Genomic DNA, 56,482 nt, shown 5'->3' with positions numbered 1-56,482 from the left:
TCAACGGGCGTGCGGCGCGCTGGAGACGGTCGCTCGCGGCGGCCAGCGCGTCGGTGGCCGCCGCCACCTGCCGGGCCAGTTCCTGGACGGCGGCGAAGACCCGGACCGCCAGCACCCCGAGCACCAGGAGTCCCGCGGTCGCCAGGCCGACGCAGAGATAGAGCCACCACATGGGCCGCGAGCCTACCGGTTCCGTTTCCGCGTCGGCGCCACCCGTGGCAGCCGCGCTCGCGCCCGTGTCAGTGGACGTGGAGCCGCATCGTGCGGACCCCGCCGACCGTGAGCAGTTCGACGATCCGCTCCCCCGCCGGTTTGCGGACGGCGGTGTCGCACTCGGGGCAGGTGAAGGAGTAGAAGGTCGTACGCGCCGAGCCGCCGATCGCCAGCAGCAGCGCTCCCGCGGACAGTTCGAAGCTGGTGCGGCAGTGCGGGCAGCCCGCGCGGAAGAGCACGGGCATGGTCATGGGCGCGCAGCCGGACGCCGTGGCCGTCATCGTGATGTCCTCTCACTCCCCGTAGGCGGCGAGCGCCAGCACGGCGGCGTCGCGCGCGTCCCCCGCCAGTTCGGGGGGCGACACGATCCGGCCGTCCTTGCCGAGCCGCAGCGCGAGCCGCCGCAGCGACCCGGGGTCGGGGGTGCGCAGGGTGATGCGCAGGCCGCCGTCGGGCTGCTCCTCGGCACTGTCGTGCGGATAGTATTCCGCGACCCAGCGCCCGCCGGGGCCCACTTCGATCACTACCTCGGGGTCGTCGCCCGCGGGCTGGACCAGGCCCTGCGAGAGGTCGCGCGGCTGGAGCCGCGGCGGGTCGGACGGCTCGTCCAGCAGCCGGATCTCCTCGACCCGGTCCAGCCGGAAGGTGCGCCGGTCCTCCGAGAGGCGGCACCAGCCCTCGAAGTACGTGTGGCCGACGGCGAACAGCCGGATCGGGTCGACCTCGCGCTCGGTCAGCGCGTCCCTGGCGGGCGAGTAGTAGCGCATCCACAGCCGCCGCCGCTCGGTGATCGCCCGGTCCACGGTGGCGAACACGCTGCCCTCGGACTCGAAGGTCACCGAGAGCTGCGCGCTGGCCCCGGCCGCCTCGCCCGCGGCGGCCTCCAGCTTCGCCCCGGCGCGCAGCAGCGCCTGCCGGTCGCTGTCCCGCAGGCCCGGCAGATTGGCCACCGCGCGGGTGGCCACCAGCAGCGCGGTGGCCTCGTCGGCGGCCAGCCGCAGCGGCTGCGCCACGTCGTCCGCGGTGCCGGGGTTGTGCCACCAGATCCGTTCGCCGTCGGTGTCGATGTCCAGCAGGTCGCCGCCGCGGAAACTGGTGCCGCACAGCGGCAGCACATTGAGGTCGCCGATCAGCTCGGCCTCGGTCACCCCGAAGGCCCGTGCCACCTCGCTGACCCGCGCTCCGGGCCGCTCCCGCAGATACGTCACCAGGGACAGCATCCTGCGCGTCTGGTCGATCGCGTTGCTCACGCCGCCGTCCCCCGCCTGTTCTTCGCTTCCGTGCCCGCCCTGCGCGAGGCCGCGGCCGTCGTCCCGGTCCGCCGCCCGGCGGCCCCGCGTGCGTCGCTCTCGTCGGCCACGTCAGCCCTTCGCCACGGCGCGCAGCCGGTCCAGTACGTCCGTGCGCAGTTCCTCGGGCGCCAGGACGAGTACGTCGGGGCCGAACTCGGCCAGCCAGGCGTCGAGTCCGTGCCCGTACGGGACCTCCAGCTCGTCCCAGTCGGCGTCCACCGGGGTGGACGTCACGGCGCGGGAGCGCAGCGGGTAGCCGCTGTCGCGGCGCAGCCGGATCCGGGCGGTCGCGGTGGCGCCCTCGCCCGCCCAGCGGGCCACCGCCTCGCGCACGTCGACGTGCGCGGGCACCTCGGCGGTGAAGGCGCCGCGGGCGCGGACCTTGCCGCTGATCCGGGAGAGCCGGAAGACGCGGACGGCGCCGCGGTCGCGGTCCCAGCCCGCCACGTACCAGTGGCCGCGCCAGCACTCCAGTGCCCACGGCTCGATCTGCCGGGGCTCCGGCCGTGCGGCGTTGGCCTTGCGGTACTCGAAGGAGACGGCGCGCCGCTCGCGAGTGGCGAGCATCAGGGCCTCGAAGGCCGGTTCCGGCGTGGGGATGCGCGGTTCGAGGGCGCTGTGGGTGTCCTCGTACGGGACGCCCGCCGCGCGCAGCTTCTGGAGCGCGCCGCTGGCGGCCTCGGCGAATCTGGCCTGCTGCCAGACCTTCGCGGCCAGCGCGAGGGCCGCGGCCTCCTCGGGGTCGAGGGCGATGTCGGGCAGCCGGTTGCGGTCGCGCCGCGCCAGGTAGCCGAACTCGCCGTCGATGCTCTCCACCGTGTCGATGACCAGGCCCAGCTCGCGCAGGTCGTCCTTGTCCCGTTCGAACATCCGGTTGAAGGAGTCGTCGGAGGTGACCTCGTGGTACGCCTCGATGGAGCCGCGCAGCTCGCGTTTGCTGACCGGCCGCCGGGTGTTCATCAGGCACAGTGCGAGATTCATCAACCGCTCAGCCTTGGCAATCGCCATCCCGCACCCTTCGTTCGGCTCTCGTCGCCGACCGTACCGCTCCGAGGACCCGCGACAAAAGCCGAGGAGCCCCGGCCTGGCGGCCGGGGCTCCTGTGACGGCTGTGCGGGCGGACCCGATCAGACGGCGACGAGGTCGCAGACGAAGATCAGCGTCTCGCCGGGCTTGATCGCGGCACCTGCGCCGCGGTCGCCGTAGGCGAGGTGCGCGGGGATGATGAGCTGGCGGCGACCGCCGACCTTCATACCCTGCACGCCCTGGTCCCAGCCGGCGATGACCTGTCCGACGCCGAGCTTGAACTGGAGCGCGGAGCCGCGGTTCCAGCTCGCGTCGAACTCCTCGCCGGAGGAGAAGGCCACGCCGACGTAGTGGACGGAGACGGTGTCCCCGGCCTTGGCGACCGGACCGTCGCCTTCCCAGATGTCCTTGATCTCCAGGTCGGCCGGCGGCTCGCCGCCCGGGAAGTCGATCTCGGGCTTCTCGATGCTCACTTCAATGCTCCTTGTGCGTTGCGGGCAACCTGGACAGTCTTACAGAATCGCCAGGATGTCCAAGGAGAAGACCAGGGTGGCGTTGGCCGGGATGTTGCTGCCGCTGGGCGGCGTGGCGCCGTACGCCAGGTCTCCGGGGGTCACCAGCATGACGCGGCTGCCCGCCTTCTTGCCGACCAGGCCCTCCTGCCAGCCCTTGATGAGCTGGGCGAGCGGGAAGGCGGCGAGCTGACCCGCGGTGTAGCTGGCGTCGAATTCCTTGCCGCCGTCCCACAGCACGCCCTTGTACTGGAGCAGCAGCGTGTCGGTGGCCTTCACCGCGGCGCCGTCGCCCTCCAGGATGTACTCGGAGACCAGCTTGGTCGGCGCCTTGACCTTGGGCACCGTGATGCTGGGCGCCTTGCCGTCGGTGTTGGTGCCGATCTTCGGCAGATTCGCGTCGTTCTGCGGGACGGCCTTGCCCTTGGCCGAGCTCTTGGCGTTGTAGGTCGCCAGCACGTCGATCACGAAGACCAGCGTGTCGGTGCCCTTGATGCCCGCCTGGGAGTTGCCCGACGTGCCGTAGCCCAGGGCCGGCGGGATCGCCATCTCGACGCGGCTGTTGACCTTCTGGCCGACCAGGCCCTTGTCCCAGCCGGGGATGACCTTCCCCTGGCCGATGACGTTGGTGTACGGCGCGCGGCCGTAGGAGGTGTCGAAGACCTTGGCGGTGGCCCAGATCTGGCCGAGGTAGTTGGTCGTGACGTAGTCGCCCGCGACGATGGCGGCGCCGTCGCCCTGGATGACGGTCTTGACGGCCAGGTCGGTGGACGGGGTGCCGGTGCCCTTGGCGACGGTGGGCTTCTCGCCGAACTTGGCGCCGCCGGTGATGTCCGGTACGGGGCCCGCCACGATCTTCGTGCTGGGCGTGGCGGACGCGGACGGCGAGCCCGAGGTCGAGGGGGATTCGGATGCCGCCGGGTCGCTCTTGCTCTTGCTGTCGTCGCTGCCACAACCGGCGGCGGTGAGCATGAGCGCGGGCACGGCGAGCAGTACGGAGCGTCGGCGCACGGATGTCCTCGGTTCGGATCGGGTTCGGGAACGGCGGCTGGATGCCGTCCCACACCCTACGGCGTGCCACAGGCCCCGTACGAGTTTCGCACGGGGCCTGTGAGCCGTCTGTGACGCCGGGTCATGGCGCGTACCGGTACGACATTCCGGCGGTCCTACATACCGGCGATGAGCTTTTCCACCCGGTCGTCGACCGACCGGAAGGGGTCCTTGCACAGCACGGTGCGCTGCGCCTGGTCGTTGAGCTTCAGGTGCACCCAGTCGACGGTGAAGTCGCGGCGCTGTTCCTGCGCGCGGCGGATGAAGTCGCCGCGCAGCCGCGCCCTGGTGGTCTGCGGGGGCACCGACTTGGCCTCGAAGATCTTCAGGTCGTTGCAGATCCGCTTGGCCTGGCCCTTGCGTTCCAGCAGGTAGTACAGGCCGCGGCGGCGGTGGATGTCGTGGTAGGCGAGGTCGATCTGGGCGACCCGGGGGTGGGACATCGTGATGTTGTCCCGGTTCCGGTAGCGCTCGATGAGCTGGTACTTCATCACCCAGTCGATCTCGGTGCCGATCCGGGCGAGGTCGCCGCTGCCGATGGAGTCCAGGGTGCGGCCCCACAGCTCCAGGACCTGCTCGATGACACCGCTGCGGATGCCGCGGCGCTCGCAGAACTCGACGGCCTTGGAGTAGTACTCCTGCTGGATGTCCAGGGCGGACGCCTCGCGTCCCGAGGCGAGCCGGACCTTGCGGCGGCCGGTGATGTCGTGGCTGACCTCGCGGATGGCCCGGATCGGGTTCTCCAGGGTCAGGTCGCGCATCACGGTGCCCGCCTCGATCATCCGCAGGACGAGGTCGGTGGCGCCGACCTTGAGCAGCATCGTGGTCTCGGACATGTTGGAGTCGCCGACGATGACGTGCAGGCGCCGGTAGCGCTCGGCGTCGGCGTGCGGCTCGTCGCGGGTGTTGATGATCGGACGGGAGCGGGTGGTGGCGGAGCTGACACCCTCCCAGATGTGCTCGGCCCGCTGGCTCACGCAGAAAACGGCGCCGCGCGGGGTCTGGAGTACCTTCCCCGCGCCGCACAGAAGCTGCCGGGTGACGAGGAACGGAATGAGGATGTCGGCGAGCCGGGAGAATTCCCCGTGCCTGGCGACCAGGTAATTCTCGTGACATCCGTAGGAGTTGCCGGCCGAGTCGGTGTTGTTCTTGAAGAGGTACACATCGCCTGCGATGCCCTCTTCGTGAAGGCGCCGTTCGGCGTCCACGAGAAGGCCCTCAAGGATGCGTTCGCCGGCCTTGTCGTGCGTGACGAGTTCGGTGACGTTGTCGCACTCGGGAGTGGCGTACTCCGGGTGCGAACCGACGTCGAGATAGAGGCGGGCACCGTTGCGGAGGAAAACATTGCTGCTCCGGCCCCATGACACGACACGGCGGAAGAGGTACCGCGCCACCTCGTCAGGGGACAGACGCCGCTGTCCCCTGAACGTGCATGTGACGCCGTACTCGTTCTCCAGCCCGAAAATGCGGCGGTCCATGTCTGAACATTACGCCTGATGCGTGGTGCTGAAACGAGGTTCGACCGCTCCGTTTCGATCTTTTTCGGAGGGGCTCCGGAGGTTTGACGGCGTCAGGATTCGGCCGGTGCACAGCAGGACGAGCATCGCGACCGCGCCGCCCGCGCCCGCGACCGTGAATCCGGCGGCCGTGCCGCCGTGTTGGGCGGCGACTCCGGCGGCGGCCGTGCCGAGCGCCGCGCCGACGCCGATCGAGGTCACCACCCAGGAAAACGCCTCGGTGACGGTGCCGGCCGGGGCGTGTCGGTCGACCACGAGGAAACCGCAGGCCAGGGCGGGCGCGAGGAAGAGTCCGGCGAGCGCGGCCAGCGGCAGCATCCAGGGCAGGCCCGGCACCAGCGCCAGCGGCGGGAAGCAGAGGGCGAGGCCGACCGAGAGCAGCCGCAGGCGGCGCTCGGGCGCGCCGGACCAGACGCGGGCGCCGTAGGTGAGGCCGCCGACGAGGGCGCCCGCGCCGTTGGCGGCCAGGACGTACGCGGCGACCGGGCCGCCGCCGTGCGCGTCGCCGTAGGCCACGGCGGCCAGCGAGACGGCGCCCAGGGCGATGCCGACGAAGAAGAAGGCGCCGAGCAGGACGGCGAGGCCGGGTGAGCGCAGCGCGCCGAGCCAGTGGGCCTCGTGCGGGGCGGCCCGCCACTGCCGGGAGGGCCGGGAGGTCACCACGACGAGGGTTCCCGCGACGCCGAGCGCGCCGGTGACGATCAGGGCGAAGGACTGCGAGGCGGCCGAGACGATGACGGTCACCAGCAGCGGGCCCAGGGTGAACAGCACCTCCTGCGCGGCGGCGTCCAGCGCGTACGCCTTCTGCACCCGCTCCTCGTCGCCCAGCACGGAGGCCCACAGCGCCCGCAGGCCGCCCTCCAGCGGCGGTGTGGCGACTCCGGCCAGGACGACGGCCGCGAGCAGCGCGAAGCCCGCCGCGGCCAGCAGCGCGGCGGCGGTCATCACCCGCGGCTGACCGCGCCGGTCGACGGCCCGGCCGAGCAGCGGCTGCCCGATGGCGACGGCGGCGCCGTAGATCGCGGACAGGGCGCCCGCGAGGCCGTATCCGGCGCCCTCGGAGCGCGCGAAGAGCACGATGGCGAGCGCCGCCATGGCGTTGGGCAGCCGTCCGAGGAGGGTCCCGCCGAGCAGCCGTGCGGCGTGCCGTGTACGCAGCAGGTCCCCGTATCCCGCGGTCTGCCCAGCCATCCCGGCTCCTCTCCCCCGGCGGTCCCCGGTGCTTCGCCGCCGCGACCCGCAAGCTGCGACCCGCAACCGGCGACCCGCAAGCTGCGACCGCTCACGTGTTACGTATAACGTCTACGGTCATACGTACCATGTCGGCAGTCGGCGGGTCCACCCGCAGGAGCGAACGGAAAGGGTGCGGAAGGTTGACGGGGAGTACGCGGCCGACCTCTCGTGACGTCGCACGGGCGGCCGGAGTGTCGCAGGCGACGGTCTCGCTCGTGCTCGGCGGGAAGTGGCACGGCCGGGTGTCGGAGCGGACGGCGCACGCCGTACGGGACGCGGCGGGGCGGCTCGGCTACCGGCCGAATCTCGCCGCCCGCAATCTGCGGCTCGGCCGCACCCGGACGGCCCTGATGGTGGTGCCCGCGCTCACCAACGAGTATTTCGCGCGTGTCTACACGGGGGCGGCGTTGGTCGCCGCCGAGCACGGCTTCGGCGTGGTGCTCTACCCGTCACCCGACGGCGTCGGGCCGGCCCGCGACCCCTTCGGCTCCGCCCAGGCCGCCATCGACGGGGTCATCGCCTCCTCGATGGCCGCGGACGCCCTGGCCGGCATCGGCGGCGGCGAACTGCCGCTGGTGATGCTCGACAGCGGTCCGGCGGCGCCGGGCGGTCCCCCCACGGTCGACCTGGCGGTCGGCGACGGATTCCGGCAGGTGGTGCGCCATCTCGTCGCGCTCGGGCACCGGCGGATCGCCCATGTCGCGGCCGACATCGACAGCTGGACGTTCCACGAACGCACGCGGACGGTCGCGGCCGAGCTGGCCGCGGTTCCCGGAGTGGAAATCACCTCCGAGCGCTGCTCCCTGGACGTGGACGCCGGCCGGTCCGCCGCCCTGCGCGCTCTGCGCGGGCCGGGTCCTCGGCCCACCGCCCTGCTGTGCGACGACGACATCCTGGCCGCCGGGGCGTGCAAGGCCGCCAGGAGCCTCGGGCTCCGGGTGCCCACGGACCTGTCCGTCACCGGCTTCGACGATTTGGCGTTGGCCACTGCGCTCGACCCGGAACTGACCAGTGTTCGGCTGCCCGCCGAAGCGGTCGGGGACCGCGGGATGACCGCTCTGCTCACCCTTCTCGACGGGGGCTCCGTCGGGCCGGTGGAACTCCCCGTGGAGCTCGTCGTCCGCGGCTCCTCGGCCCCGCCGCCGCGCTGATCCCCCGACCGCGGCGCGGTAATGGCTGAGCGCGCGGTTCCCCGCGCGCTCAGCCCATCGCCCGGCGGCAGGTCTCGCGGCGGGCCGCACGTGGCCGGGCCGGGAGGTCCGCTGAACCGGGCCGGAGGCTACTCCTCCTCGTCGGAGGGGTCGTCGGTGGTGGCCGTCGAGGCGGACTCGGTCTCCAGCAGGCGGGAGAGCTGGCGGCCGAGGATGCGCTTGAACTTGCGCTGCTGGGGGCGGGTGCGGTCGAGGACGGCGACCTCCAACTGCTCGGCGGTGAGCTGGCGGTCGCTGCCGTTGTTGTCGCGGCCGAGGGATTCGACGGCCAGTGCCAGCGCCTCGGCGAGCGTCATGCCGTCGCGGTGCCGCTGGTCGAGGTAGCTGCCGATCTGGTCGGAGTTGCCGCCGACCGCGACCGCGCCGTGCTCGTCGACGATCGACCCGTCGTGCGGCAGCCGGTAGATCTGGTCGTCCTCGGGGGCCGAGCCGACCTCCGCGACGATCAGTTCGACCTCGTAGGGCTTCTCCCCCACGCTGGAGAAGATGGTGCCCAGGGTCTGCGCGTAGACGTTGGCCAGCCCACGGGCCGTCACGTCCTCGCGGTCGTAGGTGTATCCGCGCAGATCGGCGTAGCGCACGCCGCCGATCCGCAGATTCTCGAACTCGTTGTACTTGCCGACCGCCGCGAAGGCGATCCGGTCGTAGATCTCGCTGACCTTGTGGAGTGCCCGTGACGGGTTCTCGGCGACGAAGACGATGCCGTCGGTGTACTGGAGCACGACGACGCTGCGGCCACGCGCGATGCCCTTGCGGGCGTACTCGGCGCGGTCGGCCATGGCCTGCTGAGGTGAAACGTAAAAGGGCGTGGACACCGGCTAACCGTGCCTTTCTGCTGTCGGCTCTGAGGGATGCGTCGCTTGACCGGTTCTCAACTGACCGGCTCTCAGAGCACTTCGGCCTGCGGGCCGTCGGGGTGCTCCAGACGTCCGTCCAGTACGGCGCGGGCGATCTCGGAGACCTCGGCCTCGCTGAGCCTGCGGAAGCCCTCTTCGGTGATCACCGCGACGATCGGGAAGATCCGCCGGGTGATGTCGGGGCCGCCGGTGGCCGAGTCGTCGTCCGCGGCGTCGTAGAGCGCCTGGATGACGGCGGTGGCCAACTGACGCTCCGTGAGGTCGCCGCGGTAGAGCTTCTTCAGCGAGCTGCGGGCGTACACCGAGCCGGAGCCGGTCGCGGTGAAGCCCACGTCCTCGCTGCGACCGCCGGTCACGTCGTACGAGAAGATGCGGCCCTTCTCGCGCTCGGTGTCGTATCCGGCGAAGAGCGGGACGACGGCCAGCCCTTGGAGCGCCATGCCGAGGTTGCCGCGGATCATGGTGGACAGCCGGTTGGCCTTGCCCTCCAGGGACAGGGTCGCCCCTTCGATCTTCTCGTAGTGCTCCAGCTCCAGTTGGAAGAGCTTGACCATCTCCACCGCGAGACCCGCGGTGCCCGCGATGCCGACCGCCGAGAACTCGTCGGCGGGGAAGACCTTCTCGATGTCGCGCTGGGCGATGACATTGCCCATCGTGGCCCGCCGGTCACCGGCGAGGATGACCCCGCCGCCGAAGGTGGCGGCCACGATCGTGGTGCCGTGCGGGAGTTCGACGGCGCCCTTGACCGGCGGGAGCGACCGGTTGCCAGGCAGCAGCTCCGGCGAGTGGTCGCCCAGGAAGTCCAGGAAGGAGGAGGACCCCGGCGTCAGGAACGCCGCCGGGAGCCGTCCGGTGCCATACGTGCCGGCTGCCACCTACTCGCCGCCCTTCTGCACGAAGGAACGCACGAAGTCCTCGGCGTTCTCCTCGAGTACGTCGTCGATCTCATCCAGCACCGAGTCCACGTCGTCGGAGAGCTTCTCCTGGCGCTCCTTGAGGTCGTCGGCCGCCTGGGCGTCCTGCTGGACCTCCTCGACCTCCTCCGTGGAACGCGTCGCCTTCTGCTGTCCGCCGTCGGTGTCCTTGGTAGCCATGTCCCTCACCCCGCTATTCCGTGCGCTCGGTTGACTGCCTACAAGATCAGACCCTACAAGCAGGGCCCGACATCAGCGCTCGATTACGTCAACGTACGAGTGCCACTGGGTTGTTTCCCGGTTCTGGACCGTTTCAGCCCCGGATCGGGCCGCCGATCAGCCGCCCGAAAGGATCCGTACCAGGTCTTCCGCCGTACGACAGCGGTCCAGCAGCTCCTTCACGTGCTTGCGGGTGCCCCGCAGCGGCTCCAGCGTGGGAACCCGCTGGAGCGAGTCCCGGCCGGGCAGATCGAAGATCACCGAGTCCCAGGAGGCGGCGGCGACGTCGTCCGCGTACTGTTCGAGACAGCGCCCGCGGAAGTACGCCCTGGTGTCCTCGGGCGGCTTGGTGGCGGCCCTGACGACATCGGGCTCGTCCAGCAGCCGCCGCATGCGGCCACGCTCCACCAGCCGGTTGTAGAGGCCCTTGTCGGGGCGTACGTCGGCGTACTGGAGGTCGACCAGGTGCAGCCTGGCGGCGTCCCAGCCCAGGTCGTCGCGGCGCCGGTAGCCCTCCAGCAGCTCGCGCTTGGCGATCCAGTCCAGCTCGCCCGACAGGCTCATCGGGTCGTTCTCCAGCCGGTTGAGCACGTCTTCCCAGCGGGCCAGCACATCGCGGGTCTGCGGGTCCGCGTCGGCGCCGTAGCGCTCCTCGACGTATTTGCGGGCCAGCTCGAAATACTCCATCTGGAGCTGTACGGCGGTCAGCGTGCGACCGTTACGCAGCGTGACGAGCTGGCGCAGCGTGGGGTCGTGGGAGACCTCGTGCAGGGTGCGGACCGGCTGGTCGACGGCCAGATCGACCTTGATGAAGGAGTCCTCGATCATGGAGAGCACCAGCGCGGTGGTGCCCAGCTTGAGGTAGGTCGAGATCTCGGAGAGATTGGCGTCGCCGATGATCACATGGAGCCTGCGGTACTTCTCGGCGTCGGAGTGCGGTTCGTCGCGGGTGTTGATGATCGGGCGCTTGAGGGTGGTCTCCAGGCCCACCTCGACCTCGAAGTAGTCGGCGCGCTGACTGATCTGGAAGCCGTCCTCACGGCCGTCCTGGCCGATGCCGACCCGGCCCGCGCCGGTCACGACCTGGCGGGAGACGAAGAAGGGCGTCAGGTGCCGCACGATGTCCGAGAACGGGGTCTCCCGCTTCATCAGGTAGTTCTCGTGCGTGCCGTAGGAGGCGCCCTTGTTGTCGGTGTTGTTCTTGTAGAGGTGGATCGGCTGCGCGCCGGGGAGCTGCGCCGCCCGCAGCGCCGCCTCGGCCATGATGCGCTCGCCCGCCTTGTCCCACAGCACCGCGTCCCGCGGATTGGTGATCTCGGGCGAGGAGTACTCGGGGTGGGCGTGGTCGACGTACAACCGCGCGCCGTTGGTGAGGATCACATTGGCCAGGCCGATGTCCTCGTCGGTGAGCTGCGTGGAGTCGGCCGAGTCCCGGGCGAGGTCGAAGCCCCGGGCGTCCCGCAGCGGGTTCTCCTCCTCGAAATCCCAGCGGGCCCGCCTGGCCCGGTGCATCGCCGCCGCGTAGGCGTTGACGATCTGGGACGAGGTGAGCATGGCATTGGCGTTGGGGTGGCCGGGGACCGAGATGCCGTACTCCGTCTCGATGCCCATTACTCGCCGTACGGTCATGCGGCCCTCCTTGCCCGGCTCCGGCCCGTGCTGAGCCGGAAACACACCGGCTGCGGGTACCCGCTGTGGGGACCCGCAGCCGGAGGGTAGTGCTTACAGATACTGTCCCGTGTTCGCCACGGTGTCGATGGAGCGTCCGGTGTCCGCGCCCTGCTTTCCGGTCACCAGGGTGCGGATGAAGACGATCCGCTCGCCCTTCTTGCCGGAGATACGGGCCCAGTCGTCGGGGTTGGTGGTATTGGGCAGGTCCTCGTTCTCCTTGAACTCGTCCACACAGGCGGCGAGCAGGTGGGAGACGCGCAGGCCGCGCTGGTCGTGGTCGAGGAAGTCCTTGATCGCCATCTTCTTGGCCCGGTCGACGATGTTCTGGATCATCGCTCCGGAGTTGAAGTCCTTGAAGTAGAGGACTTCCTTGTCCCCGTTGGCGTAGGTGACCTCCAGGAAGCGGTTCTCCTCCGTCTCGGAGTACATCCGCTCGACCACCGACTGGATCATGGCGTCCACGGTGCCCGCCTTGGATCCGCCGTGCTCCGAGAGGTCCTCGGCGTGCAGCGGCAGGGTGTCGACCAGGTACTTCGAGAAGATGTCCTTGGCCGCTTCCGCGTCGGGACGCTCGATCTTGATCTTCACGTCCAGGCGGCCGGGCCGCAGGATCGCGGGGTCGATCATGTCCTCGCGGTTGGACGCGCCGATGACGATGACGTTCTCCAGGCCCTCCACACCGTCGATCTCGGCGAGGAGCTGCGGGACGATGGTGTTCTCCACGTCCGAGCTGACACCGGATCCGCGGGTGCGGAAGAGGGATTCCATCTCGTCGAAGAAGACGATGACGGGGGTGCCCTCGCTCGCCTTCTCCCGCGCACGCTGGAAGACCAGGCGGATCTGCCGCTCGGTCTCGCCGACGTACTTGTTCAGCAGCTCGGGACCCTTGATGTTGAGGAAGTAGCTCTTGCCCTGCGGCTGCCCGGTGACCTCGGCGACCTTCTTCGCCAGCGAGTTGGCGACCGCTTTCGCAATGAGGGTCTTTCCGCAGCCGGGAGGCCCGTAGAGCAGCACGCCCTTGGGCGGGCGCAGTTCGTACTCCTTGAAGAGTTCGGCGTGCAGGTAGGGCAGCTCCACCGCGTCGCGGATCTGCTCGATCTGGCCGCCGAGTCCGCCGATCTGGCGGTAGTCGATGTCGGGCACCTCTTCGAGGACGAGCTCTTCGACCTCGCTCTTGGGGACCCGTTCGTAGACATAGCCGGAGCGCGGTTCCAGCAGCAGGGCGTCGCCGGTCCGCAGGGCGCCGTCGAGGAGAGGTTCGGCGAGCCGTACCACCCGCTCCTCGTCGGTGTGTCCGATCACCAGGGCGCGCTCGCCGTCCTCCAGGACCTCCTTGAGGGTGACGATGTCGCCGACGCGCTCGAACTCCATCGCCTCGACGACGTTGAGCGCTTCGTTGAGCATCAGCTCCTGTCCGCGCCTGAGGTCTTCGAGGTCGACGGCCGGGCTGACGTTCACCCGGAGCTTGCGCCCGCCGGTGAAGATGTCGGCCGTGCCGTCGTCATTGGCCTGAAGGAATACGCCGAAGCCGGCAGGTGGCTGCGCGAGCCGGTCGACTTCCTCCTTGAGGGCCACGATCTGGTCGCGGGCCTCCCGGAGGGTGTTCGCCAGCCGTTCGTTCTGCGCGGACACACCTGCCAGGTTGGTCTGCAGCTCGACGATCCGCTCCTCGAGAATCCTCGTGTGCCGCGGAGAATCGGCGAGCTTGCGTCGCAGGACGGCGATCTCCTGCTCAAGAAAGGCGACCTGGCTCATGGGGTCTTCCGAACCACGAGCGGGTCGGCCGCCACGGTTGTAGTCGTCGTCGTGGGCCGCCACGGTCCTCACCTCCTCCAAGGGGAGCTGGACGTTTCCAGACCCTACCTGGGCCGGTAGGGGTGTAAACCCCTAGATCAAAAAGACGATCGCGGTGTGTCCGATCTTCACCCTTGCGTACGTCCCTCCGCCAGTGAGATACCCACCGGGACCCGCCGATCACCATCGGAAAGCCGCCGGTTGTATCGTCGATCCGGTCAACACCCTGCGAGGGCTGTTGCTTCCTGATGGTGTTGCTGATGAGTTTCTGATGCTTCCTGAACGACGAACGGCAGGCGAGGGTTTCCGTGGGCAACGAGACGGCCGAAGCACTCGAGGTCTGGATCGACCAGGACCTCTGCACCGGTGACGGGATCTGCGTGCAGTACGCGCCCGAGATTTTCGAGCTGGACATCGACGGGCTGGCCTATGTGAAGGGTCCGGCTCCGGAGGGTGAGGAAGCCGAGCTGCTCCAGGCACCTGGTGCCACCGTACCCGTACCGCTGCCGCTGCTGCGGGATGTGGTGGACTCGGCCAAGGAGTGTCCGGGCGACTGCATTCACGTGCGGCGCGCGGCGGACCGGGTCGAGGTGTACGGGCCGGACGCCGACTGAGCCCCCGGCCCGCGGTCAGATGCTGTTGTTCGCCGGGCCGGGCAGCGCCACGTAGCGGCCGTCGCGCCACTCCCAGGAGTAGTCGCGCTTCAGGTCGGGGCAGCAGCGCGGCGTGGTGTCGCTCGAATAGCCGAGCACGGTGGCCCGCACCATACGGCCCTGGAGCCGGAAGCCGGTGACCGACCGCTCGTCGGCGGGCCTGACCAGGGTCTCGACGATCGTCGCAGGCCCGCCCGCGGTGGCGGGCGCGGCGAGGACGAAGACGCCGCTGGGCGGGGTGCCGGTGTCGGCCCGGCAGCGCACCACGACGACCGTCTCGGGCCGCCCGTCGCCGTCCAGGTCGCCGGACACATGGTTCAGGACATCCACCGGGGCGCCCGCGCAGTCCAGCGGGTACGAGACCGCCCGGGGGTCCGGCGCGGCCACCGGGGCGGCGGGCGCCTTGGCGCCGCCTGAGGAGGCGTCCGCGGGCTGTACCAGGGCCCCCGCGGCCACGATGGCGCCGAGCGCGGCGGCCGTGGTGATCCAGTGCACCGAGCGGGTGCGGGTGTGCGGGAGGGCCGGGCCTGCGGACGGCTGCACTCGCCTGTCTCCTGGGGTCGAACGGCGGGGGTGGCCAGCATGGTGCCATACGTCACACCAGGGGGGAACGGCGGGGCGGCAGTTGCCCGTGGTACCGCGCGTGCGGCGCGCGGAAAGGCGCACGGCCCCGGAGAAACGGGCCACGGAAAAGCCGCCGCCGGTGCCCATCGGAGGGCAAACCGGCGGCGGCCGGGAGAAGTTGGCCGAAACGCCGCTGTTGACCGGGTGACGACACGCCCTAGGAGGCGGCGTCGGCCGTGGCGGAGCCGCCGCTCGCGCTGCCGGGTCCGGTGTAGTCCTCGCCGTAGGCGCCCTTGGCGGGCCTGCGGCGGCGCAGCGGGGGCTCGACGCCGTCCGCGAGGCGGCGGGCGGTGAGCAGGAAGCCGGTGTGCCCGATCATCCGGTGGTCGGGGCGGACGGCCAGTCCCTCGACGTGCCAGGTGCGGACCATGGTCTCCCAGGCCGCGGGCTCGTTGAAGGTGCCGTGCTCGCGGATGGCCTCCACGGTACGGGCGAGCTGCGTGGTGGTGGCCACGTACGCGCACAGGATGCCGCCGGGGACCAGGGCCTTGGCGACCGGCTCCAGGCACTCCCAGGGCGCCAGCATGTCCAGGATGACCCGGTCCACGTCGGTGTCCGAGAGGTGGTCCTGGAGGTCGCCGACGGTGAGCTGCCAGGCGGGGTGCGGGCCGCCGAAGTAGCGCTCCACGTTCTGGGTGGCGATCTCGGCGAAGTCGGCGCGGCGCTCGTAGCTGTGCAGCATGCCGTGGTCGCCGATCGCCCGCAGCAGGAAGCTGCTCAGCGAGCCGGAGCCCACGCCCGCCTCGACGACCCGGGCGCCGGCGAAGATGTCGGCCATCGCCAGGATCTGCCCCGCGTCCTTGGGGTAGACCACGGCGGCGCCGCGGGGCATGGACAGGACGTAGTCGGGGAGCAGGGGGCGCAGCGCGAGGTAGGCGACGTTTCCCGTGGTTCGGACAACACTGCCCTCGGGAGCACCGATCAGCTCGTCGTGCGGGAAAGCGCCCTTGTGGGTGTGGAACTGCTTTCCGGCTTCGAGCGTGAAGGTGTAGTGGCGTCCCTTGGGGTCGGTGAGCTGGACCTGGTCCCCGACTCTGAAGGGCCCGCGTCGGCGGGCGGCACCGGTCGGTTCGGACATAAGACCACCCTACCGGCTGTTTTACGGCCGCCTGTTCACGCGGCTTCCGACCGCCCGCCCACCGGGGCCATCAACGTGGCCCGTTCACGCGTCGGGCAGTTCACGCGTCGGGCCGGGACATCGCCGAGAGGAAGGCGCGTTCGACGTCCACGGTGGACAGGACGCCGTAGATCTCGCCGGTGGGCTCGACCACCAGGTACTCCGTGGAGGGGGCGGCCCGCAGGGCGTCGAGCAGCTCCTCGCCCGACAGGTCGGCCGAGACGCGCATGCCGGGGGTGAGGTCCTGGGCGAGGCCGCTGACGGCGACCCAGGGGCGGCGGTGCTCGGGGATGTTGACGATCGCGGACTCGCGGACCAGCGCGGTCGCGGCTCCCGCGCCGTCCACCACGACCAGGGCGCGCGCCCCCGCCTCGTTGGCCCGGCGCAGCGCCTCGGACAGCGGGGTGTCGGAGGCGACGGGCACGGCCCTGCGGGTGAGGGTGCGGGCGCGCAGTCCCGGCAGCCGCTCGCGCAGCCTGGCCATGCGCAGGCTGTTGCCCGCGCCGGTCCAGATGATGGCGGCCAGGATCGCGGCGAGCAGGGCGTCGGTGAGCGAGTCCGCGCCGCTGCCGTCGCCGTTGTCGCGCAGGCCGCCCGCGTACGACAGCAGCGGCAGGCCGATCAGTACGGCGATGGCCAGGCCCCGGCCGACCCAGGCGGCGGCGACGGTGCCGGTCATCGGCTTGCCGCTGATCTTCCAGACCACGGCGCGCAGCATCCGGCCGCCGTCCAGCGGCAGGCCGGGCAGGAAGTTGAAGATGGCCACGATCAGATTGCTGACCATGAGTCCGGCGAGCAGCACTCCGGGGACGGTGCCGGACTCCACGAGCTGCATGCCGCCGAAGAAGACCCCGGCCAGGACCAGCGAGAGCAGCGGGCCGACGAAGGCGAGCACGAATTCGCGGCCCGGTGTCTCCGACTCCTTCTCGATCTCGGAGACGCCGCCGAAGAACTGGAGCTGGATCCGCCGTACGGGGAGCCGGAAGCGGAGCGCGGCGACGGTGTGGGCCAGTTCGTGGATGAGCACGGAGGCGTAGAAGGCGACCGCGAAGAAGAGCGAGACCAGGTAGCGGATACGGCCCAGCTCGGGCAGCACGGTCTCCAGCTGACCGCCGAAGACCCAGGTGATCAGGGCGGCGACCAGGAACCAGCTCGGGGCGACATAGATCGGGACACCGTAGAAGCGGCCCATGAGGATGCCGCCTCCGGGCTCGCGCGGCGGCTTGTCGCTGCCGCCGTCCCGGCCCGGGATATCGGTGTTCTTGGACGGCGGCCGGCCGCTCTCGCTCACTGGTTCCCCTCGTTCAGATACGGACCCTGAGTCGATCATGCGGGACGACGGGCTCCGCAACCATGCTATTGCCCCGCTGTTCCGGGCGGGACACCCGCACTGTCGGTGGCAGGCCGTAGGGTCGTCTGCCATGGGCACCAGCACCGAGAGCATCCCGCCGCGACCGCCGTCGTCGCTGTCCCCGTCGCGCGCGGCGGACTTCATGCGCTGCCCGCTGCTGTACCGGCTGCGGGTGATCGACCGGCTGCCCGAGCAGCCGAGCGAGGCGGCCACCAGAGGCACGGTGGTGCACGCCGTGCTCGAACGGCTCTTCGACGCCCCTGCCGCCGAGCGTACGGCCGAGCGGGCCCGTGCGATGGTGCCGGGCGAGTGGCAGAAGCTGCTGGCGGCCCGCCCCGAGCTGGCGGCGCTGTTCCGGGCGGCGGACGACGCGGCGGACGCGGGGGCGCTGGCGCGGTGGCTGGAGAGCGCCGAGCGGCTGGTGGACCGCTGGTTCACCCTGGAGGACCCGACGCGTCTGGAGCCCGCCGAGCGCGAGCTGTACGTGGAGACGGTGCTGGAGTCCGGGCTGACGCTGCGCGGTTACGTGGACCGGCTTGACGTGGCACCGGCCAGCGGCGACCTGCGGGTGGTGGACTACAAGACCGGCAAGGCGCCGCGCCCGGAGTACGCGGACGAGCCGCTGTTCCAGATGAAGTTCTACGCGCTGGTGCTGTGGCGGCTGCGCGGTGTGGTGCCGCGCCGCCTCCAGCTCGTCTACCTGGGCAGCGGGGACGTGCTGACGTACGACCCGACCGAGGGCGATCTGCGGGCCACCGAGCGCAAGTTGCAGGCCCTGTGGGAGGCGATCAGGGAGGCGACGGCCAGCGGGGAATGGCGCCCGCGCCGTACGCCGCTGTGCGGCTGGTGCGACCACCAGGCGTTCTGTCCCGAGTTCGGGGGGACTCCCCCGCCCTATCCCCTGGCGGAAATAGCGGGTGCGCTGCCCCTCGTGGGCGAGAATGGTCCGACCTAGCGAAGGCGTCCGGTCTGGCGAAGGCGAAGGAGAACCCGTGGCTATTCGCGTCCTGCTGGTGGACGATCAGCCCCTGTTGCGTACCGGTTTCCGGATGATCCTGGAGGCCGAGGGCGATCTCGTCGTGGTCGGCGAGGCCGGGGACGGCCAGCAGGCCCTTGACCAGGTGCGGGCGTTGCAGCCCGATGTGGTCCTGATGGACATCCGGATGCCCCGGATGGACGGGGTGGAGGCGACCCGGCAGATCACCGGGCCCGACCGGTCGGGCCCGGCCAAGGTGCTGGTGCTGACCACCTTCGACCTCGACGAGTACGTGGTGGAGGCGCTGCGGGCGGGAGCCAGCGGCTTTCTGCTCAAGGACGCGCCCGCCGCCGAGCTGGTGCAGGCGATCCGGGTGGTCGCGGCCGGTGAGGCGATGCTCGCGCCGAGCATCACACGGCGGCTGCTGGACAAGTACGCGGGCCGGCTGCCGTCCGGTGAGGACGCGGTGCCGCAGCCGCTGCACTCGCTGACCGAGCGCGAGGTCGAGGTGCTGAAGCTGGTGGCCCGCGGTCTGTCGAACGCGGAGATCGCCGCCGAACTCTTCGTCAGCGAGACGACCGTCAAGACCCATGTCGGCCATGTGCTGACCAAGCTGGCGCTGCGCGACCGCGTCCAGGCGGCGGTCTACGCGTACGAGAGCGGGCTGGTGCGCCCCGGCGCGGGCTGACACCGTCCGCGGGCGCACGACACGCGCGAAGCGGCCGGCCGCGGTCCCAGAGGTTCGGGACCGCGGCCGGCCGCTTTCGTCGTCGCGCCGTCACCGGACGGCGGTCAGTCAGCGGTCAGCGGTCAGCCGGAGACGCCGCGGCCCAGCTCCCAGAACTGCGTGGTGGTCGAGGAGTTGAGCGCCCACTCGACACCGGTGATGTCGTTGCGCGACGCGATGTACTGCTTGCCCTGCCACAGCGGCAGCATCGGCACGTCCTGCGCGATGAGGTTCTGCGCGGTCGCGAAGTCGGCGCTGGCGGTGCTGCGTTCGGCCTGCTTGCGGGTGGCGGGCAGGATCTGGTCCTGGATCTGCTTGTTCTGGTACGGCAGGTTCAGGAAGTTGTCCCTGTCGAAGAACGGCGCGATGTAGTTGTCGGGGTCCGGGAAGTCCGGGAGCCAACTGATCGCGAAGATCTGGTAGGCGCGGGAGGACGCCTTGGACAGGAAGGCGTTCCACTGCTCGCTCTTGGCCGTCACGGTGAACAGGCCGCTGGCGTTGAGCTGGCGGGCGATCTCCTCGGCCTCGGGCTGGTTCATCGTGCCGCCGGTGTCACGGCGGTAGTTGATGGTCAGCTCGACCTTGTCCTCGATGCCCGCTTGGTGCAGCAGCGTCTTGGCCTTGCTGACGCTCGGCACCTGGTACTTGTTGAAGAACGAGTTGATGTGACCGGTGATGCCCTGCGGCACGACCGAGTACAGCGGCTCGGCGGTGCGCTTGTAGACGTCACGCGTGATCGCCTGGCGGTCCAGGACCCACGCCATGGCCTGCCGGACCGCGACGTCCTTGAGGTTCGGCGAGTCGGTGTTGAGGAACAGGTAGCGCGCCTCGCCGCCGGGGGCCTCGGTCAGCTTCACGTTCTGGTCGGTGCTCTGGAGCAGGTTGTTGATCTGGTCCGGATTCAGCGTGCGCGACATCACGTCGATGCTGCCGGACTTGAGCGCCGCCTCCATCTTCTTGGAGTCGGCGAACAGCTTCAGGTCGACCTTGCTGTTGTTGAGCTTGAGGATGCCGCCGTAGTGCGAGTTCTTGGAGAACACGCCCTGCTTGCCCTGGACGAAGGAGTCCAGCGTGTACGGTCCCGAGCCGACCAGCTTGAAGCCGTTGTACGGCTTGTCCATCTCGTAGACCCGGCTGTCGACGATCGCGGCGGCCGGGGTGGCGAGCTTGGCCGGGAAGGTGGCGTCGGCGGCCTTCAGGTGGAAGATCACGGTCTTGGAGTCGGGCGCCTCGACGGACTTCACGTCCGATATGAGGGACGCAGGACCGACCTTGTAGTTGATCTTCTGCATGCGCTCGACGGAGAACTTGACGTCCTCCGCCGTGAGGTCGTGGCCGTTGGAGAACTTCTGGCCGTCGCGCATCGTGCAGGTGTATGTCAGCCCGGACGTGTCGTTGTAGTGGCACTCCTTCGCCGCGTCCGGGGTCGGGGTGGTGCTGCCGCGCGGGTAGGTGAGCAGCATCTGGAACGTGTTGTAGAAGATGTTCCAGGTCGCGCTGTCGTAGGAGGTCGCCGGGTCGAGGGGGGCCGGGTTGTCCTCGGTCAGCTCGATACTGTCCGTGGTGCCGACGACGATGGCTTTGCCGCTGTCGCCGCTCCCCCCGCCGGTACCGCCGCACCCAGCGATCAGGGGTGTCATGACGCCCAGCAGGGCGGGCAGCACCAGAAGCTTGCGGTTCATCGTCGTCGTTCTCCTCTTGTTCCCGCTCATGTTCCCTGGGCGCTCGCGGCGTGCTGGCGCAGATGGCAGGCGACGTGCACGCCGGTCTTCGGAATCAGGTTGAGGCGCGGATCGCGTGGCGGGGCGAACTCCACCACGACCCGGCCGCTTTCGGCATGCATCGTGACCACTCCGCGCCAGAAGGGCTCACGCGGTTCGGCTGCCGATGCTTCCTCGCGCAGACGCCGGAGGTATTCCAGCACATCCTCGGCCGTGTGGCTTCTTCCGGGGGCGATCGATACGCGGCCGAGCCCTGGAGCGGACAGTGAATCGAGGTCCGCGAACAGCGCCTTCTCCGCGGCGCAGTCCTGCTGGGGCAGCTCCAGCCAGCGGCGTTCCAGCAGGGCGCGCAGGTCACGGGCCTCCCAGCCGCACTCGGCGACCGCGACCGGGCAGCGCGGATGAAAGGCGCAGCCCAGGGGCGGTGCGGCGGCGTCCGGGATCTCGCCGCGCGGCAGTTCGCGCTCCACGGCCAGCCGCGGGTCGGGCTCCGGGATGGCCGCGAGCAGCGCCTTGGTGTAGGGGTGCTGCGGGTCGGCGAAGACCTGTGCGGTCGGGCCGTACTCGACTATCCGGCCGAGATACATGATGGCGATGGTGTCACAGAAGAACTTCGCGCTCGCCAGGTCGTGGGTGACGTAGACGTACGTGAGGTCCAGATCACGCTTGAGGTCCAGCATGAGCTGGAGGATCTTGGCGCGGACGCTCATGTCGAGCATCGAGATGGGCTCGTCGGCGACCAGCAGTTCCGGCTCGGCGATGATCGCGCGGGCCAGTACGGCGCGCTGCTTCTGGCCGCCGGACAGGTCGGCGGGGAACTTGGAGAGGTAGCGCTCGGGCGGGGTGAGGCCGACGCGCTCCAGCGCGTCGGTGACCCTGGCGTCGTACTCCTGCTCGCTGTCGACGAGTCGGTGGATGCGCAGCGGGTGGCCGACGGCGGTGCGGATGTCCATCGCCGGGTTGAGGGAGGCGTGCGGGTCCTGGAAGACCATCTGGAGCTTGCGGCGCAGGGGGCGCAGCGCGCGTTCGCCGAGGCCGCCGATCTCCTGGCCGCGGTAGCGGACGGAGCCGCCGGTGGCCTTGTTCAGGCCGATCAGGGTGCGGCCCAGGGTGGTCTTGCCCGAGCCGGACTCGCCGACCAGGCCGAGCACCTCGCCCTTGCGCAGGGTGAGGCTCACGCCGTCCACGGCCTTGACCGCGCCGGCCGCCCGGCCGCCGAAGCGTCCCAGCAGGCTGCCGCGCAGGCCGAAGTGGACTTCGAGGTCGTCGACCTCGACGAGCGCCTCCGCGCCGTCCCCGGCGGCGCCGCCGGAGGGCATCACATCAGGCTTCGTCAGCAACGCTGATCTCCTTCACCGCGGCGAGCGGCTCGCGCCCGCCCGTTCCCAACTCGTCGGCCAGCGAGGGATCGGCCTCGATGGCCTGGTGCCAGCAGGCGCTGTGCACGCCGGAGGGCAGCGTCACCTCGGGCGGCTCCGCCGTCGCGCACCCCACCATCGCCACCGGGCAGCGCGGGTGGAACCGGCAGCCCTCCGGCGGTCGCACCAGATCCGGCGGACTGCCGGGGATGTAGTGCAGTCCCGTGGTGGACAGGGAGATGGTCGAGCGGAGCAGTTCCTTGGTGTACGGGTGCTGCGGGTCGGCGAACACCGCGCGGGCATCGCCCTGTTCGACGATGTGGCCGGCGTACATCACCGCGACCCGGTCGCACGCTTCGGCGACGATACCGAGATTGTGCGTGATCAGCACCAGTGCGGTGTCGAAGTTCTTCCTGAGGTCGGCGAGGATCTTGATGATCTGCGCCTCGACCAGGACGTCGAGGGCCGTGGTGGGCTCGTCGGCGACGATGAACGCGGGCCGCAGCACCAGCGCGAGCGCGATCATGATGCGCTGCCGCATGCCGCCGGAGAACTCGTGCGGGTAGCTCTCGTAGCGGCTCTCGGGAATGCCCATGCCGCGCAGCGCCTCCAGGGCGCGCGCCTTCACCTCGCGCTTGGCGAGGTCCTTGTGGTGGGTGCGCAGGGCCTCCTCGAAGTGCTGGGAGATCCGCATGAGGGGGTTGAGCCGGGTCATCGGCTCCTGGAAGATCAGGCCGAGTTCCGGGCCGCGCAGCTTCTGGATCTCGCGGTCGGAGAGTTCGGTGAGGTTGCGGCCCGCGCCGCCCTCGCTGTTCAGCACGACCTCGCCGTCGACCGCGGCGGCGGCCGGGGTGAGGCCGAGGACACCGCGGCCGAGGGTGGACTTGCCGCAGCCGGACTCGCCGACCAGGCCGAGGGTCTCGCCGGGGCGTACGTCGAAGCTGACGCCGTCCACGGCGCGGACCGGGCCGCGGTCGGTGCCGTACCAGACGCGCAGGTCGCGTACGGACAGGACGGGTCCCGCGGGTACGGGAGCGGCGGGGACGGGTTCGGTCACGGTGGTCACTTGGCGGCCGTCCCTTCGGGGGTGATGACGGTGCGGCGGCGGGTGTGCGGCGGGAGCAGCACCTTGGAGATCCGGCGGCGGCGCATGGTCGGGTTGAGGACGTCGTTGAGTCCTTCGCCGAGCAGGGTGAAGCCGAGAATCGCGATGACCATGGCCAGGCCCGGGTAGAGGCAGGTCCACCACATGCCCGCGTTGACGTCGTCGATGGCGCGGGAGAGGTCGTAGCCCCACTCGGCGGCGTCGGTGGGCTGGATGCCCAGGCCCAGGAAGCCGAGGCCGGCCAGGGTGGCGATGGCGTCGGCGGCGTTCATCGTGGTGATGACGGGCACCGACTGGATGACGTTGCCGAAGAGGTATTTGCGGATCACCACGGACGGTTTGGCGCCCATCGCGCGGGCGGCCTCGACGAAGGTCGCCTCGCGGGCGGAGAGCGCGGAGGCGCGGACCACCCGGAAGTACTGCGGGATGTAGACCACGGTGATCGACAGGGCGGCGGTGATGATGCTGCCGCCCGCGATCCCGGCGAAGACGAATCCGGCGACGATCGCCAGCAGCAGGTAGGGGAACGCGAAGAGCGCGTCCATCACGAGCACCAGGATGCGGTCGAGCCAGCCGCCGAAGTAGCCGGAGAGCAGGCCCAGCAGGACGCCGATGACCAGCGAGAACACCACGGCGAGCAGCATCACCTCCAGCGCGGTGCGGGCGCCGTAGATGGTGCGGGAGAGCACGTCGAGGCTCTGCACGGTGGTGCCGAACCAGTGGTCGCCGTCGGGCGCGCCCTGCTTGGGGAAGCGGGCGCCGCCGGACTGGTACGTGTCGAAGTCGTACGGCGCGATCAGCGGGCCGAAGACGGCCATGATCACGAAGAGCCCGGAGATCAGGGCGCCGGTCCAGAGCATGAACCGCGGTACGCCTCGGGCCTCGCGGATCGCCGCCCAGATCCGCCGCAGGCCGCCGAAGCGGGTCGACCCGGGGGCGGGCGGCTGTGCCTGCGGGGCATCGGCGGCCGGGCCGGGGGGTATGGGGGTTGTCTGGGCCATCAGTACCGCACCCTCGGGTCGATCAGCGCGTTCACGAAGTCGATCAGCATGCTGATCACGACGACGACCAGGGCGAAGACGGTGACGATGCCCTGGACGGCGACGTAGTCGCGTTGGTTGATGTAGTCGATCAGCTGGCGGCCGATGCCCGGCCAGTTGAAGATCTGTTCGGTGAGCACCGCGCCGCCGAGCAGCATGGCGACCTGGAGGCCGAGGACCGTGATCACCGGGACCAGGGCGTTGCGGAAGCCGTGCCGTGCCACGACGTGGCGCTCCTTGACGCCGCGGGCGCGGGCGGCCTCGATGTAGTCGCCCTGGAGCGACTGGATGAGGTTGATCCTGATCATCCGGATGAAGACGCCGACCACGAGCAGGCCGAGGCAGACCGACGGCAGGATCAGGTGCTGGGTGATGTCGCCGACCGCGTCCCAGTCGCCGGCCAGCACCGCGTCCACGATGAGGATGTGCGTCTGGGTGGGCACGTTGAGCTGCACCAGCGGGGAGGCCTGGCCGGAGGTGGAGCCGAAGGCGAGCATCAGCAGCGGCGCGGTGACGAAGACGGGCGCGGCGTAGCTGACGGTGCTGAAGAGCCGGCTGGTGACGTCGACGGCGCGGTCCCGGTAGCGGCCGGCGAGCAGGCCGACGGGGATGCCGATGACGGCGGCGAAGACCAGGGCGCCCGCGGTGAGGGTGAGGGTGGCGCCGCCGTTCTCGACGATGATGTCCCGCACGCTGCGGCGGTCGGAGAACGTGGTGCCGAAGTTCAGGGTGCCGACGGACTTCAGGTAGTCCCAGAACTGCTGGTAGACGGGGGCGTCGAAGCCCGCCGCGTGGCGTCTGGCGGCGAGTTCGGCCGCGCTCAGCTTGCCGCCCTGCGAGGCCGAGATGGGGTCGCCCGGCGCCACCCGCATCATGACGAAGACCAGGACCAGCAGGATGAGGACCATGGGCACGGCGAGCGCGATCCTGGTGAGGACGTAGCGGCGCAGCGACCCGGACTGCTTGCTCGTGTTGCTCAACTGAGTGTGTCTTTCTTCAGGAACAGAACAGGCGGCCGGTCCGCGGGGGCGTCACCCCCGCGGACCGGCCGTCCGTCACTTGGAGCCGAGCTCGTAGAACCGGAACATCGTCGGGTCGAGCGCCTTGTCGGCGCCGGTCACGCCGTCACGGATGACCACGGTCTGCTTGCCCTGCCAGAGCGGGATGATCGGGACGTCGTCGGCGACGATCTTCTGGATGTCGGCGAACGCCTGGTCGCGCACCTTCGGGTCGTCGGTGCCCTGCTCCTTGACCAGGAGCTGCTGGATCTCCGGGTTGTCGTAGCCGGTGCCGAGGAAGGGCTGCTTGCCGAGGAACGGCGAGACGTCGTTGTCGGCGTCCGGCAGGTCGGGGAACCAGCCGATCATGTACGAGGCGTACGCGTCGGACTTCTCGTCCTTCTGGTACTGCTGCCACTCGGTGGAGCTGAGCTTCACCTTGAACAGGCCGGTGGCCTCCAGTTGCCGCTTGATCGCGGTGGCCTCGTCGGCGGACGCGGCGCCGTAGTGGCTGGGGGTCCAGGCGTACGCGATGTCGACGGGGGCGGTGATGCCCGCGTCCTTGAGTATCGCGGCGGCCTTGGCCTTGTCCGGGGCGCCGTACTTGTCCTTGAAGGCTTCGGTGTGGCCCTGGATGCCGTTGCCGACCATGGAGTAGAGCGGGGCCACGGTGCCGTCGTAGGCGTCCTTGGCGATGCCCTCGCGGTCGATGACCTGGGCGACGGCCTGACGGACCGCCTTCTGGTCGGACGGCTTCACCTTGGCGTCGAAGACCAGGTAGCGCTTCTCGGTGCCGGTGCCGTCGAGCACCTGGATGCCGGAGGTCTTCTTCAGGTCCGCGGTGTCGGTGGGCGACAGGGTGCGGAAGGCCGCGTTGACCGTGCCGTCCTTGACCGCCTGCTTGAGCGCGGACGCCTCGGAGAAGTACTGGAGCACGAACTGGCCGTTGTTGAGCTTGGCAGGACCCTTGTAGGTCTTGCTGGCCAGGAACGACGCCTGCTGCTTGGGCGTGTACTTGTCCAGCGTGTACGGGCCCGAGCCGATGATCTTCGAGCCGTCGAGGAGCTTGTCCTTCGGGAAGGTCTTCTCGTCGACGATCGCGCCCGCGTCGGTGGCGAGCACCGAGGGGAAGGTCGAGTCGGCGTTCTTCAGGTGGAAGACCACCTGGTCGTCGCCCTTGGCCTCGGTGCTGTCCAGGCTGGCGAGCAGGCTGGACGGGCCGTTGGGCGCCGCGATGCCGACCATGCGGTCGAACGAGAACTTCACCGACGCGGCGGTGAGCTTGTCGCCGTTGGAGAACACCAGCCCCGGCTGGAGCGTGCAGGCGTACGTCTTCGGGTCGGTGAAGGCGCACGACGTGGCCGCGTCCGGTTCCGGCGTGGTGCCGCCGGTCGGGAAGTGCATGACCTTCTGGTAGACGCTGTCGATGACCTCCCAGGAGCCGTAGTCGTACGCTCCCGCGGGGTCGAGTGACGACACCGAGTCGATGGTTCCGACGATCACGGCGCCTTTTCCGCCACCGGCCGACGAGTTGTCCTTCTTGCCACCACACGCGGACGCACCGACGGCCAGGAAGGCCACGGCGGCTGCGGCGACGACACGCTTGTTACGTGACATCCAGTGAATCCCCTTGCTCAAATGCCGGTCGTTCGATTCGGCATTGACCAGCAGGGACACTAGCCGGAGGGACCTAGTCCGCTAGAGCACGGCGAAGTTGAGGCGGAATTACATACCGATAACGGGGCTCGGAACACCGATAAACGGACGGCGGTACGATCCCTCCCCGGTCGGAACATTACGGACATACGACCGCGCCGCACGTCCCGATCTGCGGATCTCATCCAGGCAGGACAGCGCGGTGTCGACCTCCCCGCGCGTGACATAGATCACCAGGGGCCGGATTCCGACCCGTGAGACACCTCTGGACGGTTCCTATTCAGCAAATACGCTCAGTGAACGCGCGCATTCAAAGCGCGCAGGAAAGGCACGCTCAGCTCTTCGAGCGAACCGACGACCGTACGTCCCGGAGCGGCCTCGACGGGCACCAGAGAGGGCACCGCGACCACCCGGCAGCCCGCCGCCTCGGCGGACACCACACCGGTCAGGGTGTCCTCGACGACCACACAGGCGGCCGGGTCCGCGCCGAGGCGGGCGGCGGCGGTCAGATACGGCTCGGGGTGCGGCTTGGTGCGGCTCACCTCGTCCCCCGCGACGGTGAAGGCGAAGTTCTCCGCGCCCAGCGTGCGCAGCATCACATCGATGGTCCGCCGGTGCGAGGCCGACACCAGCGCGGTCGGGACGCCGTACGCGGCCAGCTCGGTGAGCAGCCTGCGGGCGCCGGGCATCAGCGGCGCGCCCCGGGCGATCAGCTTCTCGAAGCGGATGTTGACGGCCAGCATCAGCTCGGCCAGCGTCGCGTCCGCGCCGGTGGCGGCGATCAGGTGCCCCACGCTGCGGGCCATCGGGCCGCCGATCACCACCTCGCGGTGCGCCTCGTCCAGCACGTGCCCGAGATCCGCGAAGACCTCACTCTCCGCCGCCCACCAGATGCCCTCGGTGTCCACCAAGGTGCCGTCCATGTCGAGGAGCACCGCCTGGAGGGCGGGGCCTTGCGCCATACGGGTGTCGGCGACGGTGATGCTGCTGGTCATACGCCCCACTCCTCGGCTCGTACGCGGTCCCGGTGCCGGTCGCGCCGACCCGTCCCGTTTCCGGGGGACACAAAGGCCGGTCGCCGCGTCCCGCGGACGGGAAGGCGACCGGCCTGCGCCGGACCGTCAAGTGTACGACTCGCTGGTGAGCCGCGCTCAACGCGCGTTGAAGTACTTGGCTTCCGGGTGGTGAATGATGATCGCGTCGGTGGACTGCTCGGGGTGCAGCTGGAACTCCTCCGACAGCTCCACGCCGATCCTGCCCGGCTCCAGCAGGTCCGCGATCTTCGCCCGGTCCTCCAGGTCGGGGCAGGCCCCGTAGCCCAGCGAGAAGCGCGCGCCGCGGTACTTCAGCGCGAACATGTCCTCGACCTCGTCCGGGTCCTCACCGGCGAAGCCCAGCTCCGAGCGGACCCGCGCGTGCCAGTACTCCGCGAGTGCCTCCGCGAGCTGCACGGACAGGCCGTGCAGCTCCAGGTAGTCCCGGTAGGAGTCGGCCGCGAACAGCTCGTTGGCCGCCTCGGAGACCCGGTTGCCGACGGTGACGACCTGGAAGCCCACCACGTCGGTCTCACCGGACTCCTCGGGCCGGAAGAAGTCCGCGAGGCAGAGCTGCCGTCCCCTGCGCTGGCGCGGGAAGGTGAAGCGGGTCCGCTCGGTGCCGTCCTCGCGCAGCACGATCAGGTCGTCGCCCTTGGACACGCACGGGAAGTAACCGTAGGTCACGGCGGCCTCCAGCAGGCCCTCGGACTGCATCCTGGTCAGCAGCCCGCGCAGCCGCGGCCGGCCCTCGGACTCCACCAGCTCCTCGTACGTCGGACCGGTCGAGCGGGCCTGCTTCAGGCCCCACTGGCCCTTGAACAGGGCGCCCTCGTCCAGCCAGGACGCGTAGTCGGCGAGCTGGATGCCCTTGACGACCCGGCTGCCCCAGAACGGCGGGGCGGGGACGGGGTTGTCGACCGCGACGTCGGAGCGGATCTGGCCGAGGTTGACCGCCTTGTCCGGTCCGTCCGGCTGCGGCTGCTCGCGCTTGGGCACCCGGCGCTGCTTCAGCTCCGGCAGCGCCGCGCCGGGCACGCCGCGTTTGACGCCGATCAGCGCGTCCATCAGCCGCAGGCCCTCGAACGCGTCGCGGGCGTAGCGGACCTCGCCCTCGTAGATCTCGTGCAGGTCCTGCTCCACATAGGCGCGGGTCAGGGCGGCGCCGCCGAGGATCACCGGGAAGTCGGCGGACAGGCCGCGCTGGTTCAGCTCCTCCAGGTTCTCCTTCATGATGACCGTGGACTTCACCAGCAGGCCCGACATGCCGATCACATCGGCGCGGTGCTCCTGCGCGGCGTCCAGGATCGCCGAGACCGGCTGCTTGATGCCCAGGTTGACGACGTTGTAGCCGTTGTTGGACAAGATGATGTCGACCAGGTTCTTGCCGATGTCGTGGACGTCGCCGCGCACGGTGGCCAGCACGATGGTGCCCTTGCCGTCGTCGTCGGACTTCTCCATGTGCGGCTCCAGATACGCCACCGCGGTCTTCATCACCTCGGCGGACTGGAGCACGAACGGAAGCTGCATCTGGCCTGAGCCGAACAGCTCGCCGACCACCTTCATGCCCGCGAGCAGCGTCTCGTTGACGATGTCCAGGGCGGGCCGCTCGGCCAGCGCCTCGTCCAGGTCGGCGGACAGGCCGTTCTTCTCGCCGTCGATGATCCGGCGCTGGAGCCGCTCGTCCAGCGGCAGCGCCAGCAGTTCCTCGGCGCGGCTGGCCTTCAGCGACTTGTTGTCGACGCCGTCGAACAGCTCCATCAGGCGTTGCAGCGGGTCGTAGCCCTCGCGGCGCCGGTCGTGGATCAGGTCGAGCGCGACCTCGCGCTGCTCCTCGGGGATGCGGGCGATCGGCAGGATCTTGGAGGCGTGCACGATCGCCGAGTCCAGGCCCGCCCTGACGCACTCGTCGAGGAAGACCGAGTTGAGCGCCACGCGCGCGGCCGGGTTGAGGCCGAAGGAGATGTTCGACAGGCCGAGGGTGGTCTGCACATCGGGGTGGCGGCGCTTCAGCTCGCGGATCGCCTCGATGGTGGCGACGCCGTCCTTGCGGGACTCCTCCTGGCCGGTGCAGATGGTGAAGGTCAGACAGTCGATCAGGATGTCCGACTCGTTGATGCCGTGGTTGCCGGTCAGGTCGTCGATCAGCCGCTCGGCGATCCCGACCTTCTTCTCGACGGTACGGGCCTGGCCCTCCTCGTCGATGGTGAGCGCGATCAGCGCGGCGCCGTGCTCCTGGGCGAGCGCGGTCACCTTGGCGAACCGGGACTCGGGGCCGTCGCCGTCCTCGTAGTTGACGGAGTTGAGCACCGCACGGCCGCCCAGCTTCTCCAGGCCCGCCCGCAGGACGTCCACCTCGGTGGAGTCCAGCACGATCGGCAGGGTGGAGGCGGTGGCGAAGCGCCCGGCGACCTCGGCCATGTCGGCGACGCCGTCCCGGCCCACGTAGTCCACGCACAGGTCGAGCAGGTGGGCGCCCTCGCGGATCTGGTCGCGGGCCATCTCCACGCAGTCCTCCCAGCGGCCTTCCAGCATCGCGTCGCGGAACTTGCGGGAGCCGTTGGCGTTGGTGCGCTCGCCGATCGCCAGATACGAGCTGTCCTGGCGGAAGGGGACCGTCTGGTAGAGGGAGGCGGCGCCCGCCTCGGGGCGCGGCCTGCGCGGGTGCAGATCCTGGCCGCCGACCCGCTCCACGAGCTGCCGCAGGTGCTCGGGCGTGGTGCCGCAGCAGCCGCCGACCAGGGACAGGCCGTACTCGCGGGCGAACGTCTCGTGCGCGTCGGCCAGTTCTGAGGCCGTGAGCGGGTAGTGCGCGCCGTCCTTGGTGAGCACCGGCAGGCCCGCGTTGGGCATGGCGGACAGCGGGATACGGGAGTGCCGGGCGAGATAGCGCAGGTGCTCGCTCATCTCGGCGGGTCCGGTCGCGCAGTTGAGGCCGATCATGTCGATGCCGAGGGGTTCGAGCGCGGTGAGCGCCGCGCCGATCTCCGAGCCGAGCAGCATGGTGCCGGTGGTCTCCACGGTCACCGAACAGATCAGCGGCAGGCTCACCCCGGCCGACGCCATCGCGCGGTGGGCCGCGATCACGGCCGCCTTGGTCTGGAGCAGGTCCTGGGTGGTCTCGATGATCAGCGCGTCGGCGCCGCCCGCGATCAGTCCCGCGGCGTTCGCCTCGTAGCCGTCGCGCAGTACGCCGTACGGGGCATGGCCGAGCGTCGGCAGCTTGGTGCCGGGGCCCATCGAGCCGAGCACCCAGCGCGGGCGGCCGTCGGCGGCGAAGCCGTCGGCGACCTCGCGGGCCAGGCGGGCGCCGGCCTGCGACAGTTCGTGGATCCGCTCGGGGATGTCGTACTCGCCGAGCGCGGAGTGGTTGGCGCCGAAGGTGTTGGTCTCGACGCAGTCCACGCCGACCGAGAAGTACGCCTCGTGGACCGAGCGCACGATGTCGGGGCGGGTGATGTTCAGGATCTCGTTGCAGCCTTCGAGCTGCTGGAAGTCGTCGAGCGTCGGGTCCTGCGCCTGGAGCATGGTGCCCATGGCGCCGTCGGCGACGACCACGCGGGAGGCGAGCGCCTCGCGGAGGGCGGCGGCGCGGGGGGCGTCCATCGGCGACGCGGTCGGGGACGTACGCGTCGGTGCCGTGTTCGTCCCCGACGGGGAGGAACCGGACGTACCAGACGTAGGGGACGACGGAGAAAGCGAGGCCATGGAACGTGCTCCCTGGGATGCGACGGCTGTCGGCTATGCGTTCCCCGCCGGCGCCGACGGATCGGAGGGCGGCGGGACGCGCACCCGGCCAGCCTAGCGGGCCGCACCGTCCGGGCTCGAAGGCATTCCGATGGGCGGACCGTGGTGCCAGAATCGTCTCTGAGATGATGATGGTCGACATTGTCGACCGTCGATCATGACACCCCCTCTGCTTGGAGTGCCTCCGATGCCAGGTCCCATCCAGTCGCTGGAACGCGCGGCGGCGATTCTGCGGCTGCTGGCCGGCGGTGAGCGCCGGCTGGGGCTCACCGACGTGGCCTCGTCGCTCGGCCTGGCCAAGGGCACCGCGCACGGCATCCTGCGCACCCTCCAGCAGGAGGGCTTCGTCGAACAGGAGCCGGTCTCCGGCAAGTACCAGCTCGGCGCGGAGCTGCTGCGTCTTGGCAACAGCTATCTGGACGTGCACGAATTGCGGGCCCGCGCGCTGGTGTGGACCGACGACCTGGCCAGGTCCAGCGGCGAGGCCGCGTACCTCGGGGTGCTGCACCAGGACGGTGTGCTGATCGTGCACCACGTCTTCCGGCCCGACGACAGCCGCCAGGCGCTGGAGGTGGGCGCGATGCACCCGCTGCACAGCACCGCGCTCGGCAAGGTGCTGTCCGCCTTCGACCCGGTGGCGCACAACGCGGTGACCGAGCACGAGCGGGCCTCGCTCACCGCGCGCACCGTCACCGGCATCACCGACTTCGAGGCGCTGCTGGACCTCACCAGGGCGCGCGGCTGGGCCGCCGACCTGGAGGAGACGTGGGAGGGCGTGGCCTCGGTCGCGGCGCCCGTCTACGACCGGCGGCGGATGCCGGTGGGCGCGGTGGGCATCACCGGCGCCGTGGAACGGGTCTGCGACGAGGGCGGCATCCAGGCCCGGCTGGTGGCGGCGGTACGGGACTGCGCCCGCGCCGTCTCCCGCGATCTGGGCGCCGCCCGCTTCTGATCCGCCCCGTCCGCGCCGCCCCCGGCGCCCGGCCCTCGACACCCCTTCTTCCGCTTCTTCCGCGTTTCACAGTCCACGCCTCTTGACCTGCCGCTCCCGGGGAGAAAACATTCGCTGTACGGTCGACATTGTCGAACGCCGGACGCGATCCGGGTCGCCCGTGCCCTGACGTAAAGACACTGGACAAAGGAGTCGCTGTGTCCAACGGCCACATCTTCATCGGCGAGACCTTCGGCACCGCCGTGCTCATCCTGCTCGGCGGCGGCGTCTGCGCCGCCGTCACGCTCAAGAAGTCGAAGGCCCGGGGAGCGGGCTGGGTCGCCATCTCCTTCGGCTGGGGATTCGCGGTGCTCGGCGGCGCCTACATCGCCAACGGCTACTCGGGCGGCCAGCTCAATCCGGCGGTCACCCTCGGCGTCGCGATCAAGACCGGTGTGTGGCACACCGTGCCCTTCTACCTGATGGGACAGTTGCTCGGCGCGATGATCGGCGCCTTCCTGGTGTGGGTGGCCTACATGGGCCAGTTCCAGGCGCACTTGACCGACCCCGAGATCGTCGGCGGGGGCACGACCTCCCCCGAGGGCCCGGAGACCGACCGCAAGGGGCAGCCCGCGGGACCGGTGCTCGGCATCTTCTCCACCGGACCCGAGATACGGAACCCGGTGCAGAACCTCCTCACCGAGGTCATCGGCACCGCTGTCCTGGTGCTCTTCATCCTCACCCAGGGCATGACGACAGGACTCGCGCTCAACGGCACCGGCATCCTGCTCACCGCGCTCCTCGTCGTCGGTATCGGCCTGTCGCTCGGCGGCCCCACCGGGTACGCGATCAACCCGTTCCGCGACCTCGGCCCGCGTATCGTGCACAGCCTTCTGCCGCTGCCCAACAAGGGCGGCTCGGACTGGAGCTACGCGTGGATCCCGGTGCTGGGCCCGCTGGCCGGCGCCGCGATAGCCGGCGGCCTGTACAAGCTCGCCTTCACGTAGGGCCCCGCGAGACCGCCACGCCCACTCCCCCGCAGCCACTTCCCCCGCGCAGATCCCGAGGAGCACCACGTGACCGACACCACCGCCGCCGGCACCCACTCGCACGGCACCGGCCCGTTCATCGCCGCGATCGACCAGGGCACGACGTCGAGCCGCTGCATCGTCTTCGACCGGGACGGCCGGATCGTCGCCGTCGACCAGAAGGAACACGAGCAGATCTTCCCCAAGCCGGGCTGGGTGGAGCACGACGCCGCCGAGATCTGGACCAATGTCCAGGAGGTGGTCGAGGGCGCCATCGCCAAGGCCGCCCAGGACAACGAGGGCTTCAGCGCCGCCGACGTCAAGGCGATCGGCATCACCAACCAGCGCGAGACCACCCTGCTGTGGGACAAGAACACCGGTGAGCCGGTGCACAACGCGCTGGTCTGGCAGGACACCCGCACCGACGTGCTCTGCCGTGAACTGGGCCGCAACGTCGGCCAGGACCGCTTCCGCCGCGAGACCGGCCTGCCGCTCGCCTCGTACTTCGCCGGACCCAAGATCCGCTGGCTGCTGGACAACGTCGAGGGCCTGCGCGAGCGCGCCGAGCGCGGCGAGATCCTCTTCGGCACCATGGACTCCTGGGTGATCTGGAACCTCACCGGCGGTGTCAACGGCGGCCGGCACGTCACCGACGTGACCAACGCCTCCCGCACCCTGCTGATGAACCTGCGCACCCTGGACTGGGACAGCAAGATCCTGGAGTCGATCGGCGTACCCGCCGCCGTACTGCCGGAGATCCGGTCCTCCGCCGAGGTGTACGGCAGCACGGTCGGCGGCGTGCTGGACGGCGTGCCGGTGGCCTCCGCGCTCGGCGACCAGCAGGCGGCGCTGTTCGGGCAGACCTGCTTCGCCGAGGGCGAGGCCAAGTCCACCTACGGCACCGGCACCTTCATGCTGATGAACACCGGTGAGACCCCGGTCAACTCCTACAACGGCCTGATCACCACCGTCGGCTACCGGATCGGCGACGACGCGCCGGTCTACGCGCTGGAGGGCTCGATCGCCGTCACCGGCGCGCTGGTGCAGTGGATGCGCGACCAGATGGGGCTGATCAGCACCGCCGCCGAGATCGAGACGCTGGCCTCGTCCGTCGAGGACAACGGCGGCGCCTACTTCGTACCGGCCTTCTCCGGCCTGTTCGCCCCCTACTGGCGCGACGACGCGCGCGGGGTGATCGCCGGGCTGACCCGTTACGTCACCAAGGCGCACATCGCGCGCGCCGTGCTGGAGGCGACGGCCTGGCAGACGCGGGAGATCGCCGACGCCATGACCAAGGACTCCGGCGTCGAACTGGCCGCCCTCAAGGTCGACGGCGGTATGACCTCCAACAACCTGCTCATGCAGACCCTGGCGGACTTCCTGGACGCACCCGTGGTGCGGCCCATGGTCGCCGAGACCACCTGTCTGGGCGCGGCCTACGCGGCCGGTCTCGCGATCGGCTTCTGGCCGGACACCGAGGCGTTGCGGGCCAACTGGCGGCGCGCCGCCGAGTGGACCCCGCGCATGGACGCGGCCCAGCGGGACCGCGAGTACAAGAGCTGGCTCAAGGCCGTGCAGGCCACGATGGGCTGGCTCGAAGAGAGCACCGCAGAGGAGCACTGATTCACCCCATGACCACCTCGCAGCGCGTTCCCGCCCTGGGTTCGCATCCGACCGCAGGCGCCAACCCCGGCAGGGCCGAGACCCGGGATCTGCTCGGCCGTGCCACGTACGACCTGCTGGTGATCGGCGGTGGCATCCTCGGCATCACCACCGCCTGGCACGCCGCGCAGTCGGGGCTGCGGGTGGCCATGGTGGACGCCGGTGACTTTGCCGGCGCCACCTCCTCCGCCTCCTCCAAGCTGCTCCACGGCGGCCTGCGCTACCTCCAGACCGGCGCGGTGAAGCTGGTCGCGGAGAACCACCTGGAGCGGCGCGCGGTCTCCCGTGACATCGCGCCGCACCTGGCCAACCCCCTCACCTTCTATCTGCCGGTCTACAAGGGCGGCCCGCACGGCGCGGCCAAGCTCGGCGCGGGCGTCTTCGCGTACTCGGCGCTGTCCGCCTTCCGCGACGGCGTCGGTCATGTGATCAGCCCGGCCAAGGCCGCGCGGGACGTGCCCGAGCTGCGGACCGACAATCTGCGCGCGGTCGCCGTCTACGAGGACGGGCAGATGAACGACGCCCGGATGGCGCTGATGACGGTACGGGCCGCGGTCGACGCGGGCGCGACCGTCCTCAACCACGCCGAGGTCACCGGGCTGCGCTTCACCCGGGGCCGGGTCACGGGCGCCGATCTGCGCGACCGCGTGGACGGCGCCGAATTCGGCGTCGACGCGCGGCTGGTGCTCAACGCCACCGGGCCGTGGGTGGACCACCTGCGGCGGATGGAGGACCCGGCCGCGGCGCCGTCGATCCGGCTGTCCAAGGGCGCGCATCTGGTGCTCAAGCGGCACTCGCCGTGGCGGGCGGCGCTGGCCACCCCGATCGACAAGTACCGCATCACCTTCGCCCTGCCCTGGGAGGACATGCTGCTGCTCGGCACCACGGACGAGGTGTACGAGGGCGATCCGGCCGATGTGCGGGTCACCGAGGCCGACATCGCGCAGATCCTGGACGAGGCGGCCTTCTCCGTCCGCGACCAGCAGCTCACCCGCGACCTGATCACGTACTCCTTCGCGGGTCTGCGGGTGCTGCCCGGCGGTCCCGGCGACACCTCGAAGGCCAAGCGGGAGACGGTCGTCACCGAGGGGAGCGGCGGCATGCTGTCGGTGGCGGGCGGAAAGTGGACCACATTCCGGCACATCGGCCGCACGGTGATGACCAAGCTGGCCGAGCTGCCGGGGCATCCGCTGTCCGACGACATGGAGCCGATGTCGTCGCTGCCGCGCCGGGCCCCGCTGCCCGGTTTCGCCAGCCCGGACGCGGTCGCCCACCGGCTGCTGATCGACGGCGACGCGCCGGGACGGCGTATGGCGGCCGACACCGCCAGGCACCTGGCCACCCACTACGGCTCGCTGGCCTTCGACATCGCGCGGCTGGCCAACGAGGACCCGGAACTGGCCCGGCGCGTCCACCCGGACGCCCCGGAGATCTGGGCCCAGGTCGTCTACGCCCGCGACCACGAGTGGGCGCAGGACTCGGACGACGTGCTGCGGCGGCGCACGACGCTGACGATCCGCGGTCTCGACACACCGGAGGTGCGAGAAGGGGTCGAGCGGGTGCTGCGCCGGGGCTAGGACGTGTCCGGCGCGGCGGTCTGGGCGGTCGCGGCCTGGACCGTCTCGGCGGTCAGGCGGTCGAGTTCGGCGAACAGGGCGGTCGGGGCGGGGCGGCCGGTCCTGGGCAGCAGGGTCAGCCAGCGGTCGCGGCCCTCGTGCCAGAGGCTCACGGGGTTGGCCTCTGCCACGGCCGCGATCGTACGGGCGGGCAGCTCGGTCTCCGCGGCGCGCGACGGCGTCAGCCAGTGCGCGGTGCTGTCCTCGGCGAGCCGGGCCATCCACAGCACATGGCGGGCCGCGTGCCAGAGCGCGTCCTGCGCGCGCAGGTGCTCGCCGCGCGCGGTGACGTGCAGCGCGAGCACCAGCCAGTTGGCGAACCGGCCGCACAGGTCGGCGATCTCGTCGGGCGCCGCGGGGAGCACGGGGTGCTCGGGCACCGTTTCGAGCACGGGCGTCAGCTGCCCTTCGCGGTCGACGACCACCATCCGCTCGACGGCGGCGCCGCGCGCGGGCCAGCTGGCGACCGTCGGGATGTCGTCGGTGGTCGCGAAGTGGAACTCGCCGCGCACCGGTCCCGGGAAGAGCACGACATGGCTGCCGAATTCGTTGAGCAGCACCAGATTGGCCGGGGCGATCTCCCGGCACCACTGCTCGGGGTCCACCTCCGCGCGCCGCTCCGGGTCGAGGAAGAGCCAGAATTCGACGTCGCTGTGGGCGTCGCCCTCTCCCGCGGCGAAGGAGCCGTACATCAGCGCCGCGCGGACGCGTTCGTCAGCGCGGCACATGTCCCGTACCCGGGCGATGAGGCCGTGCTGGATCATGCCGCCCAGTATGGGTCGCGGCCGGACAGGGCGACAGCGATTTCGAAGTCGGCGGCCCCGGCGGGCGGTTCGACCGGTTCCGCGAAGCCCTTGTACTGCCGGAACATCTCGGCCTGCTCGCGCACGACGGTCAGCAGCAGGGCGCCGGACCTCTCGTCGGCCCTGAACTCCTGCCCGGTGGCCTTGGCGACGTCCCAGCCGTGCAGCAGCAGCTCCATGAAGAGCATTCCGGCGATGTCCTTCGCGGGCATCGCCATGCCGCCCATGTCCAGCTCGCCCTCCCAGGCGGCCGGGTCGGCCCAGGCGTCCGCGGCCCGTTCGAGCTGCCGCGCGTAGGCGGCGGCCCAGCCGGGCTCCGCGGTGAAGTCGCGCTCGCCGAGGTCGGCGGGGTGCGGCTCCTTGCGGGCGCGCAGCTCCATGCCGAGGCCGGTGTACGCGACCCAGTGGTTGATCAGGGTGCGGGTGTCGTAGTCAGGACAGGGCGTGGGGCCGGTGAGCTGGTCGTCGGTGATCCCGGCGGCGACCCGGGCGGCCTCCGCGGCACTGTCGGCGATCTGTGCGTGGAAGTTCATGTCCTCAACGCTAGGCGGGGCGGATGCCGGGGTCTTGAAGAAACGCGACAGCGGGCCCGGATCGGGTGGCCGCGCCGTTGTCGGTGGCCGCGTCTAAAGTGACGGCATGAGCAGGGGCGGTACGGGCCGGGGCGACGACGGGGGCGGTACGGGCGGGCACGGGCTGGGGCGCGGGGTGCTGCGGCCGGACCTGGCGGCCGGGCGGCTGGAACTGCGGCAGCGGCAGCCGCGGCCCGAGCTGGCGCCGCTGGTCGAGTTCTACTGGAATCCGCGCTGGGACCTGCGCGGGCAGCCGGACCACGAGCAGAAGGTGCTCGCCCACCCCAATGTGCATCTGGTCTTCGAGGCGCCGATTCCGCTGGTGTACGGGGTGCAGCGCGGGGTGTTCCGCCGGGTGCTGCACGGGCGCGGCCAGGTCCTCGGCGTGAAATTCCGGCCGGGCGCCTTCCGGCCGTTCGTCGGGGGTCCTGTGGTGGAGCTGGCGGACCGCGCGGTGCCCGCCGCGGCGCTGCTGGGCGGCGGGGTCGGCGAGCTGAGCCGGAGGATTCTGGCGCTGGACGACCTGGCGGAGATGACGGCTCTCGCCGAGGAGTATCTGCTCGGCCTGCTCGCCGACACCGAGCAGGACCCGGTCGTGGCCGCGGTGGCGGACCTGGTCGAGCGCATTACGGCCGGTCCGCAGCTCTTCCGGGTGGACGAGCTGGCCCGCGAGCTGGACCTGCCCGTACGGCGGCTCCAGCGGCTCTTCGCGGAGTACGTGGGGGCGAGCCCCAAGTGGGTGCTGCGCCGGGCCCGGCTGCACGAGGCCGCGGCCCGCGCCGACGGCGGCGCCGACATCGACTGGGCCGCCCTCGCCGCCGACCTGGGCTATGCCGACCAGGCGCACCTGACCCGTGACTTCACCGCGGCGGTCGGTGCGCCGCCGAGCCGGTACGCGAGCCGCTGACCGTTGTTAGGTGTTCCGGCGCGCCGGGCCCATAATGGGGCCTCATACATCGGAGGTCTGGCGGCGGCGGGACCTGAGCAGGGGAGGCGCGCTGATGGCGGTCACCGACGAGGCCATCGAGAGGATCAAGGAGATGATCGTCTCCGGGGCGCTGCGTCCCGGGGACCGGCTCCCCAAGGAGAGCGAACTCGCGGCCGAGCTGGGGCTGTCCCGTAACTCCCTGCGGGAGGCCGTCCGCGCGCTCTCCCTGATCCGCATCCTCGACGTCCGTCAGGGCGACGGCACCTACGTCACCAGCCTCGACCCGCAGCTCCTGCTCGAAGCCCTCAGTTTCGTCGTGGACTTCCACCGCGACGACACCGTGCTCGAATTCCTCGCGGTCCGCCGCATTCTGGAACCCGCCGCCACCGCGATGGCCGCCGTACGCATCCCCGTCGAGGAGCTCGACGCCCTCGAAGGCAAGCTCGACGCGCTCGGCCCGCAGCCGTCCGTCGAGGAACTGGTCGCCTCCGACCTGGAATTCCACCGCGGCATCGTCCAGGGCTCGGGCAACTCCGTGCTCTGCTCCCTGCTCGACGGCCTGTCCGGGCCGACCACCCGCGCCCGTGTCTGGCGCGGCATCACCCAGGTCGACGCCGTCAGCCGCACGCTGCATGAGCACCGGGCCATCCTCACGGCGCTCCGGGACCGCGACGCCGAGGCCGCCCGATCCTGGGCGACGGTCCACGTCGCCAGTGTCGAGCAATGGCTCCGCTCAACCCTCTAACCCTCCGGGCGGGAGGTGCCCCCAGCGCCCCTACGGGGCGACGTCGAGCCCATAGAGCCGCGCCGCGTTGCGGCCGAAGAGGGCGTCGCGGTCGGCGGGGGTGAGCGGGGCGGCGGCGGACTCGGCGAGGGCGACGACGGAGGAGTAGTCGGCGGCGAGGGTGCAGACGGGCCAGTCGGAGCCGAAGAGGAGGCGGTCGGGACCGAAGGCGGCCAGGAGATGGCGGGCGTAGGGCAGCACGTCAGCGACGCGCCACCGGCCCCAATCGGCCTCCGTGACAAGCCCGGAGAGCTTGCACCAGACGTTCGGCAGGGCCGCGAGCGAGGTCACCAAGGCACCCCACGGCTCCCGTTCGCCGGAGGCGACCGGCGGCTTGGCGCCGTGGTCGAGAACGAACCGCGCCTCGGGCAGCGCCCGCACCGTGTCGATGGCGACGGGGAGCTGGTCGACGGTGACGAGCAGGTCGTAGACGAGCCCCGCGGCGCCGACGGCGGCGAGGCCGGACCTGACGTCGGCGCGCGCCAGCCAGCCGGGGTCGGCCTCGTCCTGGACCTGGTGCCGTATGCCGACCAGGGGTCCGAGCGCGGCCAACGCGGCCAGGGTGCCGGGGAGTTCGGGCGAGGTGAGGTCGGCCCAGCCGACGACCCCGGCGACCCGGCCGCCGGAGTCGCGGGCGAGGGCGAGGAGTTCGCGGGTCTCGTCGAGCGAGGAGCTGGACTGGACGAGCACGGTGGCGTCGATCCCGTGCGCGTCCAGCAGCGGAAGGAGGTCCGCGAGGCGGAACGTCCGGGCGATGGGGTCGAGTTCGGCCCCGGTCAGCCACGGCTGGGGGCGCCGTTCGAGATCCCACAGATGGTGGTGGGCGTCGATCCGCATCGGGTCAGGCCCCCTCGGCGGGAGCCCTGAGCGGCAGCGGCACGTCCTTGTCCAGCAGCCCGCGGGCGACCAGCGCGTGCCAGAGCGCGTCCGGGATGTCGTACGAGAACAGCTCCGCGTTGTCGCGCACCTCGGCGGCGTTCGCGGCGCCCACCACGGCCGAGATCACCGAGGGGTGCGCGAAGGGGTAGCGCAGCGCGGCGGCCCGCAGCGGGACGTCGAACTCGGCGCAGACCGCGGCCATCCGCTGGGCGCGGGCCAGGATCTCCGGTGGCGCTTCGACGTAGTCGTAGTGCGTGCCGGGCCGCGGGTCGGCCAGCAGGCCCGAGTTGTAGACGCCGCCCACGACGACCTTCGTACCGCGCCGTTCGCAGACCGGCAGCAGGTCGTCCAGCGCGGTGCGTTCCAGCAGCGTCCACCGGCCCGCGCACAGCACGACGTCGACGTCGAGGTCCGCGACGAGGCGGGCGAGGATGCCGCTGTAGTTCATGCCGAAGCCGATGGCCTTGACCACGCCCTGGTCGCGCAGGTCGGCCAGGGCGGCGAAGCCGGTGTCGTAGATCTCGGGCAGGTGGTCCTCGGGGTCGTGCAGGTAGACGATGTCGACGGCGTCCACACCGAGCCGTTCCAGGGAACCCTCCAGCGTGGCGCGGATGCCGTCGGCGGTGTAGTCCCACTCCCGCGCGCGGGCCGGGGAGTCGGTGTAGCCCTGGTCGTCCGGGGCCTCGCCCAGCCGCAGGTCGCGCAGCCTGCGGCCGACCTTGGTGGAGAGCACGTACGAGGAGCGGTGCCGTCCGGCCAGCGCCCGGCCGAGCCGCTCCTCGGACCGGCCGAGGCCGTAGTGCGGCGCCGTGTCGAGGTACACGGGCCCCGCGGCCCCCGTCTCGAAGGCGGCGGCCACGGTGGCCTCGGCCTCCTCCTCGGTGACGGCGCGGTAGAGGTTGCCCAGCGGCGCGCAGCCGAGGCCGAGCCGGGGCAGTACCGGTACGGGCATGGTGACGTTCTCTCCCTCGGGTTCCATCATTGCGAACAGGGTCAGTCCTGCTTCTCGCCGCTCGCGAAGCGGGAGATGATCAGCGCGACGATGATGATCGCACCGTAGAGGAACTTGTCCCACAGCGGCGGCACACCTCCCAGCGTCGTGACGTTGACGACGAGTTGGAGCGCGACGACACCGGTCAGGGCGCCGAAGAGGGTGCCCTTGCCGCCGTTGAGGCTGACGCCGCCGATCACGGTGGCGGCGAAGACCTGGAAGATCCAGCCGTTGCCCTGGGTCGAGGAGATCGCGCCGTAGTGGCCGACGTAGAGCACACCGGCGAAGGCGGCGAGCAGCCCCGCGACGGCGAGGACGACCCAGGTGATGAGGTCCACCCGGATACCGGCCGCGCGGGCCGCCTCCTTGTTGCCGCCGATCGCGTAGAGCGCCCGGCCGTGCCGCAGATAGCCGAGCGCCAGGCCGCCGAGGACGAAGAGCACCAGGCAGATCCAGACCGCGGCCGGGGCGCCGAGCCAGGACGCGCCGCCGAGGTAGGAGAAGGACGCGGGCACCTCGACGATGGACTTGCCCTGGGATATGCCGTCCTGGAGGCCGCGGAGCATGGTCAGCATGCCGAGGGTGGCGATGAAGCCGTTGACCCGCAGTTTCAGGATCAGGAATCCGTTGAAGCCGCCGATGAGCACGCCCACCAGCAGGCAGAGCGGGATCGAGGACCAGCCGGGCAGCAGCCCGATGCCGTGGTAGGTGGCGGAGCCGGTGCTCGGCATCACCAGCCACATGGCGATCACCGGGGCCACGCCGATGGTGGACTCCAGCGACAGGTCCATCCGGCCGGAGATCAGGATCATCGCCTCGCCGAGCACCAACAGGCTCAGCTCGCTGCACTGCTGGAGGACGCCGAGGAGATTGTCCGAGGTCAGGAAGGTGGGCGACACGATGAAGCCGATGACGCCCAGCAGCAGGATCACCGGCAGCAGGGACAGGTCCCGGTAGCGGGTGAGCTGGATACGCGGCGCCGGCCGCCGGGTCTTGTCCGGTACCGCCACATCGGCGGTCAACTGACTGGTGTCACTCATTCCTCGGCTCCCTCGTCGCCGCCCGGGGGCGGCATGTCGCCGCCGGATGGCAGCCCGTCGCCGCCCGAGGGCAGCCCTTCCATGGCCGAGACCAGGTCCCGGTCGCTCCATCCGCTGCCGAACTCGGCGATCACCCGTCCGTGGAAGAGCGCGATCACCCGGTCGCAGACCCGCAGGTCGTCCAGTTCGTCGGAGACGATGACGGCGGCGTCGCCGCGGTCCGCGACGCCTCTGACCACGCCGAGCAGCGCGTCCTTGGACTTCACGTCCACGCCCGCGGTGGGGCGGACGGCCACCAGCACGCGCGGCTCGCGGGCCAGGGCGCGGGCGATGACGACCTTCTGCTGGTTGCCGCCGGACAGGTCGGCCACCGGCTGGGCCGGTCCCGAGGTCTTGATGTCCAGCGAGCTGATCATGCGCTGTGCGAATTCCCTGGTCCTGGACGGCAGGACCGTGCCGTACGGGCCGAGTTGGTCGGTCACGGTGAGAGTGGCGTTCTCCGCGACGCTGCGGCCGAGCACCAGGCCCTGCCGGTGCCGGTCCTCGGGTACGTAGCCGATCCCGGCGCCGAGCGCGTGCGGGACGCTGCCGGGGCGTACGGCCTTGCCCGCGACCAGGGTCCGGCCGCCGGTGGCCTTGCGCAGCCCGACCAGGGTCTCACCGAGCGCGGTGTTGCCGCTGGCGGTGGCCCCGGCCAGGCCCAGCACCTCGCCGGGGCGTACGGCGAAGTCGATGCTGTCGAAGGCGCCGTCGAGCACGAGCCCTTCGGCGCGCAGGACGGCGTCACCGGTGTCCGTGGCGCCCTTGGAGACCGAGACCGACGCCGAGGGGGACAGCGCCTTGGACGCCGACTCGTCGGCCGACCCCCGTGCGTGCCAGCCCAGTTCGGCCCGCGCCGCCTCACCGGTCATCGCCTCGACCAGTTCCGCCTTGCTCAACTCGGCGACGGGCGCGGTCACGACGTGGCGGGCGTCACGGTAGACCGTGACGGTGCTGCACAGGTCGTAGACCTCCTGGAGGTGGTGCGAGATGAACAGGAAGGCCACGCCCTGCTGTTGGAGGCCGCGCAGCTTGGTGAAGAGCCGCTCGATGCCCGCCGCGTCGAGCTGCGCGGTGGGCTCGTCCAGGATGATGAAGCGCGCGCCGAAGGACAGCGCCCGCGCGATCTCCACGAACTGCCCCTGCTCGACGGTGAGATCACCGGCCCGCGCGGTCGGATCGACGTCGACCCCGTACTCGGCGAGCAGGTCGCGGGCCCGGCCGCGCAGGGCGGACCAGCGGATCCGGCCGCGGCCGAATCTGTTCAGGAACAGATTCTCCGCGACCGTCAGATCGGGGACGACCATCGACTTCTGGTAGACACAGGCCACTTTGGACTGCCAGGCGGCGGTGTCGCCGGGCGCGGGGGCGGGCTTCCCGAGGAAGGAGACCCGCCCGGCGTCCGGGGCGTGCAGCCCGGTCAGCACGGAGACCAGGGTGGACTTGCCCGCCCCGTTGCGGCCGACGAGCGCGTGCGAGTCGCCGGCCGCGACGGTGATGCCCACCCGGTCCAGGGCCACGGTGGCCCCGAACCGTTTGACGATGCCCTCCGCGTGGACCGCGGGGGGCGGTACGGCCTCGGCCATGGCTCAGCTCTTCCCGAGCTGGTTGGCCCACAGGCTCGCGTCGTCCACGTTGTCCTTGGTGACCAGCGGCGCGGGGAGCTGGTCCTCGAGTCCGTTGGGGATCGTGATGATCGTGGAGTCGTGGTCGGTCGGGCCCGGCTGGAAGGTCTTCCCGGCCAGTGCCTCCTTGGCGTAGTACAGCGCGTACTTCGCGTAGAGGTCGGCGGGCTGGGAGATGGTGGCGTCGATCTGCCCGGCCTTGATGGCCTTGAACTCCTCGGGGATGCCGTCGTTGGAGATGATCGTGATGTGTCCTGGCGTGCCCGGCGGCTTGAGCAGGTTCTTCTGCTGGAGCAGCGCGAGGGTCGGCTGGAGGAAGACCCCGCCTGCCTGCATGTAGATGCCGTTCAGGTCCGGGTCGGCGGCCAGCGTGGTCTGGAGCTTGGCCGAGGCGGTGGCGCCGTCCCAGTTGGTGACCAGCGGGATCACCTTGATGTTCGGGAATTTGCTCTTCATGCAGGCGGCGAACGCCTCCGAGCGGTCCCGGCCGTTGATCGAGGACAGGTCGCCCTCGAACTCCGCGACCTTGCCCTTGCCCTTGAGCTGTTCACCCAGGTATTCGCACGCCTTCGTGCCGTACGCCTTGTTGTCCGCGCGGACGACCATGTACACCGGGCCCTTGTCGGGGCGGGTGTCGACGCTGACCACCGGGATCTTCTTCTTGGCCATCTGTTCCAGGGTGGAGGCGATGGCGCCGGTGTCCTGCGGGGCCATCACGATCGCCTTGGCGCCCTCGTTGGCGAAGCTCTGCACGTTCGCGACGAGCTTGCCGATGTCGTTCTGCGAGTTGGTGCGGGGCAGGGCCGAGACGTCACCGGCCTTGACGCCCTTTTCTATGTAGCTGTTGTACGAGTTCCAGAAGTCGCTGTCGGAGCGCGGCAGGTCGATGCCGACCTTGCCGGAGCTGCCCGCCTTGCTGTCGCTTCCCCGGTTGCAACCGGCGAGCGCGGTGACCGCGAGCAGTGCGGCACAGGCGGCCACGGTCGTTCTGCGCAGTCTCATCGTCGAGCCCTGCCCTTCGGATTGTGTGTCGGCTCTGCGGGGGATGTGATGCGGAGGAAGTGGTGCGGCGGATGTGGTGCGGCGGATGTGGTGCGGGGCGATCTCTGTGAAGGTCAGCTTCCGGCGGGTCGCAGACGCAGTCCCTGCATTCCGCCGTCGACGGCGAGCGCGGTTCCGGTCACGCTCGCCGCGGCGGGACTCGCCAGGTAGACGATGGCCGCGGCGACCTCCTCGGCGGACACCAGCCGTCCCAGCGGCTGGCGTGCGTCGAGTGCCGCGCGCTCGGCGGCCGGGTCCTCGGCCTGGCCGAGGAGGCGGCCGATCCAGGGGGTGTCGGCGGTTCCGGGGTTCACGCAGTTGACCCGTACGCCCTCGCGTACGTGGTCGGCGGCCATCGCCAGGGTGAGGGCGAGCACCGCGCCCTTGCTCGCGCTGTACAGCGCCCGCTGCGGCAGTCCCGCGGTCGCGACGATCGAGCAGGTGTGGGTGATGGAGGCGCTGCCCGGCCGGGCGGCGGCGGCCTTGCGCAGGTGCGGCAGGGCGGCGCGGGCGGTCCGCATCATGCCCAGGACGTTGATGTCCAGCACCCGCCGCCACTCGTCGTCCGGGTTGTCCTCGACGGTGCCGACGGCGCCGATCCCGGCGTTGCTCACCACGATGTGCAGGCTGCCGAGTTCGGCGACGGCCGCGCCGACCGCGGCCCGTACGTCCGCGTCCGAGGTGACGTCGGCGGTGACGGGGACGGTGCCGCCCGGCGCGCCCGCGGTGTCGCGGTCGAGTACGGCGACGCGCGCGCCGCGGGCGGTCAGCAGCGCCGCGGTGGCGGCGCCGATCCCGGAGGCGCCGCCGGTGACGAGGGCGGTGAGGCCCGCGAGGTCCTGCGCGGCGGAGGCGGCGTGCGTCGGATCGGCGCTGGTGCTCATCGGGTCAGCTCCTGTCGGGCCTGTCGCGCCTGCCACACCGGGCCGTCCGGGTAGCGGTAGTCGGCGAGCGACTCCGGGACCATACGGGCGGAGAAGCCGGGCGCGGCGGGGGCGCGGTAGCGGCCGTGGTCCATCACCACGGGATCGGTGAAGTGTTCGTGCAGGTGCGGGACGTACTCGATCACCCGGTTGTCCCAGGTGCCGGAGACGGCGACGTAGTCGAACATCGACAGGTGCTGGACGAGTTCGCACAGGCCCACGCCGCCGGCGTGCGGGCAGACCGGGACGCCGAATTTGGCGGCGAGCAGCAGGATCGCGATGTTCTCGTTGACCCCGGCGACGCGGGCCGCGTCGATCTGGACGAAGTCCACCGCGCCGGCCTGGAGGAGCTGCTTGAACACCACGCGGTTGGCGACGTGTTCGCCGGTCGCGACCGGCACCGGCTGGCCCGCGCGGATCGCGGCGTGCGCGAGGACGTCGTCGGGGCTGGTCGGCTCCTCGATCCAGTACGGGTCGAAGGGCGCCAGCGCCCGCATCCAGCCCACGGCCTCTGACACGTCCCAGCGCTGGTTGGCGTCGACCGCGATCCTGATGTCGGGGCCGACCGCGTCGCGGGCCAGTCGCATCCGGCGCAGGTCGTCGTCGAGGTCGCCGCCCACCTTGAGCTTGATCTGCTGGAAGCCCGCGGCGACGGCCTCCTTCGACAGCCGGGTCAGCTTGTCGTCGGAGTAGCCGATCCAGCCGGGTTCCGTGGTGTAGGCGGGGTAGCCGCGGCGGCGCAGTTCGGCGGCGCGCTCGGCGCGGCCCGGCTCGGCGCGGCGCAGGATCTCCAGGGCCTCGTCGCGGGTCATGGCGTCGCTGAGGTAGCGGAAGTCGACCATGTCCACGAGCTGTTCCGGGCTCATCCCGGCCAGCAGTTCCCAGACCGGCAGTCCGGCCCGGCGGGCGGCCAGGTCCCAGGCGGCGTTGACCACCGCCCCGGCGGCCATGTGCATCACTCCCTTCTCCGGGCCGAGCCAGCGCAGTTGGGAGTCGTGGGTGAGCAGCCGGTAGAAGGCGCCAAGATCACCCGTGACGCTGTCCACCGAGCGGCCGACCACGTAAGGTCGCAGTGTCCTGATCGCCGCGGCGACGACGTCGTTGCCGCGCCCGATCGTGAAGCAGAGACCGTGACCCGCCAGGCCGCCGGGCGAGTCCGTACGGAGCATGACGTAGGCGGCGGAGTAGTCGGGGTCGGGGTTCATGGCGTCCGAGCCGTCGAGCTGCTCCGAGGTCGGAAAGCGGATGTCGTACACGTCGACCTCGGTAATGGTCGGACTCATGCACACCCCCGTCGTGAGACATCGGATCTTTTCTTGATGATCCGATGTATAGCGGCGCGCGGGGCCGGAAGTCCAGGGGTGGGGCCAAATTTCGTGGGGCAACAGATCGGATGTCTCACCTGGTGGCGCTGCCGGTGACTCATCGGGGGCCGCGCTGGGGATCATCCAGCTACGAGAACCACGGCACCGGCCTCCGTACGCCGTAGGCTGGTGCCGCACGTGCAGGAACAGCAGCCGGTACGGGGACGGCACCGCCCCCTCCGGTCGGAAGGAGGCGCTGGGTGATCGAGCTCGAGGGGGTACCCGAGCTGATCGACCCGGTCATGGTGGCCGCGTTCGAGGGCTGGAACGACGCCGGGGACGCCGCCTCGACCGCGGTCGGGCACATGGACCGGGAGTTCAAGGGCGAGGTCTTCGCGGCGCTCGACGCCGAGGACTACTACGACTTCCAGGTGAACCGCCCCACGGTCTGGATGGACGCCGGGGTACGGCGGGTCGTATGGCCCACCACCCGGCTCTCGGTCGTCAGGATCACGACGCCCAAGCCCCGCGACCTGGTGCTGGTCCGCGGTATCGAGCCCAGCATGCGCTGGCGCTCGTTCTGCAACGAGATCCTGGGCTTCGCCCACGAGCTGGGCGTCGAGATGGTCGTGGTGCTGGGCGCGCTGCTCGGCGACACCCCGCACACCCGGCCGGTCCCGGTCACCGGGGTGACCTCGGACCCCGACCTGGCGACGACGCTCAATCTGGAGGAGTCGCGCTACGAGGGGCCGACCGGCATCGTCGGCATCCTCCAGGAGGCGTGCACGCACGCGGGCATCCCCGCGGTGAGCCTGTGGGCGGCGGTGCCGCACTATGTGTCGCAGCCGCCCAATCCCAAGGCCACCCTGGCGCTGCTCAACCGCCTTGAGGACCTGCTCGACCTGCGCATCCCGCAGGGCGAGCTGCCCGAGGACGCGCGCGCGTGGCAGGTCGGCGTGGACCAGCTCGCGGCCGAGGACAGCGAGGTCGCGGAGTACGTCCAGACGCTGGAGGAGGCGCGGGACACCGCGGAGCTGCCCGAGGCGTCGGGTGAGGCCATCGCCAAGGAGTTCGAGCGCTATCTGCGCCGCCGCGACCCGCAGGCCGGGGAGTACGCGAGCGAGGGCGACGGCGGGGTGCCGCAGTTCCGGGACCGTGCGCAGTCGCCGCGGCTGGACCCGGACAGCGGCGCGGGCGCGGGCACGGATACCGATACGGACGACGGCGTCGGCAAGGACGCCGTGGCCGAGGCCGACACCGAGGCCGACGCCGAACGGGAGGCCGACGCCGCCAAGGACGGGGACAGGGACAGCGACCCGGACGGCGACGCGGACGGCCGCAAGGAGTAGACGGCGCGACGGACAGGGGTGAGGGGATGCGTCGCGCGCACCCCCTCTCCCGGAGGCGACCCCCGCCTCGGTCTCCTGGCCCGCGGGCGCCGAGACCACCGCGGCCGAGCCCGGCACGCGTGCGCCGAGCGCGCTGGAGCCCGCCGGCCTCGGACCACTCCAGTGCGCACTCTTGTTTGCATGAAGCGCGTTGCGGGCTACAGCGCGACTCCGAGCAGCGCGTCCACCGTTCGCGACACCAGACCGGGCGCGCCGGTCTCCGTGCCGCCGTCGGACTCCTGCGCCGCGGCCCAGCGGTCCACGGTGGCCAGGGCGCGCGGCGCGTCGAGGTCGTCGGCCAGCGCGTCGCGGATCTCTTCGAGCAGCGCGTCGGCGGACGGGCCGTCCGGCCGGGACACGGCGGCCCGCCAGCGGGCGAGCCGGTCGACGGCCTCGGCGAGCACGGCGTCAGTCCACTCCCAGTCGGAGCGGTAGTGGTGGGCGAGCAGCCCGAGCCGGATCGCCGCCGGGTCGACGCCGTCGCGCCGCAGCGTGGAGACGAAGACCAGGTTTCCCTTGGACTTCGACATCTTCTCGCCGTGCAGCGCGACCATCCCGGCGTGCACGTACGCCTTCGCGTACGGGTACTCGCCGGTGAGCGCCTGGGCGTGCGAGGCGCCCATCTCGTGGTGCGGGAAGGCCAGGTCGGAGCCGCCGCCCTGGACGTCGAAGCCCATGCCGAGGTGGTCCAGCGCGATGGCCACGCACTCGATGTGCCAGCCGGGGCGGCCGGGGCCGAGCGAGCCGCCGTCCCAGCTCGGCTCGCCCTCGCGGGCGCCCATCCACAGCATCGGGTCCAGCGGGTTCTTCTTGCCCGGCCGGTCCGGGTCGCCGCCGCGCTCGGCGGAGAGCACGCGCATCGTGGCGGCGTCGAGCCCGGAGACCTTGCCGAAGTCGGGGTCGGCGGCGATCGAGAAGTACGTGTCGACGCCGAGTTCGTACGCCGCGCCCGCGTCCCGCAGCCGCTCGATCAGCGGGACGATGCCCGGGATGGCCTCGACCGCGCCGATGTAGTGGGCGGGCGGCAGCATCCGCAGCGCGGTCATGTCCTCACGGAACAGCGCGGTCTCCCGCTCGGCCAGTTCGACCCAGTCGACGTCGGTCGCGTTGGCCCGCTCCAGCAGCGGATCGTCGATGTCCGTGACGTTCTGGACGTATTCCACCTGGCGCTTCGTGTCGAGCCACACGCGCTGCACGAGGTCGAACGCGTTGTACGTGGCCGCGTGCCCCAGGTGAGTGGCGTCGTAGGGGGTGATCCCGCAGACGTAGATCCGGGCCACCGGGCCCGGATCGATCGTCAGCGGCCCACCGGTCGCGGTGTCGTGGAGACGGAGTGCGCGTCCAGTGCCGGGAAGGGCGGGGACGTCGGAAGCGGGCCAGGCATGCATGTCATGAGATTAACCGTGGAGACGACTGGCAAACGAACCGGAGCTGGGGCAATGCCGGACGAGGCAGTTCGGGCGCGCTGCCGCGACGGTCTCTCGGACGGCCCGGAGCGCCCCGTGTCAGACCGGCGGCCAGGGGATCGACGGCCACTCGCCGCCGGGCTCGGGATGCACTCCCGACCGCAGCAGCCGCTCGGTCCTGGCCCGTACGGCGGCCGTCTCCGCGGGGGTGATCAGCTCGGCGAGCCGGTCGCCGAGCGCCCCCGACAGCTCCGACTGGAGCTTGCGCAGGACGTCCACGGCCTCGTCCGGCAGCGGCTCGCCCGCCCAGCCCCACAGCAGGGTGCGCAGCTTGTCCTCGGTGTGGAACGTCACTCCGTGGTCGATGCCGTAGAGCCGCCCGTCGGCGGTCTGGAGCAGGTGGCCGCCCTTGCGGTCGGCGTTGTTGATGACGGCGTCCAGCACGGCCAGGCGGCGCAGGCGTATGTCGTCGGCGTGCACCAGCAGGGCGGTGCGGCCGTTCTCCAGTCGGGCCTCGACGACGGGCTTCCAGCCGGGGGCGGGCTCGGTGTCCTCGGTCAGCCCGAAGAGTTCCGGCTGCGCGGGGTCGGCGTCGGCGTCCGGGGCCTCGCCACCGTCGTGGCCGGCTTCCGTGTCCGTGTCCGTGTCCGTGTCCGGGCCCGTGTCCGCGGTCAGGTCCGGCGGGTCGATCCAGAGCTGGACCATGCCCTCGCCGTACGGTCCGTCGCGCAGCACGGTGGGCGGCACCAGGCCCCAGCCGGTCGCCTCGGAGACCAGGTACGCGGCCACCTCGCGCTGGGCCAGGGTGCCGTCGGGGAAGTCCCACAGCGGGCGTTCACCGGCCACCGGCTTGTACACGCAGGCGAGGGTGCGGCCCTCGTACTCGGTCTCGCAGAACAGCACCGCGTTGGAGGCGTCGCGCACCTGGCCGCGCACGGTCAGCTCGCCGTGGACGAGGGCCTCCGTGCCGGGGCTCAGGCCGACCTCCGGTACCCGTTCTGACGCGGGCATACGTGTCCTTCCGGGTCCAGGGGGAGGCTGCACAGCGGGCACGGCGGGCGCCCCGCGGAGACGACGTCGAGCGCGCGCTTGGCGAAGGAGCGGGCCTGGGCGCCGGTCAGCAGGACGCGCAGCAGCGGTGGGCCGTTCTCGTCGTCCTGGAGCAGCTCTTCCTCGGCCGCCTCCAGGTCGTCCTCGTCCTCACCGGACAGCTCGACCAGCGCCTGCGCCTCGATGACCATCCGCTCGTGGGCGCCGTCCCAGGCCAGGGCCATGGTGCCGACCCGGAACTCCTCCTCGACGGGGGCGTCCAGCGGGGCGGAGTCGGCCAGTTCCGCGGGGGCGACGGCGGGCACCGAGGCGTTGCCGCCCGACCTGCGCACCACCTCGTCCAGCAGCTCGTCCACCCGCTCGGCGAGCGCCGCGACCTGCGTCTTCTCCAGCGCCACGCTGGTGGTCCTGCCCGACGCGGTGGCCTGGAGGAAGAAGGTCCGCTGACCCGGCTGGCCGACTGTCCCGGCCACGAAACGGTCCGGCTGCTCGTAGAAGAAGACCTGACGGGGCACGTCCCGCTCCGTTATCTCGACTGAATCGCTGCTTTGGTGCGATGCGTTCTGGTGGCATTCACTGGTTCCGCTGCCGGTCCCCCACCCTACTGCGGAAGCTGATCACAGGGCGCCGGTGGAGCCTCCGACGACCGCGTCGTCCTCGTTGTCCTGCGGCTTGTCCCGCGGCGGGGGCGGGACCAGCGGGGTGAGGTCGCCGGTGTCGCCGAGGCGGAGCAGGAAGGGGCGGTACGGGGTGTAGCGGATGACGGTCACCGAGCAGGGGTCGGTGCTGATCCGCTGGAAGAGGTCCAGGTGCATGCCGAGCGCGTCGGCGGCCAGCGACTTGATGATGTCGCCGTGCGAGCACACCAGATACAGCGCGTCGGGCCCGTGCTCGGCCTCGATCCTGGCGTTCCAGTCGCGCACGGCGTCCACCGCGCGGGCCTGCATCGCGCGCAGCGACTCGCCGTTCTCCCCGGGGAAGACGGCCGCCGACGGGTGCCGCTGGACGGTCGCCCACATCGGCTCCTCCGCCAGTTCGGCCAGCTTGCGGCCCGTCCAGTCGCCGTAGTGGCACTCGCCGACCCGCTCGTCGGTGTGCAGCGGCAACTCGGGGCGCGTGTCGAGCAGCGGTCCTACGGTCTCCTGACAGCGTTGCAGCGGACTGCACACGACGGCGGCGAGCGGCAGTGCGGCGAGCCGGGCGGCGAGCACGGTGGCCTGGGCCCGGCCGGTGTCGTCCAGGGCGACGCCCGGACTCCATCCGGCCAGCACTCCGTCGGCGTTGGCGGTCGACCGGCCGTGCCGGACAAGGATCACGGTGGGCATGCCCGCCACCGTAACCCTTCCGGCGCCGACCCGTTGTGCTGGGTGACGGCCGTGGCGGGGAAGATCCCCCCGAGCCCCCACCACGGCCGCTGAACTCCCTGCGATCCACTGCCCCCGACTCAGGTTCTGTCCGGCGGATGAAGAACGGCCCCTTCGGCCCCAGGCACGCGCCCCGGACTTCTCCGGGGGCCGCCCCCACCGCCGCGTTGCCGAAATGGCCTCATAGCTCCGCTACGAGGACATCCCGGCGCCTTGCGCTCGCACACACAGGCACCGCCTGAACCGCCCGTGATCCGCCGGACAGAACCTCGCCCTCGCCGACTTGCCTCATAGGTAAGGTCTAGGGGTCGGGGGGCCCTTCAGTTTTCGGGCAGCAGTCGGGATGGCGAAGCAGGTGGAGATGTTCAGCAAGGCGACGAGGAGCCGTCCGAGCGCGCGCCGGAGTGGTCCGGCCGGCTCTGACTGGTCTCCGTACGGCCGCCTGGAGGACGCCGCCGACGCGTATTTCCTGCACGCGGACGTCGCGCTCGACGCCATCGAGGGTGTGCTGGGCCGCCGCCGGGTGCGCGGCTTCACCCTGGAGCGGGTGGTCGACCTGACCGAGGCGGGCACCTCGGTGTGGCAGGAGGCCGCGGTGTGCGACGGGCGGCGGCTGATCCTGTGGCACAGCGAGGAGTTGGCGGACGACAAGGCGCCGGGCGGCACCGTACTGGACTCGTCGGTGCAGGTGCTGCCGCTGGACTCGATCGGGCACGTCGGGATGCGCACGCTGGTCGGCCGCGACGAGGACGGCCAGCGGATCGACCGCGGGGTCTATCTGGTGCTGGCCACCGCGATGCCGCACGAGATGAGCGCGGTGCAGGCCGACCCGGACTCGCCGCTGCCGGTCGCCTCCGCCAAATTCCGCCCCGAGGCGTTCCGTTTCAGCAAGTCCCTGGACGACGGCGGCGCCGGGCAGATAGCACGACTGATCGCCTTCGGGCGCCTGTTGGGGCGGCTGGTACCGAGCTGAGCGCTGGGCTGGGCTGGGCTGTGCTGTGGGCTGTGCTCCAGGGAGGGCGGGCGGCGAGCACGGCCCCGCGCGTGTCGAGCGGCACGGGGCCATGGCCGGCCCGTCGGCCCGGCCCGTCGTCACGTCCTCGCCCTACGCCCCCGTGAGCCCGGCCCGCTCCAGCGCTTCGACGCCCGCCCGTACGCCCGCGATCCGCTCGTCCCGGGTGAATCCGGCGGGCGTGATGTTGAGCGTGGTGACCCCGGCGTCGGCGTACTCGCGCAGCCGGTCCGCGATCCGGTCGACCGTGCCGAGCAGGCAGGTGGAGTCGATGAGGTCCTGCGGTACGGCCGCCCCCGCGCCGTTCTTGTCGCCCGCCAGGTACTTGTCCTGGATCTCGGCGGCCTCCTTCTCGTACCCCATGCGCCGCGCGAGCTGGTTGTAGAAGTTCTGCTTGCGGCTGCCCATGCCGCCGACGTACAGAGCGGTGTACGGGCGGAAGATGTCGGCCAGCGCCGGGACGTCCTCGCCGAGGGCGAGCGGCAGGGTCGGGCTGACGTCGAAGCCGTCCAGCGGCAGACCGGCCTTCTCGCGCCCGGCCCTGATGTGCCGCAGCGCGGTGTCCTCCAGGTGCGCGGCGGACGGGAAGATCAGCAGGGCACCGTCGGCGATCTCGCCGGTCTGCTCCAGGTTCTTCGGGCCGATTGCGGCGATGTAGAGCGGGATGTGCTCGCGCTCGGGGTGCACGGTGAGCTTGATCGGCTTGCCGGGGCCGCCGGGCAGCGGCAGCGTCCAGTGCTCGCCCTCGTAGCTCAGCCGCTCGCGGGACATCGCCTTGCGGACGATCTCCACGTACTCGCGGGTGCGGGAGAGCGGCTTGTCGAACTTGACGCCGTACCAGCCCTCGGAGACCTGCGGTCCCGACACGCCGAGGCCGAGACGGAACCGGCCGCCGGACAGCGAGTCCAGGGTCGCGGCCGTCATCGCCGTCATCGCGGGGGCACGCGCCGGGATCTGGAAGATCGCCGAGCCGACGTCGATCCGCTCGGTCTGCGCCGCGACCCAGGAGAGCACGGTGGGGCCGTCGGATCCGTACGCCTCCGCGGCCCAGCACACGTCGTAGCCGAGCCGGTCCGCCTCCTGGGCGACGGCGAGGTTGTCCGCGTCCATCCCGGCGCCCCAGTAGCCGAGGTTGATCCCGAGCCGCATACCGCTCCTCTTTCCGCCGCCGTGTCGTCGCTGTCGCGTCGCCGCTGTCATGCGCCCGCCGTCATGCCGTCGCCGTCATGCGTTCGCCGTCATGCGTTCGCCGTCATGCGTTCGCCGCCGTTCCCGCCCGAGATACTGGCGAGTAACGTCGTTGTATCTCCGGACTGTAGCGCCCCGCCGCGGCACGGGGCCCTGTCAGGTACGTCACTGCTGCCCATTCGGCCGGTGCGGGCAGTAATCTCAGCGCCCATGGAGCATAGGCACCTCGGCCGCACCGGGTTGCGCGTGTCCCGACTCGGGCTCGGCACGCTCACCTGGGGACGCAACACCGGCGAACGCGACGCCGCCGACCAGCTCAAGGCGTTCTGGGACGCCGGGGGCAGCCTGGTCGACACGGCGGACGTGTACTCCGACGGCGGCGCCGAGTATCTGCTCGGGCGGCTGATCGAGGATCTCGTGCCGCGGGCCGATCTGGTGATCTCCACCAAGGCGGGCAGCGTGCCGGACCCCGACCGGCGGTTCGACGCCTCGCGCGGACACCTGCTGTCCGCGCTCGACGCGTCCTTGCAGCGGCTCGGCACGGACTATGTCGACCTCTGGCAGGTGCACGCCTTCGACCCCGGTACGCCCATGGAGGAGACGCTCCAGGCGCTGGACATCGCGGTCAGTTCGGGCCGCGCGCGCTACGTAGGCGTCTCCAACTTCTGCGGCTGGCAGCTCGCCAAGGCCGCCGCGTGGCAGCTCGCCGCGCCCGGACGGACACCGCTGGCCAGTACGCAGATGGAGTACTCGCTCCTCCAGCGGGGCGTGGAGCGCGAGGTGCTGCCCGCCGCGATCGACCTCGGGGTCGGCCTGCTGCCCTCCTCGCCGCTCGGCCGCGGTGTGCTCACCGGCAAGTACCGCAACGGCACGCCGCCCGAGTCGCGCGGCGGCTCCGACGACATGGCCGCCTTCGTCGCCCCCTACCTCGACGAGACCGCCCGGCTCATCGTGGACGCCCTCGCGATAGCCGCCGACGGCCTGGCGGTCTCCCCGCTGCACGTCGCCCTCGCCTGGGTACGCGACCGGCCCGGTGTCGCCGCCCCCATCCTCGGCGCGCGCAACGCGCAGCAGCTCATCGCCTCGTTGTCAGTGGAGGCGCTTACGCTTCCGGAAGAGATCTGCCTGGCGCTCGACGACGTGTCAGCACCCCTGCACCGCTATCCGGACCACGACTGGAGCACGCTCTGAACGGCACGCAAGCCTCCCGCCGGTCCACCACCCCACGGAGGCCGCAGTGACCGAATCCCCGACCCCCTCGGGCTCTGACACCCCCCCGCCCCGCGCGGACG

The 56,482-nt window shown here is 71.0% G+C and carries 51 protein-coding genes (1 of these 51 cut by a window edge); 13 read left to right on the top strand and 38 right to left on the bottom strand.

Annotation, left to right across the window (positions count from 1 at the left end; genetic code table 11):
- The 8 genes from BGM09_RS19900 to BGM09_RS19865 all read right to left on the bottom strand — a co-directional run.
- On the bottom strand, positions 1–172 hold the 5' portion of the coding sequence (locus tag BGM09_RS19900) for a hypothetical protein (protein WP_188282995.1). It extends 32 nt beyond the left edge of the window; 172 of the gene's 204 nt are visible here — the first part of the coding sequence; it begins with the start codon at positions 170–172; its stop codon lies off the left edge, out of view.
- Positions 173–239: 67 nt separating this feature from the next.
- A complete protein-coding gene (locus BGM09_RS19895) occupies positions 240–494 on the bottom strand; it encodes a hypothetical protein (RefSeq protein WP_188282994.1) in 255 nt (84 codons plus the stop codon).
- Between the two features lie 12 nt (positions 495–506).
- Positions 507–1,433 (bottom strand): helix-turn-helix transcriptional regulator, encoded by a 927-nt coding sequence (locus tag BGM09_RS19890; protein WP_188283007.1) that lies wholly within the window; start codon positions 1,431–1,433, stop codon positions 507–509.
- A 141-nt stretch (positions 1,434–1,574) separates the two neighbouring features.
- Positions 1,575–2,513, bottom strand: a complete 939-nt coding sequence (locus BGM09_RS19885) for a helix-turn-helix transcriptional regulator (RefSeq protein WP_188282993.1) — start codon at positions 2,511–2,513, stop codon at positions 1,575–1,577.
- A gap of 119 nt (positions 2,514–2,632) precedes the next feature.
- Entirely contained in the window at positions 2,633–3,004 is a 372-nt protein-coding gene (locus BGM09_RS19880; protein WP_188282992.1) for an FKBP-type peptidyl-prolyl cis-trans isomerase, read from the bottom strand.
- 39 nt (positions 3,005–3,043) lie between these two features.
- Positions 3,044–4,054: an FKBP-type peptidyl-prolyl cis-trans isomerase gene (locus tag BGM09_RS19875; RefSeq protein WP_188282991.1), complete on the bottom strand. Its 1,011-nt coding sequence runs from the start codon at positions 4,052–4,054 to the stop codon at positions 3,044–3,046.
- 155 nt (positions 4,055–4,209) lie between these two features.
- Positions 4,210–5,571: a Pup--protein ligase gene (gene pafA / locus BGM09_RS19870; protein WP_188282990.1), complete on the bottom strand. Its 1,362-nt coding sequence runs from the start codon at positions 5,569–5,571 to the stop codon at positions 4,210–4,212.
- Between the two features lie 9 nt (positions 5,572–5,580).
- Positions 5,581–6,801, bottom strand: coding sequence for an MFS transporter (locus BGM09_RS19865; RefSeq protein WP_188282989.1), 1,221 nt, complete (start codon positions 6,799–6,801; stop codon positions 5,581–5,583).
- A gap of 128 nt (positions 6,802–6,929) precedes the next feature.
- Here BGM09_RS19865 and BGM09_RS19860 point away from each other — a divergent pair, with 128 nt between their 5' ends.
- A complete protein-coding gene (locus BGM09_RS19860) occupies positions 6,930–7,994 on the top strand; it encodes a LacI family DNA-binding transcriptional regulator (protein WP_188282988.1) in 1,065 nt (354 codons plus the stop codon).
- A gap of 128 nt (positions 7,995–8,122) precedes the next feature.
- Here BGM09_RS19860 and prcA read toward each other — a convergent pair whose 3' ends face one another.
- From prcA to arc, 5 genes are all read right to left on the bottom strand, one after another.
- Entirely contained in the window at positions 8,123–8,869 is a 747-nt protein-coding gene (gene prcA / locus BGM09_RS19855; protein ID WP_188282987.1) for a proteasome subunit alpha, read from the bottom strand.
- A gap of 71 nt (positions 8,870–8,940) precedes the next feature.
- A complete protein-coding gene (prcB, locus tag BGM09_RS19850) occupies positions 8,941–9,786 on the bottom strand; it encodes a proteasome subunit beta (RefSeq protein WP_188282986.1) in 846 nt (281 codons plus the stop codon).
- Positions 9,787–10,005, bottom strand: coding sequence for a ubiquitin-like protein Pup (locus BGM09_RS19845; RefSeq protein WP_188282985.1), 219 nt, complete (start codon positions 10,003–10,005; stop codon positions 9,787–9,789). It lies immediately after the preceding gene.
- Positions 10,006–10,161: 156 nt separating this feature from the next.
- The gene (dop, locus tag BGM09_RS19840) at positions 10,162–11,673 is read right to left on the bottom strand and encodes a depupylase/deamidase Dop (RefSeq protein WP_188282984.1); all 1,512 of its coding nucleotides are present in this window, start codon (positions 11,671–11,673) and stop codon (positions 10,162–10,164) included.
- A 93-nt stretch (positions 11,674–11,766) separates the two neighbouring features.
- The gene (gene arc / locus BGM09_RS19835; RefSeq protein WP_188282983.1) at positions 11,767–13,533 is read right to left on the bottom strand and encodes a proteasome ATPase; all 1,767 of its coding nucleotides are present in this window, start codon (positions 13,531–13,533) and stop codon (positions 11,767–11,769) included.
- A 284-nt stretch (positions 13,534–13,817) separates the two neighbouring features.
- On the opposite strand from arc, the gene BGM09_RS19830 reads away from it, so the two are divergent.
- Entirely contained in the window at positions 13,818–14,123 is a 306-nt protein-coding gene (locus BGM09_RS19830) for a ferredoxin (RefSeq protein ID WP_188282982.1), read from the top strand.
- A gap of 15 nt (positions 14,124–14,138) precedes the next feature.
- Here the strand turns inward: BGM09_RS19830 and BGM09_RS19825 are convergent, their stop codons facing one another.
- From BGM09_RS19825 to BGM09_RS19815, 3 genes are all read right to left on the bottom strand, one after another.
- A complete protein-coding gene (locus tag BGM09_RS19825; RefSeq protein ID WP_188282981.1) occupies positions 14,139–14,705 on the bottom strand; it encodes a hypothetical protein in 567 nt (188 codons plus the stop codon).
- Between the two features lie 238 nt (positions 14,706–14,943).
- The gene (locus tag BGM09_RS19820) at positions 14,944–15,864 is read right to left on the bottom strand and encodes a tRNA (adenine-N1)-methyltransferase (protein ID WP_188282980.1); all 921 of its coding nucleotides are present in this window, start codon (positions 15,862–15,864) and stop codon (positions 14,944–14,946) included.
- A gap of 100 nt (positions 15,865–15,964) precedes the next feature.
- The gene (locus tag BGM09_RS19815; protein WP_188282979.1) at positions 15,965–17,233 is read right to left on the bottom strand and encodes a site-2 protease family protein; all 1,269 of its coding nucleotides are present in this window, start codon (positions 17,231–17,233) and stop codon (positions 15,965–15,967) included.
- Between the two features lie 91 nt (positions 17,234–17,324).
- Here BGM09_RS19815 and BGM09_RS19810 point away from each other — a divergent pair, with 91 nt between their 5' ends.
- Both BGM09_RS19810 and BGM09_RS19805 read left to right on the top strand, forming a co-directional pair.
- Positions 17,325–18,209: a RecB family exonuclease gene (locus BGM09_RS19810; RefSeq protein WP_188282978.1), complete on the top strand. Its 885-nt coding sequence runs from the start codon at positions 17,325–17,327 to the stop codon at positions 18,207–18,209.
- A 37-nt stretch (positions 18,210–18,246) separates the two neighbouring features.
- The gene (locus BGM09_RS19805; RefSeq protein ID WP_188282977.1) at positions 18,247–18,918 is read left to right on the top strand and encodes a response regulator; all 672 of its coding nucleotides are present in this window, start codon (positions 18,247–18,249) and stop codon (positions 18,916–18,918) included.
- Between the two features lie 122 nt (positions 18,919–19,040).
- Here BGM09_RS19805 and BGM09_RS19800 read toward each other — a convergent pair whose 3' ends face one another.
- The 8 genes from BGM09_RS19800 to metH form a co-directional block, all read right to left on the bottom strand.
- Entirely contained in the window at positions 19,041–20,639 is a 1,599-nt protein-coding gene (locus BGM09_RS19800; RefSeq protein ID WP_188282976.1) for an ABC transporter substrate-binding protein, read from the bottom strand.
- 26 nt (positions 20,640–20,665) lie between these two features.
- Positions 20,666–22,018 carry an ABC transporter ATP-binding protein gene (locus tag BGM09_RS19795; RefSeq protein WP_223187297.1) on the bottom strand — a complete coding sequence of 451 codons (1,353 nt, stop codon included), beginning with the start codon at positions 22,016–22,018 and terminating at the stop codon, positions 20,666–20,668.
- A complete protein-coding gene (locus BGM09_RS19790; protein WP_317452788.1) occupies positions 22,002–23,102 on the bottom strand; it encodes an ABC transporter ATP-binding protein in 1,101 nt (366 codons plus the stop codon). Before BGM09_RS19790 ends, BGM09_RS19795 begins: the two co-directional genes overlap by 17 nt.
- Positions 23,099–24,142, bottom strand: a complete 1,044-nt coding sequence (locus BGM09_RS19785) for an ABC transporter permease (RefSeq protein ID WP_223187296.1) — start codon at positions 24,140–24,142, stop codon at positions 23,099–23,101. Before BGM09_RS19785 ends, BGM09_RS19790 begins: the two co-directional genes overlap by 4 nt.
- Positions 24,142–25,161 (bottom strand): ABC transporter permease, encoded by a 1,020-nt coding sequence (locus BGM09_RS19780; RefSeq protein WP_223187295.1) that lies wholly within the window; start codon positions 25,159–25,161, stop codon positions 24,142–24,144. The genes BGM09_RS19785 and BGM09_RS19780 overlap by 1 nt, the downstream gene beginning before the upstream one ends.
- A 75-nt stretch (positions 25,162–25,236) precedes the next feature.
- Positions 25,237–26,796: an ABC transporter substrate-binding protein gene (locus tag BGM09_RS19775; protein ID WP_188282975.1), complete on the bottom strand. Its 1,560-nt coding sequence runs from the start codon at positions 26,794–26,796 to the stop codon at positions 25,237–25,239.
- 332 nt (positions 26,797–27,128) lie between these two features.
- Positions 27,129–27,830, bottom strand: coding sequence for an HAD family hydrolase (locus BGM09_RS19770; protein WP_188282974.1), 702 nt, complete (start codon positions 27,828–27,830; stop codon positions 27,129–27,131).
- 156 nt (positions 27,831–27,986) lie between these two features.
- On the bottom strand, positions 27,987–31,475 hold the full coding sequence (metH, locus tag BGM09_RS19765) for a methionine synthase (RefSeq protein ID WP_188282973.1): 3,489 nt from the start codon (positions 31,473–31,475) through the stop codon (positions 27,987–27,989).
- 328 nt (positions 31,476–31,803) lie between these two features.
- Here metH and BGM09_RS19760 point away from each other — a divergent pair, with 328 nt between their 5' ends.
- The 4 genes from BGM09_RS19760 to BGM09_RS19745 all read left to right on the top strand — a co-directional run bounded on the left by BGM09_RS19760 (position 31,804) and on the right by BGM09_RS19745 (position 36,814).
- Positions 31,804–32,568 carry an IclR family transcriptional regulator gene (locus tag BGM09_RS19760; RefSeq protein WP_188282972.1) on the top strand — a complete coding sequence of 255 codons (765 nt, stop codon included), beginning with the start codon at positions 31,804–31,806 and terminating at the stop codon, positions 32,566–32,568.
- Positions 32,569–32,765: 197 nt separating this feature from the next.
- The gene (locus tag BGM09_RS19755; protein WP_188282971.1) at positions 32,766–33,554 is read left to right on the top strand and encodes an MIP/aquaporin family protein; all 789 of its coding nucleotides are present in this window, start codon (positions 32,766–32,768) and stop codon (positions 33,552–33,554) included.
- 69 nt (positions 33,555–33,623) lie between these two features.
- Positions 33,624–35,198 carry a glycerol kinase GlpK gene (gene glpK / locus BGM09_RS19750; protein WP_188282970.1) on the top strand — a complete coding sequence of 525 codons (1,575 nt, stop codon included), beginning with the start codon at positions 33,624–33,626 and terminating at the stop codon, positions 35,196–35,198.
- A gap of 8 nt (positions 35,199–35,206) precedes the next feature.
- On the top strand, positions 35,207–36,814 hold the full coding sequence (locus BGM09_RS19745) for a glycerol-3-phosphate dehydrogenase/oxidase (RefSeq protein WP_188282969.1): 1,608 nt from the start codon (positions 35,207–35,209) through the stop codon (positions 36,812–36,814).
- Here BGM09_RS19745 and BGM09_RS19740 read toward each other — a convergent pair.
- Together BGM09_RS19740 and BGM09_RS19735 are read right to left on the bottom strand one after the other, a co-directional pair.
- Positions 36,811–37,617, bottom strand: a complete 807-nt coding sequence (locus BGM09_RS19740) for a nucleotidyltransferase domain-containing protein (protein ID WP_188282968.1) — start codon at positions 37,615–37,617, stop codon at positions 36,811–36,813. The genes BGM09_RS19745 and BGM09_RS19740 overlap by 4 nt on opposite strands.
- Positions 37,614–38,189, bottom strand: a complete 576-nt coding sequence (locus BGM09_RS19735; RefSeq protein ID WP_188282967.1) for a TIGR03086 family metal-binding protein — start codon at positions 38,187–38,189, stop codon at positions 37,614–37,616. Before BGM09_RS19735 ends, BGM09_RS19740 begins: the two co-directional genes overlap by 4 nt.
- 106 nt (positions 38,190–38,295) lie before the next feature.
- On the opposite strand from BGM09_RS19735, the gene BGM09_RS19730 reads away from it, so the two are divergent.
- Together BGM09_RS19730 and BGM09_RS19725 are read left to right on the top strand one after the other, a co-directional pair.
- A complete protein-coding gene (locus tag BGM09_RS19730) occupies positions 38,296–39,135 on the top strand; it encodes a helix-turn-helix domain-containing protein (protein WP_188282966.1) in 840 nt (279 codons plus the stop codon).
- 94 nt (positions 39,136–39,229) lie between these two features.
- Positions 39,230–39,901, top strand: coding sequence for a FadR/GntR family transcriptional regulator (locus BGM09_RS19725; protein WP_188282965.1), 672 nt, complete (start codon positions 39,230–39,232; stop codon positions 39,899–39,901).
- 30 nt (positions 39,902–39,931) lie between these two features.
- Here BGM09_RS19725 and BGM09_RS19720 read toward each other — a convergent pair whose 3' ends face one another.
- From BGM09_RS19720 to BGM09_RS19690, 7 genes are all read right to left on the bottom strand, one after another.
- Positions 39,932–40,777 carry an amidohydrolase family protein gene (locus tag BGM09_RS19720; protein ID WP_188282964.1) on the bottom strand — a complete coding sequence of 282 codons (846 nt, stop codon included), beginning with the start codon at positions 40,775–40,777 and terminating at the stop codon, positions 39,932–39,934.
- A gap of 4 nt (positions 40,778–40,781) precedes the next feature.
- Positions 40,782–41,801, bottom strand: coding sequence for an aldo/keto reductase (locus tag BGM09_RS19715; protein ID WP_411158337.1), 1,020 nt, complete (start codon positions 41,799–41,801; stop codon positions 40,782–40,784).
- A gap of 11 nt (positions 41,802–41,812) precedes the next feature.
- Positions 41,813–42,850, bottom strand: coding sequence for an ABC transporter permease (locus tag BGM09_RS19710; RefSeq protein ID WP_188282963.1), 1,038 nt, complete (start codon positions 42,848–42,850; stop codon positions 41,813–41,815).
- Positions 42,847–44,475, bottom strand: a complete 1,629-nt coding sequence (locus BGM09_RS19705; protein ID WP_188282962.1) for a sugar ABC transporter ATP-binding protein — start codon at positions 44,473–44,475, stop codon at positions 42,847–42,849. The genes BGM09_RS19710 and BGM09_RS19705 overlap by 4 nt, the downstream gene beginning before the upstream one ends.
- 3 nt (positions 44,476–44,478) lie before the next feature.
- Positions 44,479–45,516, bottom strand: a complete 1,038-nt coding sequence (locus tag BGM09_RS19700; protein ID WP_188282961.1) for a sugar ABC transporter substrate-binding protein — start codon at positions 45,514–45,516, stop codon at positions 44,479–44,481.
- A gap of 113 nt (positions 45,517–45,629) precedes the next feature.
- Complete coding sequence (locus BGM09_RS19695; protein ID WP_188282960.1) at positions 45,630–46,439, bottom strand: SDR family NAD(P)-dependent oxidoreductase; 810 nt, start codon at positions 46,437–46,439, stop codon at positions 45,630–45,632.
- Positions 46,436–47,761 (bottom strand): L-fuconate dehydratase, encoded by a 1,326-nt coding sequence (locus BGM09_RS19690; RefSeq protein ID WP_188282959.1) that lies wholly within the window; start codon positions 47,759–47,761, stop codon positions 46,436–46,438. The genes BGM09_RS19695 and BGM09_RS19690 overlap by 4 nt, the downstream gene beginning before the upstream one ends.
- Positions 47,762–48,042: 281 nt before the next feature.
- On the opposite strand from BGM09_RS19690, the gene BGM09_RS19685 reads away from it, so the two are divergent.
- Positions 48,043–49,131 (top strand): PAC2 family protein, encoded by a 1,089-nt coding sequence (locus BGM09_RS19685; protein ID WP_188282958.1) that lies wholly within the window; start codon positions 48,043–48,045, stop codon positions 49,129–49,131.
- 197 nt (positions 49,132–49,328) lie between these two features.
- Here the strand turns inward: BGM09_RS19685 and mshC are convergent, their stop codons facing one another.
- The 4 genes from mshC to BGM09_RS19665 form a co-directional block, all read right to left on the bottom strand.
- Positions 49,329–50,558, bottom strand: coding sequence for a cysteine--1-D-myo-inosityl 2-amino-2-deoxy-alpha-D-glucopyranoside ligase (gene mshC, locus BGM09_RS19680; protein WP_188282957.1), 1,230 nt, complete (start codon positions 50,556–50,558; stop codon positions 49,329–49,331).
- A 117-nt stretch (positions 50,559–50,675) separates the two neighbouring features.
- Positions 50,676–51,587 (bottom strand): SCO1664 family protein, encoded by a 912-nt coding sequence (locus BGM09_RS19675; RefSeq protein ID WP_188282956.1) that lies wholly within the window; start codon positions 51,585–51,587, stop codon positions 50,676–50,678.
- Complete coding sequence (locus BGM09_RS19670; protein WP_188282955.1) at positions 51,551–52,141, bottom strand: DUF3090 domain-containing protein; 591 nt, start codon at positions 52,139–52,141, stop codon at positions 51,551–51,553. Before BGM09_RS19670 ends, BGM09_RS19675 begins: the two co-directional genes overlap by 37 nt.
- A 102-nt stretch (positions 52,142–52,243) precedes the next feature.
- Positions 52,244–52,951 (bottom strand): histidine phosphatase family protein, encoded by a 708-nt coding sequence (locus tag BGM09_RS19665; RefSeq protein ID WP_188282954.1) that lies wholly within the window; start codon positions 52,949–52,951, stop codon positions 52,244–52,246.
- A 382-nt stretch (positions 52,952–53,333) separates the two neighbouring features.
- Here BGM09_RS19665 and BGM09_RS19660 point away from each other — a divergent pair, with 382 nt between their 5' ends.
- Positions 53,334–53,963 (top strand): hypothetical protein, encoded by a 630-nt coding sequence (locus BGM09_RS19660; RefSeq protein ID WP_223187294.1) that lies wholly within the window; start codon positions 53,334–53,336, stop codon positions 53,961–53,963.
- Positions 53,964–54,095: 132 nt separating this feature from the next.
- On the opposite strand, the gene BGM09_RS19655 is transcribed toward BGM09_RS19660, so the two are convergent.
- A complete protein-coding gene (locus BGM09_RS19655; RefSeq protein ID WP_188282953.1) occupies positions 54,096–55,151 on the bottom strand; it encodes an LLM class F420-dependent oxidoreductase in 1,056 nt (351 codons plus the stop codon).
- A gap of 249 nt (positions 55,152–55,400) precedes the next feature.
- Between BGM09_RS19655 and BGM09_RS19650 the strand changes: the two genes are divergently transcribed.
- The gene (locus tag BGM09_RS19650) at positions 55,401–56,381 is read left to right on the top strand and encodes an aldo/keto reductase (RefSeq protein WP_188282952.1); all 981 of its coding nucleotides are present in this window, start codon (positions 55,401–55,403) and stop codon (positions 56,379–56,381) included.
- Positions 56,382–56,482: the final 101 nt, after the last annotated feature.

Source organism: Streptomyces sp. CBMA29, from assembly GCF_014596445.1.
Classification (GTDB): Bacteria; Actinomycetota; Actinomycetes; order Streptomycetales; family Streptomycetaceae; genus Actinacidiphila.
The sequence above is the reverse complement of the archived record's forward strand: the minus strand, read 5'-3'. Positions and strand labels throughout refer to the sequence as shown.

Bases quoted from the DNA above. Each gene is read 5' to 3' on its own strand.
- BGM09_RS19815 (WP_188282979.1), bottom strand. From the start codon at position 17,233: ATGATCGACTCAGGGTCCGTATCTGAACGAGGGGAACCAGTGAGCGAG.
- BGM09_RS19675 (WP_188282956.1), bottom strand. From the start codon at position 51,587: ATGCCCGCGTCAGAACGGGTACCGGAGGTCGGCCTGAGCCCCGGCACG.
- BGM09_RS19730 (WP_188282966.1), top strand. From the start codon at position 38,296: ATGAGCAGGGGCGGTACGGGCCGGGGCGACGACGGGGGCGGTACGGGC.
- BGM09_RS19735 (WP_188282967.1), bottom strand. From the start codon at position 38,189: ATGAACTTCCACGCACAGATCGCCGACAGTGCCGCGGAGGCCGCCCGG.
- BGM09_RS19650 (WP_188282952.1), top strand. From the start codon at position 55,401: ATGGAGCATAGGCACCTCGGCCGCACCGGGTTGCGCGTGTCCCGACTC.
- BGM09_RS19725 (WP_188282965.1), top strand. From the start codon at position 39,230: ATGGCGGTCACCGACGAGGCCATCGAGAGGATCAAGGAGATGATCGTC.
- BGM09_RS19655 (WP_188282953.1), bottom strand. From the start codon at position 55,151: ATGCGGCTCGGGATCAACCTCGGCTACTGGGGCGCCGGGATGGACGCG.
- BGM09_RS19865 (WP_188282989.1), bottom strand. From the start codon at position 6,801: ATGGCTGGGCAGACCGCGGGATACGGGGACCTGCTGCGTACACGGCAC.
- BGM09_RS19890 (WP_188283007.1), bottom strand. From the start codon at position 1,433: ATGCTGTCCCTGGTGACGTATCTGCGGGAGCGGCCCGGAGCGCGGGTC.
- metH (WP_188282973.1), bottom strand. From the start codon at position 31,475: ATGGACGCCCCCCGCGCCGCCGCCCTCCGCGAGGCGCTCGCCTCCCGC.
- BGM09_RS19810 (WP_188282978.1), top strand. From the start codon at position 17,325: ATGGGCACCAGCACCGAGAGCATCCCGCCGCGACCGCCGTCGTCGCTG.
- BGM09_RS19895 (WP_188282994.1), bottom strand. From the start codon at position 494: ATGACGGCCACGGCGTCCGGCTGCGCGCCCATGACCATGCCCGTGCTC.
- dop (WP_188282984.1), bottom strand. From the start codon at position 11,673: ATGACCGTACGGCGAGTAATGGGCATCGAGACGGAGTACGGCATCTCG.
- BGM09_RS19660 (WP_223187294.1), top strand. From the start codon at position 53,334: ATGGCGAAGCAGGTGGAGATGTTCAGCAAGGCGACGAGGAGCCGTCCG.
- BGM09_RS19710 (WP_188282963.1), bottom strand. From the start codon at position 42,850: ATGAGTGACACCAGTCAGTTGACCGCCGATGTGGCGGTACCGGACAAG.
- mshC (WP_188282957.1), bottom strand. From the start codon at position 50,558: ATGCATGCCTGGCCCGCTTCCGACGTCCCCGCCCTTCCCGGCACTGGA.
- BGM09_RS19820 (WP_188282980.1), bottom strand. From the start codon at position 15,864: ATGTCCGAACCGACCGGTGCCGCCCGCCGACGCGGGCCCTTCAGAGTC.
- BGM09_RS19785 (WP_223187296.1), bottom strand. From the start codon at position 24,142: ATGGCCCAGACAACCCCCATACCCCCCGGCCCGGCCGCCGATGCCCCG.
- BGM09_RS19745 (WP_188282969.1), top strand. From the start codon at position 35,207: ATGACCACCTCGCAGCGCGTTCCCGCCCTGGGTTCGCATCCGACCGCA.
- BGM09_RS19690 (WP_188282959.1), bottom strand. From the start codon at position 47,761: ATGAGTCCGACCATTACCGAGGTCGACGTGTACGACATCCGCTTTCCG.
- BGM09_RS19770 (WP_188282974.1), bottom strand. From the start codon at position 27,830: ATGACCAGCAGCATCACCGTCGCCGACACCCGTATGGCGCAAGGCCCC.
- pafA (WP_188282990.1), bottom strand. From the start codon at position 5,571: ATGGACCGCCGCATTTTCGGGCTGGAGAACGAGTACGGCGTCACATGC.
- BGM09_RS19740 (WP_188282968.1), bottom strand. From the start codon at position 37,617: ATGATCCAGCACGGCCTCATCGCCCGGGTACGGGACATGTGCCGCGCT.
- BGM09_RS19695 (WP_188282960.1), bottom strand. From the start codon at position 46,439: ATGAGCACCAGCGCCGATCCGACGCACGCCGCCTCCGCCGCGCAGGAC.
- BGM09_RS19800 (WP_188282976.1), bottom strand. From the start codon at position 20,639: ATGAACCGCAAGCTTCTGGTGCTGCCCGCCCTGCTGGGCGTCATGACA.
- BGM09_RS19860 (WP_188282988.1), top strand. From the start codon at position 6,930: ATGTCGGCAGTCGGCGGGTCCACCCGCAGGAGCGAACGGAAAGGGTGC.
- BGM09_RS19885 (WP_188282993.1), bottom strand. From the start codon at position 2,513: ATGGCGATTGCCAAGGCTGAGCGGTTGATGAATCTCGCACTGTGCCTG.
- BGM09_RS19700 (WP_188282961.1), bottom strand. From the start codon at position 45,516: ATGAGACTGCGCAGAACGACCGTGGCCGCCTGTGCCGCACTGCTCGCG.
- BGM09_RS19705 (WP_188282962.1), bottom strand. From the start codon at position 44,475: ATGGCCGAGGCCGTACCGCCCCCCGCGGTCCACGCGGAGGGCATCGTC.
- BGM09_RS19775 (WP_188282975.1), bottom strand. From the start codon at position 26,796: ATGTCACGTAACAAGCGTGTCGTCGCCGCAGCCGCCGTGGCCTTCCTG.
- BGM09_RS19760 (WP_188282972.1), top strand. From the start codon at position 31,804: ATGCCAGGTCCCATCCAGTCGCTGGAACGCGCGGCGGCGATTCTGCGG.
- BGM09_RS19845 (WP_188282985.1), bottom strand. From the start codon at position 10,005: ATGGCTACCAAGGACACCGACGGCGGACAGCAGAAGGCGACGCGTTCC.
- BGM09_RS19665 (WP_188282954.1), bottom strand. From the start codon at position 52,951: ATGCCCACCGTGATCCTTGTCCGGCACGGCCGGTCGACCGCCAACGCC.
- BGM09_RS19715 (WP_411158337.1), bottom strand. From the start codon at position 41,801: ATGATGGAACCCGAGGGAGAGAACGTCACCATGCCCGTACCGGTACTG.
- BGM09_RS19720 (WP_188282964.1), bottom strand. From the start codon at position 40,777: ATGCGGATCGACGCCCACCACCATCTGTGGGATCTCGAACGGCGCCCC.